Annotated in this window: 51 protein-coding genes (1 of these 51 running past the window's edge); 19 read left to right on the forward strand and 32 right to left on the reverse strand. The window is 66.4% G+C overall.

What is annotated here, in order from left to right:
* Positions 1 to 855 (forward strand): DUF222 domain-containing protein (locus PV768_RS16380; RefSeq protein ID WP_421093587.1); only part of this gene is annotated, 855 nt, incomplete at its 5' end.
* 19 nt (positions 856 to 874) lie between these two features.
* On the opposite strand, the gene PV768_RS16385 is transcribed toward PV768_RS16380, so the two are convergent.
* From PV768_RS16385 to PV768_RS16405, 5 genes are all read right to left on the reverse strand, one after another.
* The gene (locus tag PV768_RS16385) at positions 875 to 1,429 is read right to left on the reverse strand and encodes a dihydrofolate reductase family protein (RefSeq protein ID WP_157242386.1); all 555 of its coding nucleotides are present in this window, start codon (positions 1,427 to 1,429) and stop codon (positions 875 to 877) included.
* Between the two features lie 43 nt (positions 1,430 to 1,472).
* Positions 1,473 to 1,694, reverse strand: a complete 222-nt coding sequence (locus PV768_RS16390) for a hypothetical protein (RefSeq protein ID WP_104997881.1) — start codon at positions 1,692 to 1,694, stop codon at positions 1,473 to 1,475.
* Positions 1,691 to 2,992, reverse strand: coding sequence for an inorganic phosphate transporter (locus tag PV768_RS16395; RefSeq protein ID WP_421093588.1), 1,302 nt, complete (start codon positions 2,990 to 2,992; stop codon positions 1,691 to 1,693). Before PV768_RS16395 ends, PV768_RS16390 begins: the two co-directional genes overlap by 4 nt.
* Before the next feature lie 152 nt (positions 2,993 to 3,144).
* On the reverse strand, positions 3,145 to 3,651 hold the full coding sequence (locus PV768_RS16400; protein WP_421093589.1) for an HAD domain-containing protein: 507 nt from the start codon (positions 3,649 to 3,651) through the stop codon (positions 3,145 to 3,147).
* A 209-nt stretch (positions 3,652 to 3,860) separates the two neighbouring features.
* Positions 3,861 to 4,295: a VOC family protein gene (locus PV768_RS16405; RefSeq protein ID WP_157242388.1), complete on the reverse strand. Its 435-nt coding sequence runs from the start codon at positions 4,293 to 4,295 to the stop codon at positions 3,861 to 3,863.
* Between the two features lie 129 nt (positions 4,296 to 4,424).
* Here PV768_RS16405 and PV768_RS16410 point away from each other — a divergent pair, with 129 nt between their 5' ends.
* Entirely contained in the window at positions 4,425 to 5,045 is a 621-nt protein-coding gene (locus PV768_RS16410) for an L-threonylcarbamoyladenylate synthase (RefSeq protein ID WP_321216159.1), read from the forward strand.
* Positions 5,046 to 5,108: 63 nt separating this feature from the next.
* Here PV768_RS16410 and ligD read toward each other — a convergent pair whose 3' ends face one another.
* Positions 5,109 to 6,131, reverse strand: coding sequence for a non-homologous end-joining DNA ligase (ligD, locus tag PV768_RS16415; protein ID WP_421093590.1), 1,023 nt, complete (start codon positions 6,129 to 6,131; stop codon positions 5,109 to 5,111).
* 68 nt (positions 6,132 to 6,199) lie between these two features.
* Here ligD and PV768_RS16420 point away from each other — a divergent pair, with 68 nt between their 5' ends.
* Complete coding sequence (locus tag PV768_RS16420; RefSeq protein ID WP_421093591.1) at positions 6,200 to 6,877, forward strand: alpha/beta family hydrolase; 678 nt, start codon at positions 6,200 to 6,202, stop codon at positions 6,875 to 6,877.
* Between the two features lie 59 nt (positions 6,878 to 6,936).
* Here PV768_RS16420 and PV768_RS16425 read toward each other — a convergent pair whose 3' ends face one another.
* The 8 genes from PV768_RS16425 to PV768_RS16460 all read right to left on the reverse strand — a co-directional run bounded on the left by PV768_RS16425 (position 6,937) and on the right by PV768_RS16460 (position 16,604).
* Positions 6,937 to 7,089, reverse strand: coding sequence for a hypothetical protein (locus PV768_RS16425; protein WP_197432528.1), 153 nt, complete (start codon positions 7,087 to 7,089; stop codon positions 6,937 to 6,939).
* A 154-nt stretch (positions 7,090 to 7,243) separates the two neighbouring features.
* Entirely contained in the window at positions 7,244 to 9,904 is a 2,661-nt protein-coding gene (gene hrpB / locus PV768_RS16430) for an ATP-dependent helicase HrpB (protein ID WP_421093592.1), read from the reverse strand.
* Between the two features lie 60 nt (positions 9,905 to 9,964).
* Positions 9,965 to 10,471 (reverse strand): hypothetical protein, encoded by a 507-nt coding sequence (locus PV768_RS16435; protein ID WP_421093593.1) that lies wholly within the window; start codon positions 10,469 to 10,471, stop codon positions 9,965 to 9,967.
* Between the two features lie 64 nt (positions 10,472 to 10,535).
* Positions 10,536 to 10,904 (reverse strand): hypothetical protein, encoded by a 369-nt coding sequence (locus PV768_RS16440; RefSeq protein ID WP_421093594.1) that lies wholly within the window; start codon positions 10,902 to 10,904, stop codon positions 10,536 to 10,538.
* Positions 10,905 to 11,059: 155 nt separating this feature from the next.
* Positions 11,060 to 11,998, reverse strand: coding sequence for a 5'-3' exonuclease (locus PV768_RS16445; protein ID WP_157242394.1), 939 nt, complete (start codon positions 11,996 to 11,998; stop codon positions 11,060 to 11,062).
* Between the two features lie 107 nt (positions 11,999 to 12,105).
* Complete coding sequence (locus tag PV768_RS16450) at positions 12,106 to 14,112, reverse strand: vWA domain-containing protein (RefSeq protein ID WP_421093595.1); 2,007 nt, start codon at positions 14,110 to 14,112, stop codon at positions 12,106 to 12,108.
* A 7-nt stretch (positions 14,113 to 14,119) separates the two neighbouring features.
* Entirely contained in the window at positions 14,120 to 15,508 is a 1,389-nt protein-coding gene (locus tag PV768_RS16455) for a sigma 54-interacting transcriptional regulator (RefSeq protein WP_370460750.1), read from the reverse strand.
* 160 nt (positions 15,509 to 15,668) lie between these two features.
* Positions 15,669 to 16,604, reverse strand: coding sequence for a hypothetical protein (locus PV768_RS16460; RefSeq protein ID WP_421093596.1), 936 nt, complete (start codon positions 16,602 to 16,604; stop codon positions 15,669 to 15,671).
* Positions 16,605 to 16,701: 97 nt separating this feature from the next.
* Between PV768_RS16460 and PV768_RS16465 the strand changes: the two genes are divergently transcribed.
* Positions 16,702 to 17,556, forward strand: a complete 855-nt coding sequence (locus PV768_RS16465; protein ID WP_421093597.1) for a glycosyltransferase family 2 protein — start codon at positions 16,702 to 16,704, stop codon at positions 17,554 to 17,556.
* Here PV768_RS16465 and PV768_RS16470 read toward each other — a convergent pair.
* A complete protein-coding gene (locus PV768_RS16470) occupies positions 17,510 to 18,169 on the reverse strand; it encodes a cyclodeaminase/cyclohydrolase family protein (RefSeq protein WP_157242398.1) in 660 nt (219 codons plus the stop codon). The two genes, PV768_RS16465 and PV768_RS16470, sit on opposite strands and share 47 nt — an antisense overlap.
* Before the next feature lie 82 nt (positions 18,170 to 18,251).
* Complete coding sequence (locus PV768_RS16475) at positions 18,252 to 18,875, reverse strand: dihydrofolate reductase family protein (RefSeq protein ID WP_421093598.1); 624 nt, start codon at positions 18,873 to 18,875, stop codon at positions 18,252 to 18,254.
* 308 nt (positions 18,876 to 19,183) lie between these two features.
* Between PV768_RS16475 and PV768_RS16480 the strand changes: the two genes are divergently transcribed.
* On the forward strand, positions 19,184 to 19,780 hold the full coding sequence (locus PV768_RS16480; RefSeq protein ID WP_421093599.1) for a dihydrofolate reductase family protein: 597 nt from the start codon (positions 19,184 to 19,186) through the stop codon (positions 19,778 to 19,780).
* A 3-nt stretch (positions 19,781 to 19,783) separates the two neighbouring features.
* Here the strand turns inward: PV768_RS16480 and PV768_RS16485 are convergent, their stop codons facing one another.
* Together PV768_RS16485 and PV768_RS16490 are read right to left on the reverse strand one after the other, a co-directional pair.
* Entirely contained in the window at positions 19,784 to 20,815 is a 1,032-nt protein-coding gene (locus tag PV768_RS16485) for an aldo/keto reductase (RefSeq protein WP_421093600.1), read from the reverse strand.
* Positions 20,816 to 20,829: 14 nt separating this feature from the next.
* The gene (locus tag PV768_RS16490; RefSeq protein ID WP_421093601.1) at positions 20,830 to 21,723 is read right to left on the reverse strand and encodes an SMP-30/gluconolactonase/LRE family protein; all 894 of its coding nucleotides are present in this window, start codon (positions 21,721 to 21,723) and stop codon (positions 20,830 to 20,832) included.
* 329 nt (positions 21,724 to 22,052) lie between these two features.
* Here PV768_RS16490 and PV768_RS16495 point away from each other — a divergent pair, with 329 nt between their 5' ends.
* The 3 genes from PV768_RS16495 to PV768_RS16505 all read left to right on the forward strand — a co-directional run bounded on the left by PV768_RS16495 (position 22,053) and on the right by PV768_RS16505 (position 26,549).
* Positions 22,053 to 23,282 (forward strand): S8 family peptidase, encoded by a 1,230-nt coding sequence (locus PV768_RS16495; RefSeq protein WP_421093602.1) that lies wholly within the window; start codon positions 22,053 to 22,055, stop codon positions 23,280 to 23,282.
* 67 nt (positions 23,283 to 23,349) lie between these two features.
* Positions 23,350 to 25,524: a DNA/RNA non-specific endonuclease gene (locus tag PV768_RS16500; RefSeq protein WP_421093603.1), complete on the forward strand. Its 2,175-nt coding sequence runs from the start codon at positions 23,350 to 23,352 to the stop codon at positions 25,522 to 25,524.
* Positions 25,525 to 25,820: 296 nt separating this feature from the next.
* A complete protein-coding gene (locus tag PV768_RS16505; protein ID WP_421093604.1) occupies positions 25,821 to 26,549 on the forward strand; it encodes a hemerythrin domain-containing protein in 729 nt (242 codons plus the stop codon).
* Positions 26,550 to 26,674: 125 nt separating this feature from the next.
* On the opposite strand, the gene PV768_RS16510 is transcribed toward PV768_RS16505, so the two are convergent.
* Positions 26,675 to 27,052, reverse strand: a complete 378-nt coding sequence (locus tag PV768_RS16510) for a hypothetical protein (RefSeq protein WP_157242406.1) — start codon at positions 27,050 to 27,052, stop codon at positions 26,675 to 26,677.
* 247 nt (positions 27,053 to 27,299) lie between these two features.
* Between PV768_RS16510 and PV768_RS16515 the strand changes: the two genes are divergently transcribed.
* Both PV768_RS16515 and PV768_RS16520 read left to right on the forward strand, forming a co-directional pair.
* A complete protein-coding gene (locus PV768_RS16515; RefSeq protein WP_421093605.1) occupies positions 27,300 to 27,923 on the forward strand; it encodes a hypothetical protein in 624 nt (207 codons plus the stop codon).
* A gap of 67 nt (positions 27,924 to 27,990) precedes the next feature.
* The gene (locus PV768_RS16520) at positions 27,991 to 28,611 is read left to right on the forward strand and encodes a signal peptidase I (protein ID WP_421093606.1); all 621 of its coding nucleotides are present in this window, start codon (positions 27,991 to 27,993) and stop codon (positions 28,609 to 28,611) included.
* Between the two features lie 647 nt (positions 28,612 to 29,258).
* Here PV768_RS16520 and PV768_RS16525 read toward each other — a convergent pair.
* Entirely contained in the window at positions 29,259 to 30,290 is a 1,032-nt protein-coding gene (locus PV768_RS16525) for an NADPH:quinone reductase (RefSeq protein ID WP_421093607.1), read from the reverse strand.
* A 106-nt stretch (positions 30,291 to 30,396) separates the two neighbouring features.
* On the opposite strand from PV768_RS16525, the gene PV768_RS16530 reads away from it, so the two are divergent.
* Positions 30,397 to 31,368, forward strand: coding sequence for a CapA family protein (locus tag PV768_RS16530; protein ID WP_421093608.1), 972 nt, complete (start codon positions 30,397 to 30,399; stop codon positions 31,366 to 31,368).
* 33 nt (positions 31,369 to 31,401) lie between these two features.
* On the opposite strand, the gene PV768_RS16535 is transcribed toward PV768_RS16530, so the two are convergent.
* On the reverse strand, positions 31,402 to 33,462 hold the full coding sequence (locus tag PV768_RS16535; protein ID WP_421093609.1) for an alpha/beta fold hydrolase: 2,061 nt from the start codon (positions 33,460 to 33,462) through the stop codon (positions 31,402 to 31,404).
* A 475-nt stretch (positions 33,463 to 33,937) separates the two neighbouring features.
* Between PV768_RS16535 and PV768_RS16540 the strand changes: the two genes are divergently transcribed.
* Positions 33,938 to 34,891, forward strand: a complete 954-nt coding sequence (locus tag PV768_RS16540; protein WP_421093610.1) for an alcohol dehydrogenase catalytic domain-containing protein — start codon at positions 33,938 to 33,940, stop codon at positions 34,889 to 34,891.
* Here the strand turns inward: PV768_RS16540 and PV768_RS16545 are convergent.
* Together PV768_RS16545 and PV768_RS16550 are read right to left on the reverse strand one after the other, a co-directional pair.
* The gene (locus tag PV768_RS16545) at positions 34,829 to 35,806 is read right to left on the reverse strand and encodes a LysM peptidoglycan-binding domain-containing protein (RefSeq protein WP_421093611.1); all 978 of its coding nucleotides are present in this window, start codon (positions 35,804 to 35,806) and stop codon (positions 34,829 to 34,831) included. The genes PV768_RS16540 and PV768_RS16545 overlap by 63 nt on opposite strands.
* 369 nt (positions 35,807 to 36,175) lie before the next feature.
* Positions 36,176 to 36,874, reverse strand: a complete 699-nt coding sequence (locus PV768_RS16550) for a maleylpyruvate isomerase family mycothiol-dependent enzyme (protein WP_421093612.1) — start codon at positions 36,872 to 36,874, stop codon at positions 36,176 to 36,178.
* A 324-nt stretch (positions 36,875 to 37,198) separates the two neighbouring features.
* Between PV768_RS16550 and PV768_RS16555 the strand changes: the two genes are divergently transcribed.
* The 4 genes from PV768_RS16555 to catC all read left to right on the forward strand — a co-directional run bounded on the left by PV768_RS16555 (position 37,199) and on the right by catC (position 41,062).
* The gene (locus PV768_RS16555) at positions 37,199 to 38,584 is read left to right on the forward strand and encodes an MFS transporter (protein ID WP_421093613.1); all 1,386 of its coding nucleotides are present in this window, start codon (positions 37,199 to 37,201) and stop codon (positions 38,582 to 38,584) included.
* 128 nt (positions 38,585 to 38,712) lie between these two features.
* Positions 38,713 to 39,657, forward strand: coding sequence for a LysR substrate-binding domain-containing protein (locus tag PV768_RS16560; RefSeq protein ID WP_421093638.1), 945 nt, complete (start codon positions 38,713 to 38,715; stop codon positions 39,655 to 39,657).
* Positions 39,654 to 40,757, forward strand: coding sequence for a mandelate racemase/muconate lactonizing enzyme family protein (locus PV768_RS16565; protein ID WP_421093614.1), 1,104 nt, complete (start codon positions 39,654 to 39,656; stop codon positions 40,755 to 40,757). The genes PV768_RS16560 and PV768_RS16565 overlap by 4 nt, the downstream gene beginning before the upstream one ends.
* A gap of 26 nt (positions 40,758 to 40,783) precedes the next feature.
* Positions 40,784 to 41,062 carry a muconolactone Delta-isomerase gene (gene catC / locus PV768_RS16570; RefSeq protein ID WP_421093615.1) on the forward strand — a complete coding sequence of 93 codons (279 nt, stop codon included), beginning with the start codon at positions 40,784 to 40,786 and terminating at the stop codon, positions 41,060 to 41,062.
* A 21-nt stretch (positions 41,063 to 41,083) separates the two neighbouring features.
* On the opposite strand, the gene PV768_RS16575 is transcribed toward catC, so the two are convergent.
* From PV768_RS16575 to benA, 5 genes are all read right to left on the reverse strand, one after another.
* Entirely contained in the window at positions 41,084 to 43,915 is a 2,832-nt protein-coding gene (locus tag PV768_RS16575) for an AAA family ATPase (protein WP_421093616.1), read from the reverse strand.
* A gap of 53 nt (positions 43,916 to 43,968) precedes the next feature.
* The gene (locus PV768_RS16580) at positions 43,969 to 44,796 is read right to left on the reverse strand and encodes a 1,6-dihydroxycyclohexa-2,4-diene-1-carboxylate dehydrogenase (protein ID WP_421093617.1); all 828 of its coding nucleotides are present in this window, start codon (positions 44,794 to 44,796) and stop codon (positions 43,969 to 43,971) included.
* Entirely contained in the window at positions 44,796 to 46,367 is a 1,572-nt protein-coding gene (gene benC / locus PV768_RS16585; protein WP_323057246.1) for a benzoate 1,2-dioxygenase electron transfer component BenC, read from the reverse strand. The genes PV768_RS16580 and benC overlap by 1 nt, the downstream gene beginning before the upstream one ends.
* 121 nt (positions 46,368 to 46,488) lie before the next feature.
* On the reverse strand, positions 46,489 to 47,025 hold the full coding sequence (gene benB / locus PV768_RS16590) for a benzoate 1,2-dioxygenase small subunit (RefSeq protein ID WP_321216128.1): 537 nt from the start codon (positions 47,023 to 47,025) through the stop codon (positions 46,489 to 46,491).
* A 35-nt stretch (positions 47,026 to 47,060) separates the two neighbouring features.
* A complete protein-coding gene (gene benA, locus PV768_RS16595) occupies positions 47,061 to 48,446 on the reverse strand; it encodes a benzoate 1,2-dioxygenase large subunit (protein ID WP_323057247.1) in 1,386 nt (461 codons plus the stop codon).
* 330 nt (positions 48,447 to 48,776) lie between these two features.
* Between benA and catA the strand changes: the two genes are divergently transcribed.
* The 3 genes from catA (at position 48,777) to PV768_RS16610 (ending at position 52,118) form a co-directional block, all read left to right on the forward strand.
* Positions 48,777 to 49,661 (forward strand): catechol 1,2-dioxygenase, encoded by an 885-nt coding sequence (gene catA, locus PV768_RS16600; RefSeq protein WP_323057249.1) that lies wholly within the window; start codon positions 48,777 to 48,779, stop codon positions 49,659 to 49,661.
* 109 nt (positions 49,662 to 49,770) lie between these two features.
* On the forward strand, positions 49,771 to 51,096 hold the full coding sequence (locus PV768_RS16605; RefSeq protein ID WP_421093618.1) for a benzoate/H(+) symporter BenE family transporter: 1,326 nt from the start codon (positions 49,771 to 49,773) through the stop codon (positions 51,094 to 51,096).
* Between the two features lie 608 nt (positions 51,097 to 51,704).
* Positions 51,705 to 52,118 (forward strand): thermonuclease family protein, encoded by a 414-nt coding sequence (locus tag PV768_RS16610; protein ID WP_323057251.1) that lies wholly within the window; start codon positions 51,705 to 51,707, stop codon positions 52,116 to 52,118.
* 128 nt (positions 52,119 to 52,246) lie between these two features.
* Here the strand turns inward: PV768_RS16610 and PV768_RS16615 are convergent, their stop codons facing one another.
* The 4 genes in view from PV768_RS16615 to PV768_RS16630 are tightly spaced (at most 41 nt apart) and all read right to left on the reverse strand, a layout consistent with a single transcriptional unit that may run on beyond the window.
* Positions 52,247 to 53,584, reverse strand: a complete 1,338-nt coding sequence (locus PV768_RS16615) for a right-handed parallel beta-helix repeat-containing protein (RefSeq protein WP_321216124.1) — start codon at positions 53,582 to 53,584, stop codon at positions 52,247 to 52,249.
* Positions 53,585 to 53,610: 26 nt separating this feature from the next.
* Positions 53,611 to 54,549 carry a carbohydrate kinase family protein gene (locus PV768_RS16620; RefSeq protein ID WP_421093619.1) on the reverse strand — a complete coding sequence of 313 codons (939 nt, stop codon included), beginning with the start codon at positions 54,547 to 54,549 and terminating at the stop codon, positions 53,611 to 53,613.
* 36 nt (positions 54,550 to 54,585) lie between these two features.
* Positions 54,586 to 56,169 (reverse strand): glycoside hydrolase family 32 protein, encoded by a 1,584-nt coding sequence (locus PV768_RS16625; protein WP_421093620.1) that lies wholly within the window; start codon positions 56,167 to 56,169, stop codon positions 54,586 to 54,588.
* A 41-nt stretch (positions 56,170 to 56,210) separates the two neighbouring features.
* Positions 56,211 to 56,489, reverse strand: partial view of a LacI family DNA-binding transcriptional regulator gene (locus PV768_RS16630; protein WP_157242430.1) — the 3' portion only. 765 nt of this gene lie beyond the right edge of the window; the window shows 279 of its 1,044 coding nt (coding positions 766-1,044); its start codon lies off the right edge, out of view — the gene reads right to left on this strand; it ends in the stop codon at positions 56,211 to 56,213.

Genomic DNA, 56,489 nt, shown 5'->3' on the forward strand with positions numbered 1-56,489 from the left:
GACCAGGACGGGATGGCCTGGCTCTCCGCCTACCTGCCCGCCCACCAGGCCACGGCCCTCTGGAACAAGCTCACCGCCCTCTCCCGGACCATGCAGGGACCGAACGAGCACCGCACCCTCACCCAGCTCCGGGCGGATAGTTTCGCCGAAGGGCTCCTCAACAGCGGCAACACTACCGGCGTTACCGGTGCAGCCGGTGCTGGCGACGGCGGCGAGGGAACCGGTCCAAACCAAGCGCCAGTCCGGGCCGAGGTGCTGGTCACCGTGCCAGTGTTCGCCCTGCTGGGCTTGACGGACGAGCCGGCGGTGCTGGACGGGGCCGGCCCCATTCCGCCCTCGATGGCACGGGAGCTCGTCGCCGACGGTGCCAGCTCCTTCTACCGGGTGCTGGTGGACCCGCGGGACGGGGCGCCGCTGGAAATCGGCCGCACCAGCTACCGGGTGACCAAGGCGATGCGGAACTGGCTTAGGCTGCGGGACGGAAAATGCCCCTTCCCCGGCTGCAGCAACCACTCCCTCGACAACGAAGCCGACCACCTCCTCGCCTGGCACAACGGCGGCACCACCGGAGTCTCGAACCTCGGCCAGCCCTGCCCGAAACACCACAAACTCCGCCACACCAGCGGCTGGAACCCCACCCCGGCAACAAAAAACGAACCACCCGGCTGGACCTCACCCACCGGCCGCCACTACACAACCGAACACCAGGACTGGGAACCACCCAAGTGGCCAGATCGGGCTGCGGAAGTGAAACGCCTGGAAGGATCAATCGCAGGCTGTACGGACTTCGCCTACACCGGGCTCTCCCCCGGCGAAGAAGCCCTCGAGCAGTTCCTGCACGCCCGCGACGGATGAACGTTGGTTGGGCTTCCGCTCAGGAGCCGGCAATTCCATCCAGCCGGTACCGCAGCTCCACGATTCCCCTGCCCATGGTGCGCGAGGCCACCAACTCGAGTGGCGGCGTCGGGCCTGCCAGCGGAAGCAGCCGCTTGCCATCCCCCAGTACCACCGGGATGACGGAGAGGATAAGTTCGTCGAGCAATCCGGCCGAAGCGAACTGGGCGGCGAGGTTCCCGCCGCCCACCACCCAGATGTTCTTGCCGCCGGCGGCCCGTTCGAAGTCTGCGAGGAACTCGGTGACTTCGCCGCGGACGAAGGTGATGTCGGAACCTGCCGGAGCCGTGTACTCATGCCGGGTGAACACGTAGGAGGGTGTGCCCGGGTAAGGCCAGTTGCCCGGCTCGTGCTCCAGGAGCCAGGCGTAGGTTCCGCCGCCCATGACGATGCAGCCGACATCTGCCATGAACGACTCGTAGCTTTCCTTGCCGCCCTCAAAACCGTCGAACTGCAGCAGCCAGCCCAGGTCATCGGTGGGCGTGGCAATAAAGCCGTCCAGGGACGCGGCGACGAAGTACTGGATACGTGGCATGGAGCCAGCCTAGCCAACGGCATCAGCGCCTGCCAGAGGCAGGTCAGCCGGAAAAGTACGGAATGATCAGGTACAGCCCGAAGAGCACTGCCAGGCCGCACAGGCCGAAGCAGACGTATGCGAACGCACGCTTGGTTCCTGGGGACACCTGCTGCGGGTCACCGGCGATGGCGGTCAGCCTGACGCCCAGGGAGTAGAGGACCACCACAGTCACAGCGGCCGCCAGGGTGGCACCGGCTACGGTCAGCAGTTCCAACCACTTCATCGTTGGGCATCCTTCGTGTCGACGGCTTCGGCTTCCGCCTGGGTGCCGGCTTCGGTTTTGTTAGTGGGCTGGGTGTTTGGCTCGGCCTGGGCGTTTGCCTTGGATTTGGCGCGCACACGGGCACGTGCCAGGGCCTTCTTCTTGGCAAAACGGACGGCTTGTCCGGCTTCTTCCACCTCGATGGCGTTGTGATGGCCGACGGCGGACTTGCGTGAGTAGAAGAACATCAGCAGCACGGCTGCGGTGCCGGCAACGGCGGCAATCAAAACGCCAACCACGCCCGTCTTGACCAGGAGGGCGGTCAATGCCCCCACAATTCCGGCGGCGGGAAGGGTGAAGAGCCAGCCGAGGGCGATCTTGCCCACCATGTTCCAGCGCACGCTGGTTCCCTTGCGGCCCATGCCGGAGCCGATGACGGAACCGGAAGCAACCTGGGTGGTGGAGAGCGCAAAGCCGAGGTGTGAGGACGCAAGGATGGCAGACGCGGTGCTGGTCTCCGCCGCGAAACCCTGGGCGGGCTTAACCTCGGTGAGACCGGCACCCATGGTGCGGATGATGCGCCACCCGCCGGCGTACGTGCCGATGGCGATGGCCAGGGCGCAGGCTGCAATAACCCAGAACTGGGGTCCTGAGCCGGCCTCCTGGGTTCCGGCGGCAATCAGGACCAGCGTGATGATGCCCATGGTCTTCTGGGCGTCATTGGTGCCGTGGGCCAGTGCAACCAGGCTGGACGTGAAGATCTGGCCGGTCCGGAAGCCGCCGCGCTTCTGGGTGAGCTTGCTGCCGGTCTCGGGATCGTGGCGCGAGGTCAGCGCGTAGGCGAGGCGCGTGCAGATGTAGGCAACGACGCCGGCAATAAGCGGTGCGAAGATCGCCGGGAGGATGACCTTCTGGAGGAGGCCTTCAAGGTTGATGGAGTTGAAGCCGATGCCGGCAATGGCGGCACCGATGAGCCCGCCGAACAAGGCATGCGAAGAACTTGAGGGAAGGCCTTTTAGCCAGGTGATCATGTTCCAAAGGATGGCACCCATGAGTCCGGCAAAGATGATGTCCGGCGTGATCTGGACGCCGTCCGATCCCTCACGGATGATTCCGCCGGACACCGTTTTGGCCACCTCCGTGGAAAGGAATGCGCCCACGAGGTTCAGGATGGCTGCCAGCGCCACCGCGGTTTTTGGTTTGATGGCGCCGGTTGCGATGGGCGTGGCCATGGCATTCGCGGTGTCGTGGAAACCGTTAGTGAAATCGAAAAATAGTGCCAGTGCGATAACCAGCGCCACCATGAAGGTGATATCCACCTGTTGCCCAATCTGCAGAGTCGACGTCCAGCAGTTTCTTTTCCGCCGGCTGCCCTGCACAGATAATTCACCAGCTGTTCGCTTGGAATGACTTGTGGCGGTAACCAGACCGGCGTGAAACCTTATCGATCGTACGCGTACCCAACAACAGGTCAAAACAACGGCTGTCCGAGAAACGACCGTATCCGCTCCAGTTCCATGGGCGAGATGCCGCGTCTCGGATCGGGGGAAACGGCCAGGATGCGCCGGCCGAGGAGCCTGGCCCAAGCCTGGGCCGCCGCCTCGAATGCCAACTGGTCGTCGATCCAGGCAACAGCCTCAAGGCTGGCGGCTTCCACGTCCTCCTGGATGGCGCGAAGCTTCCACCAGCCCTCCCCCGCGGCTGTCCCGCCTGAAGTCAGGTAAGGCCACCGTGCCCCGTCCAGGCCAATGGCCGGGCACAGGTACTGCGGGGCAAGTTCCTCCCAGCTGGTGAGCCAGACGCAGCGCACCCCCGGCATCGCGGCAATGCCGTTCAGCCCGTCCACGAGTTCCGGCGCATAGGCCACGGGCAGGAGGCCCGCATCGGCGTACTTCCAGCCGGATCCCCAAGCGCTGGCTCCGGTTGGCCCGAACGGACAAACGACGCCGTCGACATCGAGATAGAGCGTGCGGGTCATTCCTGATCCGAACCGGGAACCTAGCCCTGCCGGAGGCCCGGTGGCCTGGCAGTGGCGGGCCGCTCATGTTCCGGGCCGGTGAATCTGACGTCTGGCTCCACGCCTACATCCTCGCACCGGCCCGGATTCTCCTCAATGACCCGGGGCTGCTGGGCCTGGGCGAGGACCGTTCAGCGCGCCTGCTTCCCGGCCCGAAAGAAGCTACCGTCCTAGGGTGTTCCCGTGGCAACTTGGGGGTTGTTGACGTTGACCAGCCAGGCCACACCGAACCGGTCGGTGCACATGCCGAAGATGTCACCCCAGGGCGCCTGCTCCATGGGAACGGTCACCGTTCCGCCATCGCCACTGAGTTTCTCGTAGTACCCGCGCAGTTCCGCTTCATCGTCACCGCTGAGCGAGATCGAAATGGATGATCCCGGCGCGTACCCCATGCTGTTCGGCGTGTCCGCCCCCATCAGCACCATCCCCTGGGTGGTGGTCAGCATGCCGTGCATGATCTTGTCCGATTCGGCCGGATCGTCGCTGGCCTGGAACTCGCCGAAAGTGCTGAGGGCCAGGTCGCCGCCGAAGACCGCCTGGTAGAAGGTCATCGCCTCGCGGGCGTTGTCGCGGAAGCTGATGTAGGGGTTGAGAGTGGTCGGCATGGTGGATCTCCTTGAATGGGGACGGAACATGGTGGAACCAGACAACATCCTGCCTCAAACGAAGGGCGGGTGGTAGGGGATGCCGAACGGTGGTGCGCAAGGGACCGCCTGGGCCGTAGGCTCAGGGTCATGGCCAGATACTTTGACGTTCACCCCCAGGACCCCCAGCCCCGCGCCATCACCCAGGCAGTCAAGATAGTGCTCGACGGCGGACTGATCGCCTATCCCACGGACTCCTGCTACGCGCTGGGCGCGCAGATAGGCAACAGGGACGCCCTGGACCGGATCAGGACCATCCGCCGGCTGGACGACAAGCACCACTTCACGCTGGTCTGCCGTGACTTCGCGCAGCTGGGCCAGTTTGTGCATATCGGGAACGACGTTTTTCGCAGCATTAAGGCCGTAACCCCGGGCGGCTATACCTTCATCCTGCCGGCCACCAAGGAGGTTCCGAAGCGCCTGCTGCATCCGAAGAAGAAAACGGTTGGCGTGAGGATTCCGGACAACCGGGTGGTTCAGGCACTGCTCGCGGAGCTCGGTGAGCCGTTGCTTTCGAGCACCCTGCTGCTCCCTGACGAGGAGGACCCGCTGACCCAGGGGTGGGAGATCAAGGAGCGCCTGGACCACCAGGTGGACGCCGTGATCGACGCGGGCGACTGCGGATCAGAACCCACCACAGTGGTGGACTTTTCCAGCGGCGTGGCAGAGGTTGTCCGGCGCGGCACCGGGGATCCCTCCCGGTTCGAATAGCTGCTGGCAAAGTGCGCACGGGTAAGGACTTGGGGCGACGGCGGAGGTTGCCTTCCGCTTCCGCTACTCCTGCTTGCGCGCCCGGCTTGGCTGCACCCTGGGCGGCTCGCCCGGCATCTTGGGGTAGTCCGGCGGGAACGGAAGCTCGCCCAGCCCGGCCTTGATGTCACGCTCCCACCACCCAAGGAGCGTGTCGATGGTTCCGGGGTTCCTGCCCATGTCCGCCCAGGGGTCACCGAGCGTCTTGAGCCGGTCCGGGACGGTGAGGATGGTGAAGTTCTTCGCATCCACGTTTTCCAGTTCATCCCAGGTGATCGGGCAGGACACCGGGGCGTGGGGCAGCGGCCGGGGGCTGTAGGCGCCGGCGATGGTGCGGTCCCGGTTGGCTTGGTTGAAGTCCACGAATACCCGCTCGCCGCGTTCTTCCTTCCACCAGGCGGTGGTGACCTTTTCCGGCATCCGGCGCTCCAGTTCCCGCGCCGCGGCGATGACAGCGTGCCGGACGTCAAGGAATTCCCGCGTGGGCTCCACTGGCGCGTAAACGTGCAGTCCACGGTTCCCCGAGGTCTTGATGAAGCAGTCTAGGCCCGCCTCGGCCAGGACCTCCTTCAGCGCCAGCGCGGCAGGGATGGCGTCGTCGAAATCGGTTCCCGGCTGGGGGTCGAGGTCGATGCGCAGCTGGTCGGGATTGTCCGTGTTTTCCGCACGGGAGGGCCAGGGGTGGAAAACGATGGTGTTCATCTGCACCGCCCATACGGCCGCTGCGGGTTCATCAAGGATCAGCATGGGATGGGAGCGTGCGCTCGGAAAGAACACCTTGGTGGACCGGACGAACGCCGGCGCACCTTTCGGCGGGTTCTTGGAGAAGAACATCTCGCCGTCGATGGTGCCCGAGAACCTCTGCAGGGCCACAGGCCTGCCACCGTTGGCAGCGATGAACGCTTCCCCGACATCGCAGATGTACTTCGCCAGGTCGAGTTTGGTGATTCCCGGCTCAGGCCAAATGACCCGGCTGGGGCTCGAAATGCGCATTTCCCGCTCGCCGTTCGGCCCCTGGACTGTGATGGTGGTCTGTTCGCTCGCCATGGGGACAACGTACACCCCTGCAACAGGAGGCCGGCAGATTTTGGCGGCCGGTCCGGCATGATGGACGCATGTCAGCTTCTGAAACCGCCCTCAGCATCCCGGTGGGCGAAGTCATGGTCTCCGGCACCTACGCGTGCCCTGACAGCCCGTCCGCCACGGTGGTGCTGGCGCACGGTGCGGGTGCGGGCATGGAGCATCCCTTCCTGCGCGGGTTCACCGACGCACTGAACTCCCTCGGCCTCGCCACCCTCCGCTTCAACTTCCCCTACCGGGAGGCCGGAAGGAAGTTCCCGGACCGCCCACCCACGGCGATCGCAGCGTGGCGGGCAGCCATGGCTGCGGCGGCAGGCCAGGGGGCGGAACACGGCGCCACCGGCCGCATCTGGGCGGCGGGCAAATCCTTCGGCGGACGGATGGCCTCGATGGCCGTGGCAGACGGGATGGAGGCTGCAGGACTGGTCTACCTGGGGTATCCCCTGCATCCGCCGGGAAAGCCCGACAAAGTCCGGGACGAACACCTTTACGGCATCACTTCACCGATGCTGTTCCTGCAGGGCAGCCGCGACACGTTCGCTACTCCCGGCATCCTCGAGGATGTGGTGCGCCGGATAGGACCCTCAGCTGTCCTGCAGTGGGTGGACGGCGGCGACCATTCGTTTGCGGTGGCCGGCGTGAAGCGTTCAGCCGCGGAAGTGGGCGCGTCCCTTGCCGAGCCTGTGGCTGGCTTCATCCGCGCCTCCGGCTGATTCGCAGCGGCCTTTGACGGGGCCGCTGCCCGGAACCAGGCGCCCAGGGAGTCCGGCTGTCAGGCGGCTTCCTCGTGCCACCAGCCTTCCCAGGCTGCGGAACTGAGCTGGCCTTCAGGGAATTCGGTTTGTCCGCTGCCGCCGCCGTGTGACCGGCTGTCATCACTGCGCCGGCCGTCGAGCAAGAGGTTAAGGCTGGTGAAGAGAAACATCTTTACGTCCTTCCGTTTCCTGTTGAGGACAACACTGTCCAAGTGGAAACGAGCCTATGCCGTGCATGTTTCAGCGCGTCGACGGTACGTAACGGGCGTGTATCGGAGATCTCACGCGGGGCCGCGGGCCCGGGGAGGCGAACGCGGCAGCGGGCTATTTCCGCTGCTTGGTCCGTGCGGTGGCCGGTGCGGTCCAGGGATCTTCCGGCCACGGATGCTTGGGATAGCGCCCCCTCATCTCGGCGCGGACCTGTGCGTAGGGTCCGGACCAGAAGGATGTCAGGTCGTCGGTGACGGCGAGCGGCCGCCGGGCCGGTGACAACAGGTGGAACAGGACCGGCACCCGGCCATGGACCAGGCGGGGCGTCTCTGCCAGCCCAAAGCACTCCTGGAGTTTGACGGCAACCACGGGCCGTTCCGTCCCCGCTGAAGGTTCCGGATACTCAATCCGCACCCTGGAGCCGCTGGGGACCTCCAGCCATTCCGGGGCGAGCTCATCCATCCTGGCTGCCTCCGGCCAGGGAAGCAGCCGCCGGAGGGGCCCGGTGAGGTCAAGTGTGTTGGCGTCCGCACCCCCTGCAAGCGCCTCGAGCTCGGGTCCCAGCCAGTCCTGCAGCCGGACAAGGAGCCCGGCCTCCGACACGTCCGGCCACGGTCCGCCCAGCTCACGGTGCAGGAAGGCGAGGCGGCTGCGCAAGGATGCTGCCGGCGTCGACCATTTGAGGACGGAAAGTCCGTCCTTTTGCAGCACTGCTGCTACCGCAGCCCTCCCCTCCGCGGGCGACGGACGCACGGGAGTGGACGCGAGCCCAATGGCGCCCAATCGCCGGACCCTGCGGGCGGTGACGCGGCCCTGCGTGAAGGCCGCCTCAACAGCCTCAGCCAGAAGGTGTGACGCCGCCGCCTCGGCAAGGCCGGCCGAGAGCGGAGCCGCGGCGCGGATCACGGCACCGGTGCCGGCGGAGTCCCTGCCTTCGGCGCGGGACACCTCGGCAACGGCCAGCCATTCCTGCCCTGCCAAGCTGCTTCCGGCCGGCAAGCCTGCCCGGGTCCCGGATGACAGCAGATAGCGCTCCGGCCCGTCGCCGGGGACCCTGCGTGCCACACGGTCGGGAAAAGCGAGGGCGACGACGGCGCCCACCACCTCAGTGCCGCCGGTGAGGGCAGGAAGCGCGGGAGCTTCGGACAGCGGGCCTGCCTGCCCGGCCAGCGCCTGGAGGCGGCGGCTCTCCTCCGTCCAACGCCGCCCGGCCGGCCCGCTGTCACTGCGCAACTGGGACATGAGCCGCACCAGGTCTGCGCCGGGAGCGCGGCCATCACCTGCCACGGCAGCCACCACCTCAGCCGCCGCCCTGGAGCCGGCCGCTGCCGCGCCGTCGAGCAGGGCACGGGCCAGCCGCGGATCGGCGGGAATGCCGGCGAGGGTCCTGCCTGCGCGGGTGGCCTGGCCGCTGCCGGACACGGCCCCGAGCTCCGCCAGAACTTCCATCGCATCATCCATGGCCTGCTGCGGCGGCGCGTCAGGCAAGGGGAGGCCCTTCCCCCTTGGGGACCCCCAGCACGCCATCAGCAGGGCGGCGCCCGTCAGGTCCGCCACGTTGATTTCCGGGGTCACGTGGGCCGGCGCGGCGCCAAAGGCTTGCTGGCTGTAGCAGCGGACTACGGTCCCCGGCCCCTGGCGGGCTGCCCGCCCGGCACGCTGGTCCGCCGAGGCCCGGGAGCAGGAGACTGTGACCAGTCCGTTCATCCCGCGGGCAGCGTCACGCCGCGGCTCACGGGCAAGCCCTGAATCTACCACCAGCCGGACGCCGGGGACGGTCAGTGAGGACTCGGCGAGGTCTGTGGAGACGATGATCCTGGCGTTGTCGCCCGGGCGACGGCCGGATACCGCGCGGTCCTGTTCCGCCGGCGCTGCCTGGCCATGGAGTTCCAGCACGTCCGTCCCTGGGCCAAGCAGGCTGCGGAGCCTCGCCGCGACCTGGGAAACCTCCCTCGCCCCGGGGAGGAAGACCAGGGCATCTGTGGCGCTGTTCTGTGCCAGTTCACGCCGGCGGGCTTCCGCGGCCGTCCCGGCCACGAACTCCAGGAACGCGGGCGTTACTCCCCGGCCGTCCAGCCTGGCGGCGGGAGCCGGCCGCCACTCTATGCCCAAGGGATGGAGCGCGGAAGGGCAGTCGACGACGGGTGCCGGCCCGCCGCCGTCGTGGTCTCCCAGCAGGGCGGCAAACCGGGGCGCATCGAGGGTGGCGGACATTGCGACGACGGCCAGGTCGCCGCGCAGCTGGCGGACTTCAGCGAGCATGCCGACGAGCAGATCCGTTTCCAGCCCGCGTTCGTGGACCTCGTCCAGGACCACTGCGCCGGCCGTGGGGAGGTCCGGAGCGGCCAGCAGGCGGCGCAGCAGGATGCCGGGCGTGACGAACTCGATGAGGGTTTCGGGTCCTGCCTGGCGTTCGCCGCGGACGGTGTACCCGATGCGGCTTCCCAGCCGGCTGCCGTCCAGGGCGGACAGCCTGCGGGCGGCGGCACGGGCGGCGACGCGGCGGGGCTGGGTCACGACCACCCGGCCCGGCTGGCCGGTGGCGGACGCAAGGAGGTTTGCGAGGAGCGGCGGCACCAGGGTGGTCTTGCCTGTTCCGGGCGGCGCCTGCACTACTGCCGTTCCTCCGGCACCTGCTGTTCCTCCGGCACCGCTGCGGCCCAGGGCTTCAGCCAAAGCCGCGAGCGAGTCAGCGAAGGGCAGTCCGGCGCCGATGGCCGCCAGGTTGAAGGCCTTGCCGGCTGGCGGCACCTTCAGGCCGCTCGGAGAAGTCATCCCTCCATTTTGCCCGGAACTTCGCTGCCGCCGTGACGGAGGCCCGGCCTGACACCGGGATCAGGGCTTTCCCGTACCTTTGGTCCTACCCCTGGAATCTTTGGCGGCTTCGGGCAGTCCCGGTCCCTGGGGTGCGGATTCGGGCGCCGGGGCGGCGGCGGGCGATTCCGGTTGGGGCGGGACGGGCTGCGACTGCGTGGCGGAAGCGTCCGTGGTGGGGGTTTCGGCTGCGACAGCCGTTGCTTTGGCTGCGGAAGCCGCAGCGGCCTGGGCTTCGATGTGGCGGGTGATCTCGGCCCGGACCGACGACAATGCGGCTTCGATGCCACGGTACCTGGACGCCGAGACCAGGCCCCCTGCGGCGGCAGCCTCCAGGTCATTTTCGAGCGCGTCCAAGGCAGCGAGGGCGCCGTCCAGCCTGTTCTCCGCGGCGGCCTGGCTCACGTTGAGCACGCGGATCTGCAAGCCCTGAAGGGTTGCCTCATCCGAGTCGGAGCCGCGAAGACCTGCGGAGGCAAGGAATGCTCCGGCCACCAGGGCGGCAGCTGCGAGTATGGCGGCCAGCACGGTCCAAACCGTCCGCCGCTGGGGCTTCGGGAGAGCCTCCCCCGAGTGTCGGGGCCCTGGAATCTCAGGCGGCATGCTTGCCCTGCAGGGGCACGACGGCGGCCGGCCGGGGGTGCAGGACCGTCACGGCAGTAGTTTCGATTGCGTCAATTGCCGGTGCAGGGACAGCCGCTGCTAGTGTCAGGGCCGCAGCAGGTGCCGCTTCCGGAACTGCTGCCAGGGGTACCTGCGTTGTCCGGGGGGCTTTCCGGAGAACCCGGCGCACGGCTGCGCGAAGTACTGCGGCGAGCAGCTGGCCCAGACCCACGCCCAAGAGCACGTGACCGGCGAGGTACTGGCCACCATGGCCTGCAGCACCGAAAGGCGCGCTGGCCGCCAGCGCCGCTCCGGCGGCGGCCACCAGGGACCAGATGGCACCAATAACTGCACTCATGTGTTCGACCTGCTCCCGCTTCTCCGACTAATCAGCAAGCTTACTACTAATGGTCAGCAAGCTTACTACCCGATCCGGACTACGCAAGCGGGACGCAAGGGTGAGTGTGCGGCGTGGTGCGTTGAGGGAGCGCCACAAAGAAGGAACTGCAGTCCCTACCGCTGCAGGTCGAGGGCCGCCAGGAGCCGCCGGACCGAGCCGCCCAGGTTCCACTCGCTGGCGAGGCGCTCCAGTTCGGTGCGCGGCTCCCCCGCAACGGGGCTTAGCTTGGCCCCAGCCTGTTCGGGGCTGGGCAGGTCCAGGTCCCGCACGAGCCTGACGACGGCGGGGGCAACCGAGAGGTAGTCCGCGGCGGCGGCCAACCTGGCCCGCACCGGTGCGGACAGTCCGCTGCCGGAATGCCCGGCCGCTTCCAGGAGCCCCTCCAGGGTGCCGTGCTTGAGCAGCAGCGACGCTGCCGTCTTTTCGCCGATACCCGCGACGCCCGGCAACCCGTCCGAGGCGTCGCCGCGCAGGGTCGCATAGTCGGCGTACTGCCGGGGCAGCACCCGGTACTTGGCCACCACCACTTCTTCGGTGATGACTTCGAGGTTCTTCATGCCGCGGGCGGTGTAGATCACCCGGACCTGACGTTCGTCGTCGCAGACCTGGAAGAGGTCACGGTCTCCGGTCACCACGTCCACGGGCAAGTCCGCGTGGCTCGCGTAGGTGCCCACGACGTCGTCGGCCTCGTGGTCAGGCGCGCCCACGATGGCGATGCCGGCGAGCCCAAGAACCCGGCGGATCATCGGAAGCTGCGCCTCCAGCGCATCCGGAACCACCTCGACGTCCGGTGCGCCCGCGACGGCCTCCGCCACCCGGTGCGCCTTGTAGGTGGGGAGAAGGTCCACCCTCCATTGCGGGCGCCAGTCATCGTCCCAGCAGGCGATCAGGTGCGTTGCCTGATAATCAGTGGTCAGCCGCGCAATCATGTCCAGCAGTCCCCGGACGGCGTTGACCGGTGTGCCGTCCCCGCGCCGGATCGTATCCGGCATTCCGTAGAAGGCGCGGAAGTACAGCGAGGCAGTGTCCAGCAGCATCAGGCGGTCAGGCATACTCCGATCCTCACACGGATCAGCCCTGCGCGGCCATCAGCCCGGGCCACGATTCCGCGGTTCTCCATGCCCGGCGTCCACGACCGGGCACCCATCCCGTGCTGTGGCTAGGAGGCCCAGTCGGAGTCTCCGAACGCGCGTCCGCGGAAGTGCGCACGCAGGTACTCCCCCACCACGGCGGCTCCGAGGTCCCCGGCCTCGGGGGCCACCACCCTGCCATCCACCCGGCGCACCATGCGCTGCACGAACCGTTCCAGGCTGGGGTCGTTGCCCAGCCTGAAGAACGTGGCCTGCGTGCCGGCACGGCCCAGCCGGTCCAGTTCCGCCACCGTCACCCGGATGGTTTCCGGGTCCGGTGGCCAGCAGAACCACGGTTCGCCTTCCGCAAGCAGGTGGGCGGTGGGCTCGCCGTCGGTCACCACCAGGAGGACGGGCTGCATGGAGGGATGCTTGCGGAAGAACCGGCCGGCCAGCAGCAATCCGTGGTGCAGGTTTGTTCCTTGTTCACGCCGGGGAGGCATGGCCGTGAGCTCGCCTATATCCATCGCCTGGGCATAGCGGCCGAACGTGATCAGCTCCAGCCTGTCCCCGCGGAAGCGCGTGGACACGAGGTGGTGCAGCGCCAGGGCAGTGCGCTTCATGGGCACCCACCGCCCCTCGGCGGCCATTGAGAATGAAACGTCCACAAGGAGGACGACGGCGGCGTGGGTGCGGGCCTCTGTCTCGCTCACCTCGATGTCCGCGGGGGTGAGGCGGAGTCCGGCGCCCGGGGTCCCGCCGTCGGCCGCGGTACGGCTGATCGCGTTGGTCAGCGTGCGCGTGACGTCCCAGGGCTCGGCGTCCCCGAACTCCCATTGGCGGCTGGAGCCGGTCTGCTCGCCGGCAGCTCCCGCCACGCGGGTGTCCCTGCGCCCCTGCCTGCCGGACAACTGTTTCGCGGTATCCCGCAGGAGTGACTTCCCGAGCCGCCGCATGGCCTGGGGCGAAAGCCGGAGGTCCCCGTCCGCGCCACGGCGCAGGTACCCGCCGTCCTGCATGGCCCGCTCGATCTCCGCCAGCGTGCGTGCGGTGACGGCGGCGTTCTGCCCAAGCTGGCGGGCCAGGGCATCCAGGTCCAGGTCGCCGAGCGTTGATCCGTTGTAGGACTGGGAAAGCTGCTCGGCGAGTTCGTCCAGTTCCGCGATGTCCTGGAGGACGCCGGTGCCGTCGCCGAGGCCCAGCCCCTCCTGCCCCTCGAACCGCTCCGACCCGGTCCAGTCCTCTCCGGGACGCAGTGACCGAAGGGTGTCGTCGAGCCGGTCGAGCTGGGCCATCAGTTCCGGCGACCCGAAAGCCTGTGCGGACAGGCGCATCAGCTCCTCCCGCTGCTCCGGCGACATGGACTGCAGGAGCCGCTGGGCCGCAGCTGCCCGCTTGGCCAGTGCGTCAATCAGCTCCTCCACGGACTGCGGATCTTCCGGGAAGTGGTGGCCGTGCCGCGCCATGAACTCCTGGAAGTCAGCCTCCGTGTCCTGCCCGCGGCGGTGTTTGTCCAGCAGTTCGTTCAGGTCCCGGAGCATCCCGCTGACGGCTGCCCGGTCCTCTTCCGTGGCGTTCTCAAGCGCCTGCTTCATGCCGGCGAAGCGCTGGTCCAGGGCCTCGCGGCCCAGCAGGTCCTTGATCCGCTCGTACGCTTCCCTGGCGGCGCCGGACTGCCAATCATAGGAAGCGAGCTCGTTGACGGCCGCCGCGGTGGATTGGGGCAGGTTCTGGAGCTGCATCTCCCGGAAGGCACGGTCCGTGTTGTCCATCATCGCGTCGCGGGCGAGTTGTTTGCGTTCCTCCAGGAGGGCGGTATCCAGGAGCTGCCTGACCTCGCTGAGGGTTCCGTCCAGCCGGTGCCTGCCAAGCAGTTCACTGCGGCGCTGCTGGACGCGCCGGGCGAGGTCGTCCAGGCCTTCCCGGCTCCGGCCGCCGCGCCGGAGGAATTCCTGCAGGGCGTGGCGGGGTGAGTAACCTGCCATCACGTCGTCGGCGACGGCGTCCAACGCCTCCGCCAGGTCGACGGGCGGGGCAAGGGGATCGGGTCCGCCCGTGTACCGGCCGTACCTGGCGGAGTGGTGGTGGCTGTCCATGGTGCCCCTAGCCGTAGACCGTTTCCTCGTCGTCGGACTCCTTGGAGATCCGGCGGGCAAGGTAGAGGCCTTCCAGGGCGAGTTCGATCGCGGCGGCGCGCTCGCCCTTTGACTTTGCGCCGAGGCGGATGCCGATTTCGTCGTAAAGGCCCGATCCATTCAGGGACGGCAGGTTCTCCAGGAACTCCTGCGCCGTGACGTGCTCTCCGGTGGTGACTGTGGTGTGCCCGTCGAGCGCTGCCACGAGCGGGCCGAGATCGAGGCCCTGGTAGTGCGCGCGCACCGCCTCGGCAGTGGCTGTGCGCAGGAGGTGGTCAAGGACGGCTTGCTCGCGGCCTTCCTCACCCGACTCGAACTCGATCTTGCCGGTCAGGACTTCCACCGCTGTCCCAAGGTCCACTATCCGGGCCACAGCCTCGGCCTCGCCGCGCACACTCGCCCGGCGGAGCGCCGCGGCAGCCACTGTTTCGGCTCCCGCGATGGCGAACCGCGCCGAAACCCCCGAGGTCTGGTTGATCGCCGGGGATTGCCGCAGCGCGCGGGTGTAACGCGCCAGGATCTCAAGGATGACCGGCGGGACGTTGGCCACCAGCTGCCCCTCCTGCCGGATGACGGCCACCTCGTCGTCGAGCTCGATTGGGTAGTGCGTCCGGATCTCGGCGCCGAAGCGGTCCTTCAGCGGCGTGATGATCCGGCCCCGGTTGGTGTAGTCCTCCGGGTTGGCGGACGCGACCACCAGCACGTCCAGCGGCAGGCGGAGCACGTAGCCCCGGATCTGGATGTCGCGCTCCTCCATCACGTTCAGCATGGACACCTGGATCCGTTCCGCAAGGTCCGGCAGCTCGTTAATCGCGATGATGCCCCGGTTGGAACGCGGAACCAGGCCGTAATGGATGGTCTCCGGATCCCCGAGGCGGCGGCCCTCGGCCACGCGCATCGGGTCCACGTCGCCAATCAGGTCAGCGACGGACGTGTCCGGCGTGGCCAGCTTCTCCACGTACCGCTCCGACCGGTGGCGCCACGCCACCCGCAGCCGGTCACCCTCAGTGAGGGCGAGGGCACGGTAGTGCTCGGTGATGGGCTCGAAGGGGTGTTCGTTCAGTTCCGAGCCCTCGATGACCGGCGACCATTCATCCAGCAACCCCGCCAGGGTGCGGAGGAGGCGGGTCTTGCCCTGCCCGCGCTCGCCGAGCAGCACCACGTCGTGGCCGGCAATCAGGGCGCGCTCCAGCTGGGGAATGACCGTGCGGCTGAACCCGTACAAACCTGGCCACGGATCCCTGCCGGCGGCGAGCGCGGCGAGGAGGTTGTCTCGGATTTCCTGGCGGAGGTCCTTGTGGGCGTGGCCGGCGGCGCGCAGCTCGCCAACTGTGAAGATATCGGGACGATCAGTCACCCCTCCACGGTAGCCCCCTCCCGTGCCGTGAATCGAGGACTTTCGCCAAACACCCGTTCGACGGCGGCTGCCCCTTCCCCCGGGAACCCGGGCGGGGCCGCGTCATGCCGGTGGACGGGACCGGGATGCGCCGCCCGTGGCCGCTGCTCTGAGGCCAATTTCATCCCGCGCTGCCGGTACTGTCCCACCAGCGGAGCACGCGAAGGCACCGCAGGGTGGTCATGCGGCTGGGGCCCTGCGGTTCTGGCGGGAACCACTGCCTGCCCGGGTATGGCGCGTACCGCTTCCAGCTGCCGTCAGGATTCCGGGCCGCGCGGACCCTTTCCACGGCATCCGCGAGCCGGGGATCGGGCGCTGCTCCGCTCGCCCGGAAGTATTCGAGTCCCCGGAGGACATCGAAGTGCCATTGCGGCGGAAACGGGAACCGGGTGAATGCCCCGTCGGCCACCTCGCCGGTGGTGTGTGAGCGGTACAGGTGATGGGCCAGGAAGAATTCGCGTCCCTTCGCGGCTGCCGCCCGCACGTCGGCCGGTCCGCCGGACCGCCCGTAGGCATCGAGTGCCTCGAGGACGGTGATGCTGGTGTGGAAAGAACCGTGGCGGGAGCCTGTCCGCCTGGTCTGGCAGTTCCACCCGCCGTCGGGAAGCTGTTCCTGGAGCAGCCAGGACACGGCCGCGTCCAGCCGCGGCTCCCCGTAACGGAAGTAGGAGGCCAGGAGGACAAGCATTCCTACGACGCACGTGTCCGGGGGTCCGCGCCACAGGCTGGGTCCGCCGTCGTAATACCTGGCGCCGTCCCACAGGCAGTGGCAGCCGCGGACCGCCTGCGGGTTTTCCTCCGGAAGGCCCAGCCGGTGCAGGAGCAGGAGCGTGTAGGTGGTGGAAGTCCACTTGGGCAGGTAGAGCCCCTGGGACCAGGTGCCGGCCCCGTCCTGTTCGCCCAGGAGCCGGGCGCCCCAACCTTCCGTTGCCACGCGGCGGCGTTCGGTGAGGACCTCGTCGTCGCCGGCGCCGCGCAGGTCCTGCAGCACCTGCCACCTGATCGCCGGATCGCCCTCAAGCAGCCACGCCGTTACCCTTTCCAGAGTCCCTGCCACGCCAGCCACGCTAGTAGGTTGCGCAGGCAGTGCGGTAGGGCAGTTGGACCCCCGGGGCCTTCTTGCGCCAGCATTGGGGCAAGGGCGAAGGCCGCGAATGCACAGGGTGCTGAAGGTCGAGGGGGCTGCAGTGGACAGCGGGTATGCGGGCGGTGACGCCCCGGCCGTTTCGGTGGTGATCCCCACCCGGAACGACGCGGAAATGCTGAGGACGTGCCTGCACCTGCTCTCCCGGCAAACCAGGCCGGCCCACGAAATCATCGTGGTGGACAACGCCAGCAGCGACGACACGCCCGCCGTCTGCACCGCCGCCGGGGTACGCCGCATCCCCGTGGATCTGCAGGGCATTCCTGCCACGGCCGCCGCCGGCTTTGATGCGGCGGCAGGGGACATCATCGCCCGGCTGGACACGGACTCCAGGCCCGCGGCCGACTGGCTGGAACGGGTGGAGGCCGACCTGGCGGCGGCGGGCCCCATGACCCTTGTAACCGGGCCGGCCGATTTCTATGGCGGGAGCCCGTGGGTCCGCTGGGCCGGAAGGCATGTGTTCCTGAGCGGCTATTTCAAGGTCTTCCGGCTGCTGCTGGGCCATCCCCCGGTCTTCGGTTCAAACTTCGCACTGCGGCGGGAAGTGTGGCAGGAGATCAGCCGCAGCGTGGTACGGGACAACGCGGATGTCCACGACGACGTCGATATCTCCTACCGCCTCCGCCCCGGGATGACGGTCATCTACGACCCCGCCCTCACCGTTGGCGTCTCGTCCCGACCGCTTACCAGCTGGGCATCCTTCCGCCGCCACGGGGCCATGACACTGACCACGTGCCGCGTTGAGTTCCGGGAAGAAGCGCCGCTGCGGCGCCGCCTGGACCGTTTGCAGGTACGACGGCGGCGGGAAGTGCGGCGGTTCAGCCGGCGTCGGTGGGTGCGGCACGGTGATCCACCGCGGCCGTGAGCTGGTCGATGCGTTCGAGCGCCGAGGTAAGCTGCTCCACGGCCGCCCACAGCGCCTGATGCTCTTCCCTGACCTGGTCCAGCGTGGCACCGGCAGACCTCAGGGTGGCGAGGTCGAAACTGACGTTCGTGCGTGCCCCCGCAACCGCTGCCCTCAAGGCGCCGAATCCGACGACGACATCAGCTATGAGCGCAGGGTTCCCGTTGGAGGCGAGCCAGCCAAGGTCATCAATGGCAGCAACGGCCCTTTCGCCCAGCACGGCGGAGGCCTTGGCTGCGTCAACGGAGGCCCGGTGTACCGCCCGGTCCCGTTCCGGGCCGCGTTCAAGCCGGAAGGCGGCGCCGAACGCTTCGGAGGCGGCAGCATCGTCGTCGGCCAACTTGAGGGCATCGGTGCGAAGGGCGCAGGCCCGCTCGTGCAGGGCAGCGAGTTCCGGCCCCTGGTGCTCCTTGGGTTCCGTGTAGCCGGCGACCATTGACGCCAGCGACGCTGCGATGGCCAGCATCACTCCCGTCCCTGCCCCTCCGCCGGGCGAGCCCTTTGACTCCGCCAGTGCACGCGTCCACTCCTCAACAGTTGAGCCTTGGGTGGTCACAGCAGCCGAATCAGTCATGCCATCAAGTGTGCCCTGTCCCCGGCAGGTATGCCGCGGCCGGCGACACCCCCAGGACCTATGACCGTCCCGCCGTCGTAATTCACTCCGGCGGTCCGTCCAGCACGGTGGGAATGTACTCGAGCAGCTGCAGCCTGCCGTCAAACGTCCGGCTCTCCACCAGCTTCAGGGCGATGTCGGGATAGCCGTCGTAGATCCGCTCCCGGCCGGTGCGCCCGGTAATCACCGGGAAAACCACCAGCCGGAACCTGTCCACCAGGCCCGCCGCGAGCAGCGACCGGCAGAGCCGCAGGCTGCCGAGCGTGCTCAGGGGCCGGGTCCCGGTCCGTTTCAGCTCCTTCACTGCCGCGACGGCGTCGCCGTTGACCAACTCCGAATTCGGCCAGCTCAGCGGCCCCTGGAGCGTGGAGGAGAAGACCACCTTCGGCACCGCGGCAAGCCCCGTGAGGCTGGCCCCTTCTTCCTCCGAAAACGCTGAGCCGCCGGCAACCGCCTCCTCGGACATGCCGGACATCAGCCGGTAGGTATTGGCACCGAGCAGATACGTACGGTCTTCCTTCCCCTCCTGGTCCAGCCAGGCCAGGTATTCCGGCCCCTCCAGTCCCCACCAGCCGGGCCAGCCCTCCGCAGAGGCATACCCGTCCAGGGAAATGATGAAGTCAACCATCAGCTCTGCTGATGGCGCCTCCGGGGTTGCTTCGCCCATGGCCGTCTCCTTTGATGGCAGGTGCCGGCCATGCTATCCCTGCTGCGATCGGGCCTTCAAGGGCCTGCGCTAACCGGCGGGAAAGGGCGTGGGCAACCATGGACAGGGCGGTTTGGCGGCCACCCCATTTCGGGCGGACTCCCCGGACTCCCCCTCCGCCGGCCGGCGTGAGATCATGTGCGGATGGAACGCCTTCAGCGGCTCCGTCCCGAGGGGCTCACCGTGCCCGGCACGTTGATCGGGATCAGTGCAGTTGCCGCCCTCTTTCGATAAAACCCCCCGCAAGCCCCCAGTGCCCTAAGGAAACCATGAGCAGCGTCACGTGCGATCTGACCGTATCCCTCGACGGATTCCTTGCCGGTCCGAACCAGACCCCGGACAACCCGTTGGGCGAGGGTGGCGAGGACCTGCACCGGTGGCAGTTCGAAGAAGCCGAGGCCAATGCCGAAGCGCTGAAGGGCATCCTCTCCGCGGGTGCCTACATCATGGGCCGCAACATGTTCGCCGGTCCCGGAGCCGGACCGTGGGGTAAGGACTGGCGCGGCTGGTGGGGCGAGGAGCCGCCCTACCACGCTCCTGTCTTTGTCCTCACGCACCATCCGCGTGCTCCCCTGGAAATGGAGGGTGGCACCACCTTCAACTTCGTCAGTGACGGCATCGAAGCGGCGCTGGCCCAGGCACGCGAGGCCGCGGCCGGCAAGGACGTCGCCGTTGCCGGCGGCGCGGAGATTGCCCGCCAATACCTTTCGGCCGGCCTGATCGACGAATTGCGGCTGCACATCGCGCCGCTGACCCTCGGCGCGGGCGAGCGGCTCCTGGACGGCGTCGGGAACCTGAAGCTGGAACCGACGGAAGTGCTGGGAACGCGCCTGGTCACGCATGTGCGTTACCGCATGATCCGCTAGGCGCTACCTTCCCCCTTCAATCCTGCGGCTCCGCTGCTCCTGCGCCAGCGGGCCGTAGGGATAGACGCCGGCCTGGGGCTCGCTGGCCTGCGTCAGCCCGCTGGTTTCGTCAGGGGTGAGCTGCACGTCGGCGGCAGCAAGGTTGTCCGCGAGCTGTTCGGTGGTCCTCGCACCCAGGATCACCGACGTGACGGCCGGCCTGTCCGCCAGCCAGGCCAACGCCACCTGGGAAGGGCTGATGCCGCGGGCGGCGGCGATGCCTTCCACGGCATCAATGACGGCCCAGGTACGGGGATTGTCATTGCGCGCCTTCCAGGCCTCCATGCCGCGTTCGGGGTTCTCCCCAAGGCGCGTGGCTCCTTGGGGGGCCTGGTCCTTCTTGTACTTGCCGGACAACCACCCGCCGCCGAGCGGAGACCACGGAAGCAGGCCAACCCCGGCGTCAAGCGCAGCCGGAACAATCTCGGATTCGATCTCACGGACCAGGAGGCTGTATTGGGGCTGCAGGGTGACCGGCGGGTTCCAGCCGTGGGCGCTGGCAACGTGGACGGCTTTGGTCAGCTGCCACCCCAGGAAGTTGGAGAAGCCGTAGTAGGCAATCTTGCCGCGGCTGACAGAGTCTTCCAGGAAGCGCAGCGTCTCCTCCAGCGGTGTGATCGGGTCCCAGGCGTGCATCTGGTACAGGTCGATCTGCTCCACTCCCAGGCGGCGGAGGGAATCGTCCAGGGCGCGGGTCAGGCGCCGGCGGGACGTTCCGACGTCGTTCGGTGACGTCCCCATTGGAAAGCGGCCTTTGGTGGCCACCACCGCGCTGTCCCTCTCCTCCGGCCGCTTGGCAAGCCAGCGGCCGATGATCTCCTCGGAAACGCCCTTGCTGTAGACGTCGGCGGTGTCGATGAAATTGCCGCCCGCAGCGAAGTAGCTGTCCAGGATTGCGTAGGACGACTCTTCGGTGGCCTCCGCACCGAAGGTCATGGTTCCCAGCGCGTAGCTGGAAACGACGGTGCCGCTGCGGCCCAGGGTTCTGTAGTGCATGGTTATCCTCGTGATCAGTTGGCGGTGGGATCAAACGTGAAGGCGGCCGCATCCCGGGTGGTGGTGCGGATCCGGTAAAGGCTTGTGGTCGCGGTGATGTAAAGGTCCTGGCCGTCCGGGCCCCCGAAGCACAGGTTCGATACCGTCTCGGGTACGGCAAGGGTCCCCAGGAGTTCGAAGTCCGGGGAATAGACCCGGACTTCGGGTCCGGCAGAGGTCCAGATCCTCCCCAGGACGTCAACGCGCAGGCCGTCAGCGGCGTGGCCGTCTTCAAGCTCGACGGCGGTCTTCCGGCGGCTGCATACGCTGCCGCTCACGTCATAGGCGACGATCCTCAGCGGTACTCCATGGCTTGGCCCTGCGGTGTCGGAAACGTAAAGCACCGACTCGTCCGGCGAGAAGGCCAGGCCATTCGGGTACACGAGGTCCGTGATCACGGCCGTGAGTGTGCCGGCAGCAGGCTCGAAGCGGAACACATGGCAGCCTCCGTACTCCTGCTCACCTTCATGTCCCTCCGTGGTGCCCGGAAGAATTCCGTACGGCGGGTCGGTGAACCAGATGCTGGAGTCACGCGAAATCACGACGTCGTTGGGTGAGTTCAGGCGACGGCCGCGGAAGGAATCCACCAGGCCAGTCACGGTGCTCTCCTGGTCGCGCTCGACCCGGCGGCGGCCATGGCTGCACTGCACTACGCTGCCGTCGGCGTCGAGCGTCCGTCCGTTGGTGAACTCAACCCCCACCGCGTACTCCCTGGTGGTGCCCGTGGCTGCGTTGAATTCGAGGATGCGGTTGTTGGGGATATCGCTCCAGCGCACAGTGCGTGAGCGGGGCACCCAAACGGGCCCCTCGGCCCACACCGAGCCGGTAAACAGGCATTCCAACTGGCCTGCTGTCAGTCCCTCAGCCATTTTGAGCCCCTTCGCATTCCAGCCTTCGCACGCCCGTGCCCTCGTCCGGGGCGATCCGGCCGGCGGGCGTCAGGCATTACGGGAAACGATAGCGCGGCGAGTCCCAGGCAGAGGGGAACATCCACGCGGGAGACCTCCATGTCCTCATCGTGAACCTGGCTGCCGTCCCGAAGGCACTGGGTTCGATCCGGTAACGCCGGAGTAACGCCACCAGACGTAAACCTAGCGCCATGTGGAGCGCGGTTCCCCGCCCGGCACTGCCAACACAACTGCTGCAGCCGATGCGCCCAAAGCGCAGCCCCGTCCGTGGAAAGGCCAAGGAGCCCAAGATGTCACAGCTACCCAACCAGAAGATCGTCATTTTGCGCGCCCCGTCCCTGGGCGCTACCCGTGACCCTTTCGATGGACCGGGAGCAGCCCCGGGACTCGAAAGCACCGCCCAGAACATCGCTGAACGCGCCGTGGGGCTGACGGTGGATCGGGAGGAGAACCCCTCAAATGCCACCCTCACCGCACTGCGGAACGATCCCACTGTCCTTGGCTTCGCCCCTGCCATGCCAATGAAACTCATTGAGCCCCTCGCCGCCGATGCGGCACCCGCCGCTGCCGCCACGTGGGGCGTCAAGGCCGTGGGCGCGGATAAATCGCCGTTCACAGGCGCCGGTGTGACCGTATCGGTCCTTGACACCGGCATCGACGCCACCCATCCGGCCTTCGCCGGCGTCAACCTGGTCACGAAGGACTTCACGGGGGCGGGCAGCGCTGACGACGACAACGGCCACGGCACCCACTGCGCAGGCACCATCTTTGGCCGCGACCTCTCAGGCCAGCGGATCGGCGTCGCACCCGGCGTCCAGAAGGCGGTAATCGGCAAAGTCCTTGGAGGCCCGAACGGCGGCAGCAGCGACATACTTGCCTCGGCGATGCTGTGGGCGGCCGACAACGGTGCCCAGGTCATCTCAATGTCCCTGGGAATGGACTTTCCCGGGTGGGTGGACGAACTGGTCAAAGTGAACGGCTTGTCCATCCCCGCCGCCACATCAATAGCCCTTGAGGGCTACCGCGCCAACGTCAGGCTTTTCGAGCAGCTCGCCAACCTTCTCAACGCCCGCGCCTCCGTCGCCCAGACCACAGTGGTGGTCGCAGCGGCCGGGAACGAAAGCGAACGCAATGGCAATCCCGCGTACGAGATCAACGTTGCCCCGCCGGCCGCGGCCTACGGAATCACGTCCGTGGCCGCCCTCGCTGACGGCGCCAGCGGGCTCACTGTAGCCCCCTTCTCCAATACGATGGCGACCGTGGCCGGTCCCGGCGTCGGGGTTTTCAGCGCCTGGCTCAACGGCGGCACCAAAACCATCAGCGGAACCAGCATGGCAACACCCCACGTGGCCGGCGTGGCGGCGCTATGGGCTGAAAAGCTCCTTGCTCAAGGCCCCCTCAGTCCGGTACTCCTGCAGGCCAAACTGATCGCCTCGGGAACGTTCCGGCCCCTTGCGGCCGGAACGGATCCAGTGGACGTGGGCGCAGGCTTGGTCCAGGCACCCACGAACGCCAACTAAGTGATTCCGCGTTCTTGGCGAAACCGCAGTTGATGCCACGCCCGAACAGCGCTAAAGGAGCGGACCGATGGTAATACCGGAAGATGTGCTCACCGCCACCCAGGCCCGGTTCGAAGCGCGGGAGGTTCCCCGCGCGGGAACCGAAGAAAAGATTGCGGCGGCCCAAACTCCGCAGGGAAGTATCCTCGACGTCGATGCCCCCGAACGGGTGGAGCTGCGCAGCCGACGGGTCCTGCGCCAGCCGGTGGTCATGGACGCGCTGAAGGCGACGGCGGATACCTCCCCTGTCCAACCGGGCCAGGTCCGGGAAGACCAGGTGCTGGGAGACCTGGTGCTGGAACGGATCATCGGCGGAAGCAACCTGCTTGGCATCGCCTTCCTGGAACTGGGTACGGCAGTCTCACGCACTGTGGGCAGGGTTATCGTCCGCGACCGGTTCCAGGTCCGTTCCTTCGGCACCGGCTTTATGATCTCGCCCCGCCTTGCCCTGACGAACAACCACGTCCTGCCCGACGCCCAGTCCGCCCGGTTCTCCCGGCTGGAGTTCAATTTCCAGAACGGCATCAGCGGCCTTCCCCTGGCCACATCACAGTTCGACCTGGAACCGGACACCTTTTTCCGCACTGATACCGGCCTTGACGTCACCGTGGTGGCCGTAGCGGCGCAGTCCCGGCCCGACGGAACTTCGCCGCCGGTGCCGCTGGCGGGTTTCGGCTTCAACCGCACCACCAAGGAGCAGGGCAAAATCCTGCTCGGCGAATCCATCAACATCATCCAGCACCCCGAAGGCCAGGAGAAGCAGCTTGCCCTGCAGCAAAACGAACTCCTCGACCGGTTCGACCAGTTCCTGCATTACCACACCGACACATCGCCGGGTTCTTCCGGGTCACCGCTCTTCAACAACCAGTGGGAGGTCCTGGGCCTCCACCACTCCGGTGTCCCCGCGCGGAATGAAGCAGGAGAGATCCTGACCGTCGACGGCACGGTGTGGGACAGAACGCAGGATGAGCTGAGGATCCGGTGGATAGCCAACGAGGGCGTCAGGATCAGCAGCATCCTGACGTGGCTGGAGAAGGGCGCTGAAGGCATGAACGAGGGCGAACGCGCCCTGCTCGGGGAGGCGCTCAATCCGCCGCCGCCCGCACTCCCCCAAGTCCCAGCTGCGGAACAACGGGCTGGGGTCCGGACGCAACCCGCAGCGCACCAGCCCGCCACAGTCGAAGGCGGAGCAGTTTCCCTCACCATTCCCCTGCACATCACAGTGCGGCTCGGCGCGGTGCAGGCAGCTCAGGGAGTGGCCCAGGCATCCGCTGACCCCAGCCGCGCGGTCCCGGGCACCGGAAGTGCAGTCGCTGAAGAGGCAGTGGCGATAGATCCGGACTATTCCGGGAGGAAGGGGTACGATCCCGGCTTCCTGGGCACGGCTGTGCCTTTGCCGGTCCTCACGGCCGGGCAGCGTGCCGATGCTGCCCTGAACCGTGGCGCAGCCGCCGGGCAGGATCCAGCGGTGCTCAACTATCACCATTTCAGCCTCGTCATGCAGCGGACAAGGCGCCTGGCTCTCTACACGGCAGTGAACGTCGACGGCCAGCTCAGCCAGTCACCCAAGCGTGAGCGGGACAAGTGGTACTTCGACCCACGCCTGGACCGGTCTGAGCAGACGGGCGACGAGCTCTATACGGACAATGACTTCGACCGGGGGCACCTGGTCCGCCGCCTCGATCCGGCCTGGGGCCCGGCCGACGTTGCCCGCGCGGCCAATGACGATACCTTCCATTTCACCAACTGCTCACCCCAGCACAAGAAGTTCAACCAGGGTGCGTCGCTGTGGGCCGGCCTGGAAGATTACCTGCTGGATACCGCGAAGGCCGAAGGGCTCCGGCTCACGGTGTTTACCGGTCCGGTCTTCACCGCGCGCGATCCGGACTTCCAGGGAACCCCCATCCCGCTGGCCTTCTGGAAAATTCCGGTGTTCCGGCGCCCGGACGGGAGCCACTCAGCCAGTGCCTACATGATCAGCCAGCATGAACTCGTGGAGGAAATACTCCGGGAAGCGTTCACCCCGGCAACCTTCCAGGTTCCAATCCGCAGGGTCAGCGAACTCACGGGCCTGGACTTTGCCCACCTGTTCGATTGGGACCCGATGAACGACCAGTTCACGCCCCTCCCCAAGGCCCAGGAAGCCCTTGCCACTCCAACCCCGGCCAGGGAACTCCATACGTTCGAGGACCTGCAGCTGTAAGAGGCGCTCCGGCGCTTCGTTACTACAAAAGTAGTGACATCCCACTACTTTTGTAGTAGAGTATTTGCATGACCGGCACAGCCGTCATCCCGGCGGACTTGGGCGCCCATTCCTGCGATCGCCCCAGGGCAACAACCAGCGAGCGCCTTGCGACGCCCTCCCCTTCAGGCGCGGAAGCCGCCGTGCACATCGGCGTCCTCCCTACGCCGACTGGACCCAACGCAACCGGGCCCGCCGACAAACACCAGCCGCAACCCGGGCGGTCCCGCCCGATTCCCGAAATGGAGGCAATCCAAATGACTGACTTCTTCACGATGCTGCCCGGCGAAACCGCAGCTCCCGTGCCCCCGGGACCGGTCCTGAGTTCGGGCTCTACCGGCATTCGGCGCGTTCACCGTTTCCTCCTCTGGGCATACCGGGAGGCGCCCAACCTGGTGCGCTCGACCGCGGCGGGAGACACCGCCCGCGCCGCGCTCGTGGGGGAAGTGCTCAGCAACTTCGACAAGGTGCTCCTAGTCCACCAGGAAGGCCAGAACCTGTTCATGTACCCGCAACTCGCCGAACGGGCTCCGGCATGCGCGTCACACGTGGAGCAGATGCTCCAACAACACCGAGGGATCAAAGACCGAGTGGAGAGCATCGGGCCCGTTCGCAAGCGCTGGATGCAGACTGCAGAGGCAGGCACCAGGGACGAACTCGCAAAAGGCTACGAAGACGTTCATTCCGTTCTCAGCGAGCATCTGCGCCGCGAAGTCACCGAGGTGATGCCCGCCGTCGATCGCGTAATGACGGAGGAGGAATTGAACGCAATGGTGCAGCACGGCGTCAGGCAGCACGACAAGAAGTTCCTGGTCACGTACCTCGGACTGATTCTGGCCACCAACCCGCCCGAGGACCGAAGGGCGATCTTCTTCGAGGAGATCCCGGCCCTCGCCCGCCTCGGCTACCGACTCATCGGCCGCAGGATGTACCGCAGGCAATACGCGGCACTATTCCCGGGACGGCCGATCCCCGAAACGCTTTAGCCGGCCCGGCGGGCGGCAGCGCCAGCGAAGGAAGAGCCCGCGCCATCGGCGATCCCCCCGCTGCCAGGGGGCGTCAGCGGCGGGGTGTTCAGCCAGCACCAGTGGGCCAGAAGGCAGCAGCGCCGCTAACCCTGCACAGGCTCCCCAAGGTTCCCGGCTCGGGCAACGGACCGGCGGATTCCCACGATTCTGACCGCGACTCCCGTCAGGACCAGGCCGATCCCCAGCGCCATCACAATCCAGACCGAAACCGACGCGGAGTCGATCTGCCGGTAGCACTCTGTCGCCAGCCCGACAGTCTGTCCCTGCGCGTCGGAAATTTCAGCCGCACGGCTATTCGGGAGCAGCGGGCTGCCGCACAGCGGCCCCACTGGTTTCAGGCCGATGACAAAACTCAGCAGTTGCAGCGCGAACCCGACCGCGATGGTCAGAATCCACCCGCGCCGTTGAGTGAGCTCTTGATTGATGTTCCTGGTTGTAGCTTCCGGATCTCGAACCGCCATCTTCAGAGCATAGTGCGAGCCCCACCCGCATGCCGCCCGCGAGCATCGCGGCTCCCTCGCGAAGGTTCAGAGTGTGGACCTTGATCGAACCTTGTGCCTGCGGGCCGTTTTTTGATGGGATCTTGGCCGTATTCGACCCAGCAACTTGATACGGGACCGGCATTGTTGGCGTTGTCGGCAGGAGAACCGGCAGCCACAAGGTCCGCAAGAAGGCGGGCCGCCGTCAAAGAAATGGGAGTTCGTCATCATGGGTCTCAGCCTGAACACCACCACCGGTAAAGTCGTCGCCTCCCTGGCCCTGGTCGGCACCGCCGCCGGCGTCGCAGGCCTGGGCACGTACGGCGCGTTCACCTCCAGCACCTCCGCCTCCACCGATGTTGCCTCCGGTACCGTGGCAATCTCGCTGGGCGCCTCGGGCGCAGCCAACCGGCTCAGCGTCGCCGCCACCGGTCTTGTCCCAGGGGACACGGTGCAGCGAGCCGTAACGCTCACCAATGCCACAGGCAACCAGTCGGTGTCCGCCATCACGCTGACCACACTGGCGCTCCCTTCATCCAAGCTGGACACGGACCCGGCATTGGGCCTGCAGCTCGCGATCGACAAGTGCTCCGTGCCGTGGACCGAGGCCGGCACCGCCCCCGCCTACACCTACACGTGCTCGGGGGGCACCGTCACCCAGGTCCTGGCGTCCCGCTCCGTCATCGGCGCGGACCTCGCCCTGGCCGGCCTGAGCTCCACCGCGGCCGGCAACACCGATAACCTCCGGGTGACCCTGTCCCTGCCAGGTGCAGCGGACAACAGCTTCCAGGCCAAGGGCAGCTCCATCGACCTGTCCTTCACCGGAACCCAGCGCTCCGGCGCCAGCAAGTAACCACAGCTTCCTCCGCCGCCTGCCGAAACCGGGCGGCGGAGGAATACCACCCGGAACGGACACTGCCATGACGGCATCACCAACCCAATGCACCCGGTCAACGACGGCGGTCTCCCCCACCACTGCGCGGACCACACTATGGGCCAAGGCATTCCGGGGCATCACCAGGGCTGCCACCACGTCCGTGATGATCGGCGCCGCGGCCCTCTTCCTGTTCCTGGCCGTTGGGCCCAGGGTTCTTGGGTACCAGACCAGCACGATGCTCACCGGATCCATGGCCCCCATGATCAACGCCGGCGACGTCGTGGTATCGGTCCCGAAGCCTGTCAGCGAGCTCAAAACCCGGGACGTCATCACCTACGGGATCCCCGTCGAGGACCACCGCGTCGAAACCCATCGGATCGTCGACATTAGCCGGAACGACAACGGCACCACGGTCATCCGCACAAAGGGCGACGCAAACAGTGGTGCCGACCCATGGACCGCCGCCCTGCAGGGCGGCACGGTCCATGTCCACGCCGCCACCATCCCCTACCTCGGCACGGCCATCCGGGTCCTGCGCGAACCGGTGCTCCTGCAGGGCTTGATGTATGGCGCTCCCGCCGTCCTGGTCTGCATGGTCCTGGTGTCGATTTGGAAGAAAGAACCTGGAGTGAATTCCCCGCCCGTCACGGACCACCGGCGATGAGTACCGTACGTGCGGTAGTGGTCTAGGCCTTGAGCCCGAAACGGGTCCCGCGGGCCCAGGCGCCGTAGACAGGCAAGAATGGATCCCGACCCCGAGACTGACAAGGAGAGCCCAGGCCGTGCGCACCAGCGGAAAGACCGAGTCAGGCCGGCCCTCCGGTTTCGCGCGTTCCGCCGGGGTCCTGACAACGGCCGCGGTACTGCTCCTCGCACCCGGGATTGCGGAAGCAGCGTTTACAGCCGGGGCCACGGGCCAGATGAATGCAGCGACGTTAACCCTGGCCCAGCCTGTCGGTACCGTGGCTGCCTCCAGCTGCAACGGCAGGGACCTGACGATCACCTTCACCAACTACGGTTACGTACCCCGCGCCAGCGCGTTCCGTGTCGAGATCTTTCGTGACCCCACCGACACGGCGCCGCAGTTTGTGGTGGACAGGGCCCAAAATGACCTCAGCCCGATCACCGTGAGAGTCTCAGGGGGAAGGGCGCCCAGGCCCTATAACGTTCGAGGACTTTATCCCACAGTGGGAGGGAACACCTGGATCGGGCAGCCCCTACCCGGTACAACCGTCGCATGCTGAGAGCCACCCCGCCCGGTCCCGGCTGCAGGGTGATGACCCCCGCGCGAGGCTCCCGATGCGTTATTTGTTAGCCCGCTGACACATCGATCAGGACCTTGCCGACGATGCTCTCTTCCACCGCGGAGTGGGCCGCAGCCGTGTCAGCCAGGTCAAAGCGATGCAGCGGCAGGCCTGCGGCCGCTCCCACCGGAAGGGCGCCGTCGGCGATGGCCGCATTGATGTCCTCGGCGGCGACCTGCACCGCCGCCGTGCCAACGGTGTAGAGCAGCACGAACTGATAGCGGACATTGAGGCTGAAATGCCTGCGTACGTCCAGGGTCATCTGATCGCCGCCGTTGTTGGCGTAGACGGCGATGGAGCCGCGGTTGCGGATCACTGCCAGGTCGAGTTCGGCGTTCCGCGCCGGTGCCACCTCCACGATCTGGTCGACGCCGTTGGGAGCAATCCGGCGGATCTCCGCGGCCGCGTCGGTTTCCCGGTAATTGATGACATGATCGGCGCCGGCGGCCGTGGCCAGCGCAGCCTTCGCCGGGCCGCTCACGGTCGTGATCACGACGGCGCCGGCCCACTTGGCCAGCTGGATCGCCGCATGGCCCACGGCGCCGGCCCCTCCCGCGACGAGAATCACTTTGCCGTCCAAGGCTCCCGGGTGCAGGCGCCGCGGGCCGTCTTCGGCAATGGTCAGGGCCCGATGGGCGGTGACCGCGGGAACGCCCAGGCTCGCGCCGACGTCGAACCCGGCGTTCTCCGGCAGCGGAAAGACCCGCTCGGCCGGCAGGACGGTGAACTCCTGCGCCGTCCCGCCGTCGGCGCGCTGATAGGCGGCCAACGCCAGCCAAACCCTGTCACCGATGTGGAAACGCTCGACGCCGGGTCCCACGGCGTCCACCACTCCGGCGCCGTCCTGGTTCGGGACGACCTCCGCGAAAGGCAAGGGTTCGCCCGGTTTGGAGCCGCGGCGCGACTTCCAGTCGGTGGGGTTCACCGCGGACACCATGATCCGCACGCGCACCTCCCCGGTCCCCGGGTCGCGGATCTCGCGGTCTACGAGCTCGAGAACAGACGGATCGCCGGTGGCACGGTACACGATAGCTTTCATACTCAGACCTAACGCCGGCCCCGACCGAAAATTCCCGCCGCGCGCCGGGCGGGACGCTCCAACGGTCGCTCTTTCGCTTCCCGGACAGGCAGTCCATGCTGGTGCCATGCAGATCGCATTCCTCGGCGACGTCATGCTCGGCCGGCTGGTGAACGACCACCTGCAGACCGTTGCCCCCGCCTATCCCTGGGGTGACACCCTTCCGGTCCTGCGGCGGGCGGACCTGAGGATCGCCAACCTCGAATGCGTGCTGGCCGACGGCGGCAAACCCGCGCCGGGCAAGGTCTTCACGTTCCGCACCGACCTGAAGAACGTACGCAGCCTGCTCCTGGCGCAGATCGACCTGGTCTCCCTGGCGAACAACCACGTGCTCGATTACGGAACGGACGCGCTGCAGGAAATGCTTCCCACACTGGACCGGCACGGAATCCTGCATGCGGGCGCGGGTACGGACCTGACCTCAGCCGCTCGGCCAGCCGTCTGCCGCGTGGGAGGCACCGCCGTCGGGTTCGTGGCGTTCACGGACAACCAGCCGGAATGGGAGGCGGCTCCCGGCACCCCTGGCGTGTACTACGTCCCCGTGACAACCCACGGGCAGCGCGTCGACCAACTGCTGGCGCTGCTCCGACGGGCCAAGGCACGTGTGCAACTGCTCATCGTATCGGCCCACTGGGGCGGCAACTGGGGCTCGGACGCCCCACCAGAGCACCGGGCACTGGCGCGGCAGCTGGTCGAGGCGGGCGCCGACGTCGTCTTCGGCCATTCACCGCATGTCTTCCGCGGCGTCGAGGTCTACCGGGGCCGGCCCATCATCTACAGCGCCGGGGACTTCGTTGATGACTACGCCGTGGACCCTGAGGAACGCAACGACCTGTCCTTCATCTTCCTGATGGAAACCGACGGCGGAACGCCGCGGGCCCTGCGCTTGTTTCCCACCATCATCGCCGGCTTCCGGGTCCGGCTGGCAGTCCGGAGCGCCCGCGATACCGCGGACCGGATGGCCCGCCTCTGCGGCGACTTGGGCACCGGAAGCAGCTGGAATGCCGGCGAAGGGTGCCTGGAGCTTCCGCTGGCGTAGCCGACGCGCGGGTGATACACATCGGTGCATCGTCTATTTCGGGCTCCGGTTCGTAGAGATCCGTTTTGCACTCCCTGAATGGTCCGCAGGGCCCCGCAGCTTACTTGGGATCGACCCCGTGGAGGGGACGGTGGCTATGTCGAGGAAAATCAGGGCGAGGTTGGCAGCTGCGATGGAACCCACGATTGCGAACCCGATCCCGACGAACGGGGCCGTCGAGGCGTTCAAGCCAAGCCAGGCGCCAACGAGGGCACCCGGCACGGCCACGGCGAACCCGGTCTGCGTAGTCTTTGCTGACCGGGTCCGGCTGGTCCAGGCCAGGAAGACCCCCAAACCGATCGGCGAGCCCGCCGCGAGAACGACGAGCGGCTCGCTGTCGAGTGGCACGTTCATCCGAGCAACCTGGAAAGACAGTATGGCGAGGAACCATCCGCCGAGGCCAAGCACGATCGGATACACCGATCGCAGTGCGGCGCTGGCCCTGGGTCCGATGCCACCCTTAAGGGTCCGTCGGGCCATCCAGACCAGCGACCCGATAGTGAGCACCGCCACGGCGACCATCACGCCCAGCACGCTCTTCGCGGTCCAGCCAAGCGTCGTCGACGGAGTGAAGTTGACCGGTTGTGGCTCGTAAAGGGAGTCGTCGACCCGGCTGCTGTCGAGGAACGTCGTGATCAATCGGGTGCCGGCCTCAGGCTGGTCGGCCCAGAAGGTGGGTGAGTGTCCGAACCCGGTAAGCACGACCTCCTGGCCGTTGGGTAGCGACGGCAGCAACTGGGTCGTTGCCGCCTGCGGTGGCGTGGCCATGTCGAGCTCGCCGTTAATGAGCAGGGTCTGCACCTCCGAGGTGCGCACCTGGCGGTACTCGTCCTTCTCTGCTGCGACGGGCCATAGGTCCAGCCAACGGCCCTCACCCCAGCTACTCGCACTGGCGGCGTAACCGAGGTTCGAGTAGTCCCGGTCCGTGGAGGCGAAGTATTCCCGCGCCGCCACGGTGTCGAGGCTGGCGGCCGCGGCATACTGGCCCCAGACGAAGAACTTCGGGTAGATCGTTTCGCCGAGCAGCGAGATCAGCCAGAAGCCGCTCTGATCACCTGCGGCAGCCGTCATCCATGCTTCGAGCGTCGCGTCGCGTCCCGGCGGTAACGCCGAGTCCGGCTGCGTCATGCCGACGAACGACGAGGCCCGCACAATGCCACCCTTGACCGGCAGCAACCCCCACCGGTCTGGCATGTCAGCCGCGGTCTGACGAATCGCTGCAGCGAGGTCGTCGGTACGCGCCCGGCACGCAGCATCCTTGGTGCAGTAGGCCGAGAGCCGGTCCATCAGCTTGTCTGTCATATGGACGTCGTAAAGCAGGTGACCGGGTGGGTTGACCGCGATCATGACCGAGCGATGGATGCTGTCGGGATAGCGCCAGGCGTAGATCATCGCGGTCCGCGTGCCGGCGCTCTGACTCAGCAAATCGATCCGGTCGTAGCCGAGTGCCGCGCGGGCGGCTTCCATATCATCGACTTGCTGCACGAGCCCGTACTGAGTGAGGTCGACGCCCTCGTTGGTCAGCCGGTCCGCACACCTCCCGAACGCTTCGGCGTACGCGCGGAGGAACTCTTCGCCAAGGAGGTCGTCGGAGCCGCCGAGCGCTGCCTCCACCTCGGGGCAGTCCAGGCGGACCGAGCCGTCGATGCCGCGATAGCCCACCAGGACAAGATCGTGTTTATCTGTGAGCCGGTTCGCCTGCTTGAACTCCATGTTCGTGCCGCCGGGGCCGCCGTCCAACCAGAAGATCGGTTCGCCGGGCTGCTCCGAGCGGGCGTGGATGCGGGTTACGGGTAGTGCGATCAGTCGTGCCTCGGGATCGGTGGGGTTCTCGGGAATGACCAGAGTGCCGCAGTCGGCGGCCACGGGGCCACTTTCAGTGTCGTAGCTGCAAGGTTCCAGGGTCAGATCACCAGCCGCTGCACCGGGCGGCGGAGAGATCCGCTCGTCGCGGGAGGCGAGACCGACGTATACCAGGCCGGCTGTCACAACCGCGATGAGCGCGAGAGCGACAATACGCGCCATTGGAAACATCTGCCTTGTCGAAGCAGTCATGACAGCTCCTTCCGGCTCATCCACGTACGAGAGGGAGCATCAGAACAGCAAAAAACAGGCCCTGAACGCTGTGCGCTGCGATGCCGATCCAGGCCGAGGCCATCCCCGGGGCGCCCTGCCAGACCAACCCCAGGGTGAATGCGAGGGTCACGGCGCCGTGCATGCCTCCATGCTGCACACCACAGGATCCCGCTGCCGAGTGCCGAAAGTCATGCAAGTATCAGCATGGTCCCAGCCCGGCACCGCCGCCTCCTCGTTCGTTCTTCCGTCCTTCCCAGGGGACATGGATCCAAATCGAGCATTCGGCTCCAGACTAGACAGCCTGGCTGGGGTGCCGTTTGCCTCTACTCGTTCGTCTCGCATCAAAATATCCTCGGATCCTGGCATCCGGACCGACAACGCGAAGTGACGGGCAATGCAGGCGTCTCAATACAACCGACGGATCGTCGTGCCCCGCTACGGCGGACCTGAGGTCATGACACTTGTCGAAGAACCAGTCCCCGAACCGCGCCCGGGAGAGATCCGCGTGCGGATCGCCGTATCGGGCGTCGGCTACCCTGATGTTCTCATCCGCGAAGGAACCTATCCAGGAGGGCCAAAACCTCCCTTTACGCCAGGCTACGAGTTCGTCGGAACTGTCGACAAGATAGGTGAAAGAGTCATTGGTTTTGAGCTGGGCGAGAGCGTAGCAGCGATTTCCGTGTACGGCAGCCATGCCACCTATCTGTGCGTTCCGTCCTGGGGGCTGGTGCCGGTACCGGCAGGCCTGGACCCCGCCGGGGTGGCGGTTGTGATCTTTAACTATGTCACTGCACACCAGATGCTGCACCGCTGCGCCTGGGTCAGGAAGGGAGAACGACTACTCGTCCACGGCGCAGCAGGAGGTGTGGGTACGGCCGTCCTCCAGCTCGGACGTATCGCGCGTCTGGAGCTGTTCGGCACGGGCTCCAAAAGCCAGACCGGCGTGATCTCAGGTCTCGGCGCGACGCCCATCGACTACACGGGTGGAAGTTTTGTCCAGCGGATCCGCGAACTCACAGGCGATGGGGTGGACGTCGTGCTCGACGGCATCGGCGGGAAGGTCTCGATCGGATCCCACCGTGCCCTCCGTCGACGCGGACGACTCGTGATGTACGGACACTACGGCACTACCGCTGGAGGTCGAAAGAATGCCCGCAGCATCGCGCTGTTCTACCTCTACGGTGCAATTGTCTTCGCGGGTAACCTCCTTCCCAACGGCAAGCGGGTCCTGGCGTTCCAGGTCGCGAAGCTTAGGGACCGGCGTCCCGCCTGGTTCCGCGAGGATGCTGCAGTGCTTCTTGCCGTCTCATACGCCACCTGCCGGGCAGTGAATGCCCGCCGCAGCCTAAAGGCCCGGTTTGTTGATCGGCTTGTCCAGCGCGAGGCTTATGGTCTGTCCGGGCGCTAGTTCGACAGTTGGCAGGTCAGCAAATTCGTACCATGCTCCGCCTGTTCCGGTGGTCGGGCGGTTCGCTGCTCGCAGGTCGGTGATGCTGAATCGGAACGAGACTTGGCGCTCCGTGTCACCGGGGGCTGTGGTGTAGGTGAGTGGAATCCCTTCAGCATCGGCAGTGGACGTGCCCTGCGCACCCTCGATCTTGAGTTCGCCGGGTATCAACCGCAGTTTGCTTCCCGCCGGGATCGGCTCGTTTGCGGCGAGTGACGGGTTGTAAAGCAGGATCTGTTCGGTAGTGGAGCGGAATTTGTATCCGAGGCCGTCGAATGAGTCACCGTCCACGGTGGTGTAATAGACGGCTTGGCCAAACGAGTTGTTGACTGTTTTTCCCGTGCCTGATCGGCTGTCCACCGGTTTTTTCTGCAGCTGGATAACGTGTCCAGACTGGATGAAGTAGGTGCCACCTTTTTCGTAGGTGAACGGGACCTTGTTCGCTTCGGCTAATTGCTCCTGGGTTAGATTGAACCGGTACGTAATGCCACTCAAGGTGTCATCGGTTTCCACCTTGTAACTGGTCGGGATCCCGTTGGCGTCAATGGTGGCCGTTCCCTTTGCCCCCGTTACTGGGTTAGCGGGAATCAACCGGAGTCTTGTACCCGGACTCACCGGTGAACTTGGCTGGATTTCATTGAATTCAGCGACCTTTGCCTCTGAAAGGTTGTAAGCGGCAGCCACGCTAGCAAGGGTGTCACCAGAGACGGTGGTGTAGTAATCCACATTGCCGAACGAGTCGGTCACCGCTTCCCCACGCAGGGAAGGCTTTTCGTCGCTGGCCGTTGTCACTTCCGGCGCGGCGGTGGTCGGGTGTAATGCGGCGGGGGGTTCAGTTTGCGTGCATGCGGACAGCCCCACCGCTAATAGCGTCATGCACGCAACTGCCCAACGGGCTTTCCCTCCATGCTTCCGTGCCACGACAGTGTCGCCGATTTTCACCATAACAATCCCCCCCAAAGCCCGGAACTACCGTGAGCAAAGTCCGTCCGGCCAACCCGAGCATAGTTGATGAAATCCTATGGGAGAGGCCTGCCGTCGTGCGCGCACCTGCGCACGACATGCAGGTGCGCCACTTGGGCTTCGGGCAGAAATACTCCTTCCGCCCCTCCCCGAACAGGGCGTGCGGCGTGTGAAAACAGTGCCAACCCGCGAAACCCGAGGAATCTGGAGCCGTCCGCCTAGTGGTCCCGCACCGATGGCTTCCGCGTCCCGGGCTTGCCGCACTGCTGATTCTCGGCCCGGCTACCAAGCTGGCAGGGCAGGCAAGAGTCCGTCGGCCTCTATATGCTCACTGTCCCCCCGGGCAAGCCATAAGAGCAGGCCTTCCCGGTCCGACCTAACGTGCAGGGCGCCGTCACCAATCACCCATTCATCCCGTTCTTCGGTGACCGCGGTAATTCCCGGAACGCCCTTGGCGCGCAGCGAACGAACCACGGCTTCGATGGCGTTCAGGAGTGAATCAGGGTCGGCTTCCTCGATGGTCCACGCCGTGTCAAGGTCATGGTGGTGCACGACAACTTCAGCGATGCGAAGTGCCACGATGGACGTCGCAGGGATGACCTTGCCGTTCACGTTGACATCCGGGGCAGCCAGCTCCGCGTTGAGCCGTTGGGCCTGCTCCGCGAAGCTCCGGGCCGACTCCCGCAGTTCGTCCAGGAGCTCCTCGCGCGGCAGTGCGGCCAGGGCGGAAACTTCTTGGGAGCGCGCCTCGGGTGAGGCATAAAGCTGCCGTTCCACGCCGGAGGCAGCGCCGTCGATGAGGTTCACCAAGGCGCGGCCGCTTGATGCCACGTGGGCGATGACGTCAGCCCGGCTCCACCCTTCGCACAGTGACGGAGCCGCCATCTCAGCATCGGAGAGGGACGCTACTGTGGCCAGAAACATGTCGGTTTCCCTGCCCAGGCGGGACAGGTCCGAATATAGGCGGGCGGTATTGATCATCCGGCCAGCCTAGCCGCGGCCTTCTCAGTAACACCACCGTTTAAGGGCTCTCTTCCATACCGGAATCGTCTGGACTGATAGGCGTATCCACGCGGATCAGGGCAGCGCGGCAGGGGGTCCCTACGTTCGTGCGGATTTGTAGGATCTATTACCTAAAGCGCACCTTTCAGTAGTTCTGCGCTCCTAATACCCCCCGGGCAGAATCCCGGGGATTTGCCCCATATGTCCTGCATCACACCTCTGTCAGGCTGAAACAACCGGGTCGGATGCCATCTTTACGCGCATGCCCACCCCCGCCATCACCTAGAGAGGAACTTGGGGACCATGACACAACCGCATGCCGTTATCGCCGAAAATCCAGGAAAAGAAAAACGCACCGCCAATTGGGTGGCCTTCATCATCTGCGCGGCCCTTGTGTTCGATGGCTACGATCTGGTCATTTACGGCACCGTCCTGCCGGGGCTGCTCGCCGATCCCTCCCAGATCGGGAAGTTCGACGTGGCCACAGCGGGCCTCCTCGGTTCCTGGGCGTTGATCGGGGTACTCGTGGGCTCGCTGGTCTGCGGCGCCGTGGGCGACTTCTTCGGCAGGCGCCGGCTGATGCTCCTGGGCATCGCCTGGTTCTCAATGGGCATGTTCGTCACGGCCCTGACGGCAAGCGTGCCTGCATTTGGGGCCATGCGGTTCGTAACGGGGCTCGGCTTGGGCGTGGTTATCGCCACTGCAGGAGCCACCATGGCTGAGTTCGCGCCGGCAGGAAGGCGCCAGTTCTACAACGCGATTGTCTATTCCGGCGTCCCGGCAGGCGGCGTCCTCGCGTCCATAATGGGCATCCTGTTCCACGACAGCCTCGGCTGGCGCGGACTGTTCATCATCGGTTCCCTGCCGCTGGTTATCCTGCTGCCTGTTGCATGGCGCAAGCTCCCCGAGTCCCCGCGCTGGCTGCTGGCCCGCGGTCGCGAACAGGACGCCATGGCCGTCGCGGAGCGCACGGGCGTACCCCTCCTCGAGGAACGCGTGATCCTTGAGGTGGGCGCAGCGCCCCGGAAGTCCGGCTTTGCCGCCGTCTTCTCCCGGCAGTTCGCCGCGGCTTCCATCCTGCTGGGCCTCATGTCCTTCTGCGGCCTGCTGCTGACCTACGGCCTCAACACCTGGCTGCCCAAGATCATGGAGGGTTACGGCTATGGACGGACCTACGCCCTGTTCTTCCCCCTTGCACTGAACCTTGGCGCCGTCGTGGGCGGCCTGGTCGCCTCCCGCCTGGCGGACAAGAGCGGCCCGCAGCGCATCATCGCCTCCACGTTCGGACTTGCCACCGTCTCGCTCGTGCTCATGACCTTCAGCTTTCCTCTGCCCATGCTCTTTGCCTTCATCGCGGTTGCCGGCGTGGGAACCCTCGGCACCCAGGTCTTGGTGTACGGGTTCCAATCCAACTACTTCACTACCAACGCCCGCGCAGCGGGCGTCGCGTGGTGCGCCAGTGTAGGGCGGCTGGGCGGCGTGCTGGGTCCGATCATCGGCGGCTGGCTTGCCGCCGCGGGCATCGGCGGCTCCACGGCGTTCTACATTTACGGCACAGTGGCGCTCCTGGGCGCCCTGGTCACCGTGCTGGTCCCCCGCCAGCGGAAGCTTGAGGAGGCCGGGCACAAGGTGGAGGAGCTGGCCGGGAGCCGTACGGAGGAAAAGCTGACGGCCCCTCAGCCCAAGTAGCCGGCGGAGGCTGTTCTGGCGTAATTGAGTCACATTAATAAACCAGTAGAGCGTTTTAGGGTTATTCTGTGAATCAATCGCGCGGCCAGGGCAGCCCCGGCGTGCGCCAACGGAAAGGCGGGCACACTGTGGAGCTCCGGCAGCTGAACTACTTCATCGCTGTTGCGGAGGAGCGGCATTTCGGCCGGGCGGCCAAGCGCCTCCATATGGCCCAGCCGCCCCTCTCCCAGCAGATCCGCCAGCTTGAGGAGCAGCTGGGGGTGCGCCTGCTCAACCGCACCACGCGGCGCGTGGACCTCACGGCCGCGGGGCAGCTCCTGCTTGATCGGGGACGGCAGATCGTCAACGAAATAGGAACGCTGGAGGCGGACGTGTACCAGGTCGGCAAGGGCGCCACCGGCGTCCTCCGGGTGGGGTTTTCAGGGTCCGCAACTTATGGCGTCATGCCCCAGATCGCGCGCCTTGCCAAACAGGTCCTTCCCGGCCTGTCCCTGGCGTTGAACGGCGAAATGCTCACCCCGTCCATGGAAGCGGGTCTCCGCGACGGAACTTTGGACGCAGCACTGCTGCGTCCCCCCGTCTCATCCCAGGAGATTGACTACCGCGTCGTCGACCGGGAGCCGCTCGTCGTTGCTGTTCCCTCCTTCAGTGCGCTGGCGGAGGACAGGTCCGTGGCGATGCATGAACTGCAGGATCAGGACTTCATCGCGTATGCGCCCGAGTCCGTGCTCTACCGCATCACCGCCGACCTGTGCCGGCAGGCCGGCTTTCAACCGCGCATCACCCAAGTTGTCGGCGAGACCTCCACCATGCTGGCATTCGTTGCCGCCGGCGGCGGCGTGGCGGTCATGCCGTCCCGGGTGCGGGCTTTCCAGCTCGACGGCGTTGCCTACCGGGAGATCGAAAACGTCCCTTCCGTGGAACTCGCTGTCGCCTGGCTGCGGGGCAACCACTCCACCCTGCTGCATAACTTCCTGGACATCGTCGGCGCCGCTACAGCCGCACAGCCGCTGCCCGACCCGGCCTCCGGGACTGTCCCGCTTCCTACCGATGAAAGGCCTTCCCAGTCATGAAAATCGCAGCTATTGAGGCGATTCCTTACTCGATCCCCTACCGCCACCCGCTGCATTTCGCCTCCGGATCCGTCCACGAGGCTGACCACGTGCTGGTCCGCCTCCGCACGGACGACGGCGTGGTGGGCCTCGCGGACACCCCGCCGCGCCCGTACACCTATGGTGAGACGCAAAAGTCCATCGCCGCGGTGGTGCAGGACGTGTTCGCTCCGCAACTGATCGGCGTCGACATTTTTGACCGCGAGAAGATCCAGGAGATCCTCTACCGCACCATCCACAACCAGACCGCCAAGGGTGCCGTGGACATCGCCCTGTGGGACGTCATCGGCAAGACGCTGGGGCAGCCGGTGACCAAGCTGCTGGGCGGCTACACCGACTCGCTGCGGGTCTCCCACATGCTTGGCTTCAAGCCCGCCCAGGAGCTGCTCGACCTGGCATTGGAGTTCCGCGAGACCTACGGCATCACCACGTTCAAGCTCAAGACCGGCCGGCGCCCGCTGCACCTGGACATCGAGGCGGCCCGCGCGCTGCGTGAGGGCCTCGGCGGGGACGCCGAACTGTACATGGACGCCAACCGGGGCTGGTCCGCGAATGAGGCTGCGGAGGTGCTGCGCCGCACCGCGGACCTGGGCCTGCAGTTCCTCGAGGAGCCGGACGACGCCCGCGAAGTCCTGGGCCGCCGTCGGCTCGTTGCCAACTCCCCCATCCCCATCGCGGCGGACGAATCCGCCCCCAATCTCGGCGAGGCCGCCCGGGAAATCCTCAACGGCGGGGCCAACCTGCTGGCGGTCAAGACCGCCCGCTCCGGATTTACCGAGGCGGCCAAGATCGTGGGGATGGCCGAGGGCATGGGCATCGACGTGTACATCGGCAACCAGATCGACACCCAGGTGGGCACGGTGGCTTCGGTGGTGTTCGGCGCCGCGTTCGCCCACACTGCCAAGCGCGCCGCCGAACTGTCCAACTACCTGGACATGGCGGACGACCTGCTGGCCGAACCCTTGCAGATCATCGAAGGGCGCATCCGCGTCCCCGAGGGCCCCGGCGTGGGCACCGGGGTCAGCGAGGAGAAGCTCGAACGCTACCGCAGCGACCGCTAAGCCACCCCGTCCACGAAAGGAAAATCATGAAGTACCTGGTCCATATGGACGTCAAACTGCCCGCAGACCTGCCCGCATCCGAGGCCGCTGAGATCAAGGCCAAGGAGAAGGCCTACTCGCAGGAGCTGCAGCGCTCGGGGAAATGGCCGGAAATCTGGCGCGTGGTGGGTGAATACGCCAATTACTCGATCTTTGACGTGGGTTCCAACGACGAACTCCACGACATCCTGCAGAACCTTCCGCTGTTCCCGTACATGGAGATCTCGGTGGTGCCGCTGGCCAAGCACCCCTCCGACATTAAGTAGGTACCAGCCAGCCGTTCCGGGTCAGTCCCTGGCCCGGAACGCGGCGGCGAGCTCGCTGCGGGACCGGATGCCCATCTTCCGGTAAAGCCGCGTGAGGTGGTACTGCACCGTCTTCTCGGCGAGGAACAGGGCCCGGGCCGCCTCCTTGTTGGTCGCCCCGCCAGCCACGAGTTCGGCCACCGCCTGCTCCTGCGCGGTGAGCTGGACGTGGTGGTCCCTGGCGGCGGTGAGTACCGAATCGGCAGGGTCAGGGAGATTGCCGACGTCGAGACCGGTTGCCTTGAGCTCCCTATCGCAGCGCTCCACATAGGTGGCCGCGCCCAGTGAGTCGTAGAGGTCCCGCGCCGCACGCAGCACCGACGACGCCAGCCGCCGTTTGCCGGCGCGGCGCATGCTCTGCCCGAAAGCAAAACTGATCCGGGCCCGCAGGTAAGGCCGGTTGAGCCCGCGGAGGTGGCCCAAGGCGGCCTCGAAATGCTCCCTGGCAGCGTCGGGATCTCCCTGGGCCGCCAGCAGCCGGCCCCGGGCCCAGGCCATCCGTGCCATGTCGGAAGGGACTTCGCGTTCGCGCCGCAACCCCTCGAAAGAGGTCAGGAAAGCGTCAGCGGTATCCAGCTGATCAGTCATCACCAAGGCATTAACGTACGTGTCCTGCCAGGGCCAGAAGGACACCCGGTCCTCGGTCCACGGGTCCAGTTCGGTCAGCGGCTGCAGCACGGCGAGGGCGCTTTCATAATCAGCCCGCGCCTCGTGGAACCGGGCCCGGGCAAGGCTGGCCGGCACCTGCATGGCCCGGTAGGTTCCCGGCTGGACCGCGGCCTGGGAGACGTAATAGCGGGCGCGGTCCCAGTCGCCGCGCATTGACCAGAGCTCCGCGGCGGTCCAGTACAGCAGGGGCCTTATCAGGGGCATCCGGGAGGTTTCCAGGCGGACGCTGGAGCGGGCGATGGTGGCCGCCGCGGCATCCCAGTTCCCCAGCACCAGATGGGTGCGTGCCAGCCACGCCTCAGCCCACAGGGAGATCCGCAGGGACCCGCCGCGGTACTCGGTGGGGGCGGCGGACTCGAAGTTCACCAGGGCCGCTTCCACGTTGTCCATCCGCAGCGCCAGCCAGCCGGCTCCCATCTGCACGCGCTGCTTCTGCGCGTTCTCGGCGGCGTGCGCAAACGCCCGCTGGTAGGAAACCTCCGCCTCCCCCAGCCGGCCCCGCGCGTACAGGCCCAGGCCGTAGATGGCTTCCGACTCGACGTGCGCCGGCGTCCCGGGTTCAGTCAGGGCCATCGCGCGCTCCGCCCAGCCGGTGATCATCGGCCCGTCCCAGGATGCAACCCCGTGCAGGACGAAACGCTGCGCAACCTGGGCGGCGGCCTTGGGATCGCGGTCCGGGTTGCTGGTGCGCCACGCCATTTCCAGCTGGCTTTGGGCGCTGTCGTTCTGGCCGGACACGGTGGACAGGTAGCCCAGCACTGAGGAGCGCAGCGGCGAGGGCGGCAGGGCGTCCACGGCGGCGGACCAGGTCTGCGCCTCGGCAACATTGCCGGCCCCCACCAGCGCGTCTACGGCGCGCAGGAGCCGGTCGTTGCGGGCCCGGATATCCAACGACAGGCGCGACGCGGAAAACAACGCCGTCGCCACGTCCTGCCATGCACCCACGGCCGCCTGGCGGCCGGCGAAATCCTCGAGTTCTTCGGCGAGCGCCTGGTCCGCGGCGGGCGTTGCCGAGACCCGATGCCCCAGCTTTTCGCCCTCCGGCTCCACGGCCTCCGCAGCCAGGCGGTGCAGCGCGATGCGGCGGCTGGGAACAATCTGTTCGTAAATCGCCTCGGCAGTACCGGGCTCAACGAACACGACGGCGGAACGCGCCTGGTCGACGGACAGCCGCAGGAGGCCGGCGCGGTGTCCTTCATCCAGGGCTTCGAGGACGGACTCCACTCCGCTGACGGAGGCTACTTCCGACAGGCCCGCGCTGCGGCCCAGCACGGACGCGGCTTCGGCGACGGCAACGAGTCCGGGCGAGGCGGCATCCAGGACGCTGTGCACCCTGGCGCGCAGCCGGGAGGTGGGCGGCAGCGAGGGGAACCAGGCCAGCCAGGTTTCCGGGGGCAGCTCGCGCAACAGCTCCACCACTGGCTGCGGCAGGCCGCCCGTGTGCCGGACCAGCCCGTGCGCCGCGGTGACGCTGAGGTCGATGCCGTGCAGGCGCCGGGCCACTTCCTGGACCTGTTGCGGGGTGAGCGGGTCCATGGGAATGCGGACCACCTGGTGCCCGGTCAGGTAGTCCAGGACGCCGGCGGGGATACGCGGCGCGTCGGCGGGGTTCAAGGTGAGCAGGAAAAGGATCCGCTTTCCGTGCAGCCGGCGCATGACGAACGTGAGGATGCGCAGGCTTTCCACGTCGAGTTTGTGGACGTCGTCGACGGCGACCACGACGCTCCCGTGCGACTGCAGCCCTTCGAGGTGGGTGCCCAGCGTCGAAGCGTAGTTGACCACCTGGTCCGTGCTCAGGGAGGCGAGGGGACCCGCCGGAAGGTGCGGGCCGCCGTCGTACGCCTTTGCCGAACGCAACGGCGAGGTGAGCATGAGCTGGGAGTAGCCGGCGAGCGCGAACTGCGCTTCCCAGTCATCGCCCATGGCGGAGAGGACGCGGACGCCGCGGACGCCCGTGCGGCAATATTCCAGGAAGGACTCGAGCACCGCGGTTTTCCCGGAGCCGGCCGGTCCGGTGAGGACGGCCGTGACCACCTTGCCCTTGCGGACGGCGCGGAGGATGTCCAGGAGCTCCTCGAACACCGAGTCGCGGCCCGCCAGCGGCGAATCCGCACCGATATCGCCTTGGACGGACCCCGCAGTCATGGCCGCCAGTCTACCGGAGCGGCCTGCCCGCCCTTTGCGGCGGTGTCCAACCGCTATCCCAGGTCCCCGCCGGCCACCGGAAGGATGCTGCCGGTGAGGTAGGACGCTTCGTCGGAGGCGAGGAAGACAATGGGCGCGGCCTGCTCGTCAAGGGTGCCGTAGCGCTTCATGAAGGAGGATTCCACGGTCTGGTCCACGATCACCTGGTACCAGGCCTTCTCGGTGGCGGACTCGGCTTCCGGGCCACGTTTGACCTTCCGCGGCGGCGCCTCGGTACCGCCCGGCGCCGTGGCAACTACGCGGATTCCGCGCCCGGCCACCTCCATGGCGAGGGCCTGGGTCAGTGCGTTGACGCCGCCCTTCGCAGCGGCATAGGGGACGCGGTGCATGCCGCGGGTGGCCACCGAGGACACATTGACGATGGTCCCCGACTCCTGTTCCAGCATCGCCGGCAGTACCGCCCGGCAGCTCCAGAGGGTGGGGAAGAGCGAGCGGCGGATCTCCTTTTCGATCTTGTCCTCGTCGTACTCCTCGTAGGGGCGTGCCCAGATGGTGCCGCCTACATTGTTGACCAGGACATCCACGCGTCCGTGTGCGGCAAGCGCAGCTTTGACGGCCTGGGTGGCGCCGACGAAGGTCTCCAGGTCCGCAGTGACGGATGTGGCCGACCCTCCGGAACCGGAGGACTTGGCGGCCTCTTCGATGCCGCGGGCCACGTCGCGGACCAGCTCCGCGCGGTCCACCAGGACCACGGCCCCGCCTTCGGCGCCGATGCGTTCGGCCACTTTCCGGCCGATCCCCTGGGCGGCACCGGTGACGACGGCGACCTTGCCGCCGAACCTGCCTGGGGTCACGAATTGCCCGGCGTACGGTTCAGCCATCAGAGGGCGGCCTTCGCGTCGATGGCGCCGGCCATGGTGTCCTTCGCATCGTGGGCGTGCGCGGTGATGACGGCGCGGAGGCGGTCCTTGTCCCCGCGCTCAAAGGCGTCCACGATGTCCAGGTGGTCCTGGGTGACCCGCTCGAAGATCGGCGTTCCGGTTTCGAAGGCCGCGGCCATTTGGGCGTGCACGTCCAGGCGGCGGTAGGACTCCAGCAGCATGGGGTTGTCGCAGATCATGAAGAGGTACTCATGGAATTCCTCGTTGGTGCGCGCGAACTCCTCGGGGTCCGTAATGCTCCCGCCGTCCACTGACGCCGTGGTGGCTTGGGCGAGCCGGCGGAACTGGCGCAGCTGTTGCTCGCTGAGCCTGCCCAGCAGCAGTTCGCTGACCGCCAGCTCCAGGCCCATGCGGGCGTCGAGCTGGGCGAAGCTGTCCTCCTTGCGGAAGTCCAGCCGGCCGGTCTCCAGCGAGGACACGGCCTCGCCGCGGCTCATCGTGTCGCCTTCGGCCTGGATCTTCCCGGCCGGCGCCGGGGCTCCCGTCTCGGCGTCGCCTCCGGTAGTCTCCTTCGGCGCGAACCGCTCGAAGTAGAAGTTGGCGGGCTGGATGCCCTCGGCGTCCAGCCACTTGGAGACGGCGTTGACCATGGGGGGCGGGCCGCAGAGGTAGATGTCCACGTCGCCTTCGTTAAGGTGCTTCGGTTCGATGATCTGTGTGACGTAGCCGGTGTGCGGGGCGGAGGTGCCGGGCTCGGAGGCGATGTAATCCCAGGTGAAACCGGGCAGCTTCGCTTCGTAGGCCCGCAGCCAGTCCAGGCCAACGATGTCCGCTTCGCGGGTGAGCCCGTAAATGAGGTGGACCGGGGTGGATGGCGGGTTTTCGGACAGCTTTTCGAGGATGGACAGGAGCGGGGCCAGGCCGGTGCCGCCGGCCAGGAGCAGCAGGGGCCGCTTGGGCTCGCGCAGGAAGAACGATCCGTAGGGGCCGGTGAACTCGATGGAGTCGCCTACTGCGGCGCGGTCCCGCAGGTACTCGGACATGGCGCCCTGCGGGGTTACGCGGACCATGAAGGACGCGTCCTGCACTTCGGGTCCGCTGCTGAAGGAGTAGGAGCGCTCGGCGTCGGTGCCGGGGACCCTGAGGTTGACGTACTGGCCGGGAAGGAAGGCCAGTGCGTCCCGGTTGTCCACCTCGAGGGTGAAGGACACCGTGGTGTCCGTGTGCCGGTTGAGCTCCTTGATGGTGGAGCTGAAGGTGGCCGCCGCCGTCTTGGCCGACTCCGACGTGGCCGGGATCTGGATGGCAAGGTCGGACTCGGGGACGGCCTGGCAGGTCAGCAGGTAGCCCTTTTCGAGTTCCTCTTCGGTCATGGCGTCGTCAATGTAGTCGCCCGGGTCGAAGGTGCCGGAATCGCAGAACGCCTTGCAGGTGCCGCAGGCGCCGTCGCGGCAGTCGGACGGAATGTTGATGCGCGCCTTGTAGGCCGCGTCCATGACGGTCTCATAGTCGCCGACCTTGATGACTTTGGTGACGCCGTCTTCGAAGCTGAGGGCTACTTTATGGCCCATGGTGTCCTCCTGGCTGGGCGGGCGCGTCGTCGCGTCCCGGGAAAGTTCTGGCGTGCCCGGCGGGCACGGGATGGGAACTGCCGTACGGCACCCGGGACTTCCGGGCGCCGGTTCGGGCAGGTCAGATCATGTAGACGTCCACCACGTGGTGGATGTAGTCGTTCTTCAGGACTACCTTCTTCTTCAGGATCACCGGTTCCGGGCCGGAAAGGTCGATCGTGTAGTAGCTGGTGCCGAAATATGTGTCCGTCGTGTTGTAGCGGAAGTAGAGCGTGAACCAGTTGAAGCGCACCTCGACCCGGCCGCCGTCGTTCGCCAAAACCTCAACGTCCGTGATGTTGTGCCCCGTGCGCGGCTCGGGGAGGGAGGTGGCCGATGACCTGTCGGTCTTGATCCGGAACACCCGGTCCTCGATGCCGCCGCGGTTGTCGTAGTAGATCAGGGAGATCTCGTTCTGCGGGTCCTGCGTCAGCTGGTCATCCACGTCCCAGGCCGGCATCCAGAATTCGGAGTCGGGGTGGTAGCACTCGAGCCACTCATCGAACTGGCGGTCGTCCAGCAGGCGGGCTTCCCGGTAAAGGAAGGCACGGACGGTTTCGAGGATTGCAATGTCCTCCGCGGCCTTGAGGACCGGGGCGGTTTGGGTCAGGCTGGTCATTGTGTCTGCGCTCTCTGTGGTTCCGGTGGGCTCTGTCAGGCGGAGGCGGGGACGGAGGCCAGCGCGGAACGCTCCTCTTCCTCCGCCAGGGCACGGTCCATGACTTCCTTCCAGTACCCGTGCTGGATGGGGTAGAGCCCTTCATCTTCGGTGCGCACTCCGGAGGCGATGACCTTGGTCATGCCCAGGGCCTGGGCCTGCTCGTCCGGGCCGGCGATCTCGTGGGTGGAGCCGCGGGTCATGTCGTTCCAGGGGGCGCTGGTGGCCCAGTAGGTCTTGTTGCAGGAGCGGAATTCCTCCAGGTCGTCCGGGGTGGCCATGCCGGTGGCGTTGAAGAAGTCCTCGTACTGGCGGATGCGCTTGGAACGGTTCTCCTGGGACTCGCCCTTGGGTGCGATGCAGTAGATCGTCACCTCGGTCTGGTCCGCGGAAATCGGCCGGAAGTGGCGGATCTGCGAGGAGAACTGGTCCATGATGTAGACGTTCGGGTACAGGCACAGGTTGCGCGAGATGTTGATCATGAAGTTGGCCATCTCCTCGCCGTACTTCTGGACCAGTTCCTCCCGGCGGTCCCAGAGCGGACGGTCCTCGGGGTTGGTCCACTCCTGCCACAGCAGCAGGTGCCCGTGGTCGTAGGAGTAGAAGCCGCCCTTGACCTTGCCCCACTTGCCGGCATCCATGGCCTTGGTTTTGTTGGCCGAGTCACCGGCGCTGCGGCGGGCCGTGGTGGCGGCGTAGTTCCAGTGCACGGCCGTGACGTGGTAGCCGTCGGCGCCGTTTTCGGCCTGGACCTTCCAGTTGCCGTCGTAGGTGTAGGTGGAGGAACCGCGCAGCACCTCCAGCCCTTCGGGTGACTGGTCAACGATCGAATCGATGACCTTGGTGGCGTCGCCCAGGTGCTCCTCCAGCGGCAGCACGTCAGCCTTCAGCGAGCCGAACAGGAAGCCGCGGTAGGACTCGAAGCGGGCCACCTTGGTGAGGTCGTGCGAGCCTTCCTTGTTGAAGGTCTCGGGGTAGCCGGCGTTCCGGGAATCCTTGACCTTCAGCAGCTCGCCGGAGTTCTTGAACGTCCAGCCGTGGAACGGGCAGGTGAAGGTGGTGCGGTTGTCCGTCTTGCGGCGGCACAGCATGGCGCCGCGATGCGAACAGGCGTTGACGATGCAGTTGAGCTTCTCGTCCTTGTCCCGGGTGATCATCACCGGGGTGCGGCCGATGTACGTGGTGAAGTAATCGCCTACGTTGGGAATCTGGGACTCGTGGGCCAGGTACACCCAGTTGCCTTCAAAAATATGCTTCATCTCAAGTTCGAAGATCTCCTGGTCGGTGAAGATTTCGCGCTTGGCCCGGATGATGCCGTTCTCACGGTCGTCGATCACGGCGTCGGCAAGGACCTCGCGGGCATGGATCAGGTTCTCGGTCATGGCGTGCTCCCTCATTGGAGATTGCTGGACGGATGGGCGGGAGGTCCGGGCTGGCGTCGCTGCCGGCGGTGGACGTTAGAGGCAATTCTTCCCCCTCGTGACTGGTCTCACATCAGGCAAACACCTAGGGTCGACCAAGGGGGTCTTTATGTATTGATCATGACTAAAAAGCAGCGTTATCAATATTTGTTCCGTCATTATCTCCGGACCTACGATGAAACAGACATCACGCGACGCCACGGATCGGCAGGCACTCCTGCACCGGCGTCCTGCGGCGGGTCCAGGAGACCTTTCTGGGCCCCAATTTCAAAGACGAAGGTGGAGACCGCCATGACTGAGACTCAAGTGGACATCCGGAACGAGAACGAGGGCACAGCCGTTGAAGCCGGCTCGAAGGCCACCGAACGCTTCGCCGCTTCCGGCAAGCTTTCGGAACTGCGCGTGCCCAAGGAGCGCGTGAGCCTGCTGGCCGGCGCGCTCATCAAGGCCGCCAACGACATTGTCGTTGAGCACCAGGTCACTTACGAGGAGTACAACGCGCTGAAGGCTTGGCTGATCAAGGTGGGTACCGACGGTGAGTGGCCGCTGTTCCTTGACGTGTGGCTCGAGCACACGGTCGAGGACGTCAACTCCCAGGACCGCCCCGGCACCAGGGGCACCATTGAAGGCCCGTACTACGTGCCCGGATCGCCGGAGCTTGCGACGCCGGCCACCGTCCTCATGCGCGACGGCGAAGAGGGCACCCCCCTGCGCTTCACCGGCCAGTTCACGGACACCAACGGCAATGCCCTGCAGGGCGCACAGGTGGAGATCTGGCACGCGGACGCCGCCGGCTTCTACTCGCAGTACGCCCCGGGCCTGCCGGAGTGGCTCTTCCGGGCCACGGTCAAAGCCGACGACGAAGGCCGTTTTGAAATCAACACCATGCGTCCGGCGCCGTACCAGATCCCCACGGACGGCGCCTGCGGCCAGCTCATTGAGGCGGCCGGCTGGCACGCCTGGCGTCCGGCCCACATCCACATCAAGGTATCGGCACCCGGCTACCAGCCCGTCACCCAGCAGCTCTACTTCCCGGGCGACCCGCACAACGCTGACGACATCGCCTCGGCCGTCAAGCCTGAACTGATGCTGGACCCCAAACCCCGCACGGACGGCGGGGCCGGAGAGGACGCCGTGTACAACTACGTCCTCGCCAAGGAAGGCGAGACCAAGTAGGCCTTTGCCCCTACTGTCTGAGGCCGGGCGCCAGGACCCGGCCACATGGCGCCCCGGAGCTGCATCTTCGGGGCGCCTGCCTGTTCCAACCACGCAGCCAGGAGCCAGGATGCCCACTTTCCGCCAGGACCCGGCGGCCCAGCCGGAAGCCGCAGCAGAACCCGTCACTGGAGGGCCGGCTCCCGGACTGTCGGCCGCGGAGATGCCGCCCGCGCGGCAACCGCTGCTGGAACGGCCCGGACGCCGCCCCGCCGGACCACGCCGTTTCCTTCGGGACGTGGCGCCGACCTACCTGTCCAACGGTGCCATTGGCCTGGTCTTCACCGCCTCCGGGCCCATCGCCGTCACCCTCGCCGTCGGGGCAGCAGGCGGGCTGAGCCAGGAACAGCTCGCCTCGTGGGTTTTCGGCATCCTGTTCTCCGGCGGAGCCGCGACACTGATCATGTCGCTGCTGTACCGGCAGCCGCTGGGGTTCGCCTGGTCGATTCCAGGCACGGTTCTGCTCGGGCCGTCGCTGCACCATCTTTCTTTCGCGGAGGTGGTGGGCACGTTCTTCACAGCCGGCCTGCTCATCCTGGCCCTGGGCGCCACCGGAGTGGTCCGTCGGATCATGGCGATGATCCCCATGCCAATCGTCATGGCCATGGTCGCCGCCGTGTTCCTCCGCTTCGGCACGGACATCATCTCCGCAAGCCAGGCCAATCCGGCCGTCGCCGCCCCGATGGTGGGCGCCTTCCTGCTCCTGACCGCCGTGCCGGCCCTGGGGAAATTCCTTCCCCCGGTCCTGGGGACGTTGGTGGCCGGTTGCCTGGCGGTGGCGGTCAGCGGGCAGTATGTTCCCGGGGAGCCGGGACCGCTCCTGGCCGTCCCGGCCTTCACCCCTCCGGTGTTCACGTGGGCGTCGCAGCTGGAACTGGTGGTTCCCCTGGCCTTGACGGTGTTGTTCGTCCAGAACGGCCAGGGCATCGCCGTGCTTCGGGCCGCAGGACACCGGCCGCCCGTGAACGCTTTCGCCATCGTGTCCGGCGCGTTTTCCTTGCTGAACGCCGGCTTAGGCGCGGTATCAGCATGCGTGACGGGCCCTACGAACGCCCTGTTGACGTCGTCGGGAGTTAAGGGACGGCAGTACACAGCAGCGGTGACCTACGGTTGCCTCGCACTGGCCTGCGCAGCGCTGGCTCCCACCCTGACCCGGCTGATGCTGGCCACGCCCAAGGAATTCGTCCTGGTCCTGGGCGGAATCGCGATGCTGCGGGCACTCCAGCAGGCGTTCGTGACCGCCTTCTCCACCACCTTCACCCTGGGAGCGCTGGTGACCTTCGTGGTGACCATCTCCGGACTGGATCTGTTCAACATCCACGCAGCCTTCTGGGGCCTGGTCATCGGATACTCCGCCTCACGGCTGCTGGAGCGTCCGGACCATGCAGGATCATAAAAGCGGACCGGCGAGTACCCGGCGAAGGCGCCCCTAGGGTATCCCTGCCCAAGAATTTCACCTGAGCTGGGCAAAACCATGGGAAGTCTTGATCCAGCCGCGGCATGGTTAACCCAGCAGCAGCACCAGCCGCACCGAGCCACTGGTCCAGCAGGCACCCAACCGGATGCGCGGAACAGGAGTAGCCATGAATCAAGCACCCACACCGGACGTCGCCTCCGTCGTCGGCGGTAGCGGCACGGCCGCGGGAGCCTGACGTGAAACGAATCGCACCGCTGAATGCCCTCGGCAGCCCCTCGCGCACTGGCGAAGCCAATGCGTCGACCCGCATCAGTTACCCCGTTACGGGGCGGCGGGCTCCATCCGCTGTTCCGCCGACATGGACCTCCGGCAACGGCCTTCAAGAGGCAGACCAAATCTGGCCCGACTGTTGCGACTGACAGTCCCATCCGATGGCCACCCGAATACGGGCCGCCTGGCGCACGACGGCGACAGCTGCCCTCTTCGCCGTTTCGCTGGCCGGGTGCTCCCTACCGGGAAACGGCCCGAATCCAACCACGCCGGCGCCTGACCGGACCCTGCCAACACGGGCGGAAGGACCCTTTCCCGTGACCTCTGTCACTGACGGGGACACGATCCGAGTCACCATCGATGGAAAATCGACCCGCGTCCGCCTCATCGGCATTGACACCCCGGAAGTCAGCGATCCAAGGAAGACGGTCCAGTGCTTCGGACTCGAAGCATCCCGGCGAGCCACCGAACTCATGGACGAAACCCAGGTCTGGCTGGAATACGATCCCAGCCAGAGTCGCCGCGACCGTTACGGCCGGACGCTGGCTTACGTCTGGCAATCTGAAGGCGTACTCGTCAACGAAAAAATGGTGGCCGAAGGGTTCGCCCACGAATACACCTATGAGACCCCCTACAAATACCAGGACAGGTTCCGTGAGGCCGAACAGGCCGCCCGCACTGCAGAACGGGGCCTGTGGAGCCCGGCCACGTGTGCAGGCAACACAAATTGAACGAGGCGGGTTCCCCGAGCGGCGCTGACGTTACTCAAACACGACCTCCTCTAACCGCGGCGAGAGAACTCAACCGACCACAAAGCAAAACCGCCTCGGACGAGGAGACCTCATTTACTGCGTGCCGCCTAGAATCCGATCGAGGGTGTAGCCCTAAAGGCATTAACAGCCCTGTCTGCAATGACTTGGGCGTCGCTTCCGGAATCAAGGATGGTATTCCGAGATGATGCGGGATCGACCATGACGGCCGTAACGGCGAATCCTTCCGACTCTTCGGTGGTCAGCAGGGCGTCCACTTGAGCCTCGAAGCAGGAATCACTTGACGTGGAGTGAACGTCTTTCGCCACCACATGGTTGTTGGAGACGAAGTTGCCCACCCCCGCCGTAAGCCGGATGATGACGGGCGTCGCCCCTGCCGGGCGGATGCTCTCCGAGTCGATGACCTCCGAAAAGTGGTTGTTGACAACAGTGTTGTTGCTGCCGCTGACCCGGAGAAGCCCGTTGAGGTCGTCCAGTCCATTGTCCACTCCCACAAAGGGCGTCCACGGCTCATGGTCACGCAGGAAGTGGTTTGTGGCCACGAGGTTTTCCGAACTCTCCGCGAGAACCACCATCCCGGGGTAGAACGAGTGCAAGCGGTTGTTGGTGACGCTTGACCGCGTCACACCGTTAAGGTGGACGCTGCTCGCGCCACGGGGGAACACGTTGTTCGCGGTGATCAGGAGGCCACCATGGTTCTCAGCGTAGATCGAGTGGCCCTTGGGGCCAGCTCCCACCAAGTTGTCGGTAATTTTTGATGCCTGTCCCCAGCCGCGCAGCTCGATGCAGCTTCCGCATTCGGCGATGAAGTTGTCGTGGATGGAAAGCGCGTCGGCGTTGTAGATGGTGAGGGCGTTCTCCAGGTAGACGAACCCCATGCCGGTGACGCGGAACGAGTCGTTGGCAGTCGCGGCGTAGATGCCGGTCTTGCCGTTGACGTAGGTGTTCTCCGCCTTCAGTCCGGAGCCGTCCGGAACGAAGTGCAGCCCGTCGATGCAGAAGTTGGAGAACTCCACCGAGCTGATCCGCGGGCTCCCGCTCCGCTCAATGTAGAAGGCTGCGCCCTTGGCCTCCTCCCCGTTTTCGGCAGGGGGAAGGTCCACAATGATCCGGCTCCCGCCGGGCCACAACTCGTGCAGGTCCGGCCATTCGTCTTCGGGCACGTTATGGCGGATGCTCGACGACGTGAAACCGTGCCCGGAGCCCTCGATCCGGAGGAAGCTGACGTCGATCACCACCTGGGTGCGAAGGTGGTAGTCCCCCGGCGGAATGTAGATCACTGCGCCCGGCTTTCCGCCGTCGTTCACATCGGTGGCGGCCTGCCGTTCCTTGACGTCGGCGATGATGCTGTTGATGACTTCACCGACGTCCTTGGCCGGATTGCCGACCGGCCACGTGGTGACGTCGTAGCAGTTGTTGCTTGGCATGGGCTCTTCCCTTTGTGTCCTGTTTCTCATGGTGCCACTGTTTGATGCTGCGGGAGTTCGGCCTGCAGCTCCTCTGCCGTCGGCGGGTTGGCGCCGGGGCGGCTGACCGTGATGGCCGCTGCCCGGGAGGCCATCCGGCCCAGCGACTCCAGCACGGACGGCGCCAGCCCGTCCGACCCGCGCATGAGGAGTCCGCAGATCAGGGCTGACATGTAGGAGTCGCCGGCACCAATGGTGTCCGCCACCTCGGCCGTGACCGGTGGGACGGCCACCTGCGCGCCCGCCGTGGTGAGCAGGGATCCCTTCGCTCCCATGGTGACGGCGACGAGTCCGGCCCCAAGGTCCAGGATGTGCTGTGAGATGTCCTCCAGTGACAACCGCGGATAGAGCCAGAGTGCGTCCTCGTCGCTGAGTTTGACCACCTCGGTGAACGGGACAAGTTGCTCGAAAATGGTCTTCGCCTCAAAGTGGCTGCCGAGCAGGGCGGGACGGATGTTGGGGTCGTAGGTGACAAGGCATCGCTCGTGTGACTGTTCGAGGAGATCCCTGATCGCTGCCGCCCCCGGCGCCAGGAAGGTGGCGAGGGAGCCGGTGTGCAGGACCTTGGGCAGCGTGGCCGGGGCGATCCGCGGAAGGTCCCAGCGGATGTCGAAGTCATAGTGCGCCGACCCGTCGGACGCCAGCGTCGCCGTCGCCGTGGCGGTACGGCCGGGCCCCTTGGAACCGGGCAGGAGTTCGACGCCGGCGCTGCGCAGGTGCTGCTCGATGGCCGCGCCGCGCGGGTCGTCGCCGATCGAGGTGAGCAGGGCGGTGGCCGCGCCCAGCCGCCCGAGCCCGTAGGCCACGTTGGCCGGTGACCCGCCGGGGTGCTCCACAGAGCCCCCGGACGAGACAACAATGTCCACAAGGGCTTCGCCGACTACGACGACGTCAAGGCCCGGCTGGGGGTCATCGTTCGTGTGCATTCTTTTCGGACCTTTCTTGGATTACCCAACCTGCCGTCAGGTAAGGGTTGAGACCGTAAGTTTCTGGACTGTTGCCGGCCCTCCCCCGGCCGCCAGCCAGTTCTCCTGGCTTTCCGCGCCGGGGAAGACGAGGTCTGTCATGACCACCGCGCCGCCCTGTGCGAAGACCTCCACCGAGCAATGGTCGACGACGATCTGCAGCTTGAGCACGCCGTCCTCAAGGACCAGCGGGGCTGACTCCGCGGAGGAGAACTTTTCGTGGAAGCCCGTGTCCCCTGACCGGCTGCGGTCAAGGACGAGCCGGCCGGTGGCGGCGTTGTAGCCCAGCACCGTGCCCGTGCTTCCGTCCTCGCTGGCGAAGAAATGGAAGGCCACGTGTCCAGCGCTCCCGGGCAGGATCTCCGCCTCGATGACCTGGGCGCTGCCACGTGCAGCAGCCGGCAGCCGGAGGACCGAATCCTGCAGTTCGGACGGTTCCGCGATAATCTGCACGGCGGCGGCAGGCGGCTCTTCTCCTGCAGGACGGCCGGGCAGGACGGGCTGCTGGACCAGGCGGGCGGAGCCGTTGGCTGCGGTGAGGCGCACTTCGCGGGCCAGGGTCATGGAGGACCGCCAGGGGGCGGTGGGCAGCAGGTTGGCGTAGTCCCAGTTGTTCATCCAGCCGATGATGATCCGCCGCCCATCCGGGACGTTGCCGAAAGAGACGGAGGCGTAGCAGTCGCGCCCCCAGTCCAGCCACAGGCATTGCTGCAGGGCCGCATCGGCCGCCGCGGAGTCACCCAGGGCGCTCACCCCGGCCGGCGCTGCAACTGAAGAGGCGTCCGGGACAAACCGGGCGCCGTCGAACTGGCCCACGAAGTACTGGCCGCCGGAACCTCCCGCCACCGCGCCCGGGTTGACGTTGACGATCAGGACCCATTTGACGTTGTCCGGGTCCCCGTCCACGGCCAGGGGAAAAAGATCGGGGCACTCCCATTCGCCCTGGTCCGCGTTCATGGGGCCGAAGTCGCTCAGGAAGTCCCAGGTCTTAAGGTCTTCCGAACGGTAGAAGACCACCTTCTGGTGCTGCGCTTCGACGGCGACCATGACCCAGAAGTCACCATGTTCGCCCTGGTAGCGGAAGACCTTGGGGTCGCGGAAGTGCGCGGAGCTCCGGGCAAGGACAGGGTTGGCGCCGTACTTGTGCCAGGTCATGCCGGCGTCGGTGCTGTAGGCCAGGGACTGCGCCTGCGTGCCGTGGTGTTCGGACGCGGCCTTGTAGGCGCTGGTGTAGACGGCCACGAGGGCAGGTGCGTCCGCGGTGCCGAAGCCGGACGTGTTTCCGTGGTCCACCACCACGCTGCCGGAGTAGATGTCCTCGGTTTCGTCGCAGGCAATGGCTACGGGGTGTTCGGTCCAGTGGAGCAGGTCCCGGGAGGTGGCGTGGCCCCAGGACATATTGCCCCACACGTTGCCGTACGGGTTGTTCTGGAAGAAGAGGTGGTAAAGGCCGTCATGGAAGACCAGGCCATTTGGGTCGTTCAGCCAGGTGTCCCTGGCCGTGAAGTGGATGGCAGGCCGGAACCTAGTGGTTGCGGCCGGAGGTGTTTCCGGGCGTGCGGCACTAAGGAAGGTGGACATGTTTTGTGCGATCCTCTTGGGAATTGGAAGGGGTTGGCTGCTTAGTGGCGGGGGGCCGCGATTGAATCGCGGCGCACCAGCGGGCAGCCCAGGATGGTCGGGTGAAGTGCCATGAGGGTCAGGTCTGTCTTCCCTTCGACGGCGTCAATCAGGTGTTCGGTGGCCCACGCACCCATCTCGTAGTGGGGCAGGGCCACGGTGGTGAGGCCCGGGTAAAGGTTGGCGGCGATCAGTTCCTGGTCGTCAAAGCCCACCACTGAAAGGTCTGCCGGAATGGAGAGTCCCAGTTCCGCGGCGGCCCGATAGGCGCCCATCGCCAT

Source organism: Pseudarthrobacter sp. CC4 (assembly GCF_048957775.1).
GTDB lineage: Bacteria > Actinomycetota > Actinomycetes > Actinomycetales > Micrococcaceae > Arthrobacter.

Bases quoted from the DNA above. Each gene is read 5' to 3' on its own strand.
- PV768_RS16385 (WP_157242386.1), bottom strand. From the start codon at position 1,429: ATGCCACGTATCCAGTACTTCGTCGCCGCGTCCCTGGACGGCTTTATT.
- PV768_RS16390 (WP_104997881.1), bottom strand. From the start codon at position 1,694: ATGAAGTGGTTGGAACTGCTGACCGTAGCCGGTGCCACCCTGGCGGCC.
- PV768_RS16400 (WP_421093589.1), bottom strand. From the start codon at position 3,651: ATGACCCGCACGCTCTATCTCGATGTCGACGGCGTCGTTTGTCCGTTC.
- PV768_RS16405 (WP_157242388.1), bottom strand. From the start codon at position 4,295: ATGCCGACCACTCTCAACCCCTACATCAGCTTCCGCGACAACGCCCGC.
- PV768_RS16410 (WP_321216159.1), top strand. From the start codon at position 4,425: ATGGCCAGATACTTTGACGTTCACCCCCAGGACCCCCAGCCCCGCGCC.
- ligD (WP_421093590.1), bottom strand. From the start codon at position 6,131: ATGGCGAGCGAACAGACCACCATCACAGTCCAGGGGCCGAACGGCGAG.
- PV768_RS16420 (WP_421093591.1), top strand. From the start codon at position 6,200: ATGTCAGCTTCTGAAACCGCCCTCAGCATCCCGGTGGGCGAAGTCATG.
- PV768_RS16425 (WP_197432528.1), bottom strand. From the start codon at position 7,089: ATGTTTCTCTTCACCAGCCTTAACCTCTTGCTCGACGGCCGGCGCAGT.
- hrpB (WP_421093592.1), bottom strand. From the start codon at position 9,904: ATGACTTCTCCGAGCGGCCTGAAGGTGCCGCCAGCCGGCAAGGCCTTC.
- PV768_RS16440 (WP_421093594.1), bottom strand. From the start codon at position 10,904: ATGAGTGCAGTTATTGGTGCCATCTGGTCCCTGGTGGCCGCCGCCGGA.
- PV768_RS16445 (WP_157242394.1), bottom strand. From the start codon at position 11,998: ATGCCTGACCGCCTGATGCTGCTGGACACTGCCTCGCTGTACTTCCGC.
- PV768_RS16450 (WP_421093595.1), bottom strand. From the start codon at position 14,112: ATGGACAGCCACCACCACTCCGCCAGGTACGGCCGGTACACGGGCGGA.
- PV768_RS16465 (WP_421093597.1), top strand. From the start codon at position 16,702: ATGCACAGGGTGCTGAAGGTCGAGGGGGCTGCAGTGGACAGCGGGTAT.
- PV768_RS16470 (WP_157242398.1), bottom strand. From the start codon at position 18,169: ATGACTGATTCGGCTGCTGTGACCACCCAAGGCTCAACTGTTGAGGAG.
- PV768_RS16475 (WP_421093598.1), bottom strand. From the start codon at position 18,875: ATGGGCGAAGCAACCCCGGAGGCGCCATCAGCAGAGCTGATGGTTGAC.
- PV768_RS16480 (WP_421093599.1), top strand. From the start codon at position 19,184: ATGAGCAGCGTCACGTGCGATCTGACCGTATCCCTCGACGGATTCCTT.
- PV768_RS16485 (WP_421093600.1), bottom strand. From the start codon at position 20,815: ATGCACTACAGAACCCTGGGCCGCAGCGGCACCGTCGTTTCCAGCTAC.
- PV768_RS16490 (WP_421093601.1), bottom strand. From the start codon at position 21,723: ATGGCTGAGGGACTGACAGCAGGCCAGTTGGAATGCCTGTTTACCGGC.
- PV768_RS16495 (WP_421093602.1), top strand. From the start codon at position 22,053: ATGTCACAGCTACCCAACCAGAAGATCGTCATTTTGCGCGCCCCGTCC.
- PV768_RS16500 (WP_421093603.1), top strand. From the start codon at position 23,350: ATGGTAATACCGGAAGATGTGCTCACCGCCACCCAGGCCCGGTTCGAA.
- PV768_RS16505 (WP_421093604.1), top strand. From the start codon at position 25,821: ATGACTGACTTCTTCACGATGCTGCCCGGCGAAACCGCAGCTCCCGTG.
- PV768_RS16510 (WP_157242406.1), bottom strand. From the start codon at position 27,052: ATGGCGGTTCGAGATCCGGAAGCTACAACCAGGAACATCAATCAAGAG.
- PV768_RS16515 (WP_421093605.1), top strand. From the start codon at position 27,300: ATGGGTCTCAGCCTGAACACCACCACCGGTAAAGTCGTCGCCTCCCTG.
- PV768_RS16520 (WP_421093606.1), top strand. From the start codon at position 27,991: ATGACGGCATCACCAACCCAATGCACCCGGTCAACGACGGCGGTCTCC.
- PV768_RS16525 (WP_421093607.1), bottom strand. From the start codon at position 30,290: ATGAAAGCTATCGTGTACCGTGCCACCGGCGATCCGTCTGTTCTCGAG.
- PV768_RS16530 (WP_421093608.1), top strand. From the start codon at position 30,397: ATGCAGATCGCATTCCTCGGCGACGTCATGCTCGGCCGGCTGGTGAAC.
- PV768_RS16535 (WP_421093609.1), bottom strand. From the start codon at position 33,462: ATGACTGCTTCGACAAGGCAGATGTTTCCAATGGCGCGTATTGTCGCT.
- PV768_RS16540 (WP_421093610.1), top strand. From the start codon at position 33,938: ATGACACTTGTCGAAGAACCAGTCCCCGAACCGCGCCCGGGAGAGATC.
- PV768_RS16545 (WP_421093611.1), bottom strand. From the start codon at position 35,806: ATGACGCTATTAGCGGTGGGGCTGTCCGCATGCACGCAAACTGAACCC.
- PV768_RS16550 (WP_421093612.1), bottom strand. From the start codon at position 36,874: ATGATCAATACCGCCCGCCTATATTCGGACCTGTCCCGCCTGGGCAGG.
- PV768_RS16555 (WP_421093613.1), top strand. From the start codon at position 37,199: ATGACACAACCGCATGCCGTTATCGCCGAAAATCCAGGAAAAGAAAAA.
- PV768_RS16565 (WP_421093614.1), top strand. From the start codon at position 39,654: ATGAAAATCGCAGCTATTGAGGCGATTCCTTACTCGATCCCCTACCGC.
- catC (WP_421093615.1), top strand. From the start codon at position 40,784: ATGAAGTACCTGGTCCATATGGACGTCAAACTGCCCGCAGACCTGCCC.
- PV768_RS16575 (WP_421093616.1), bottom strand. From the start codon at position 43,915: ATGACTGCGGGGTCCGTCCAAGGCGATATCGGTGCGGATTCGCCGCTG.
- PV768_RS16580 (WP_421093617.1), bottom strand. From the start codon at position 44,796: ATGGCTGAACCGTACGCCGGGCAATTCGTGACCCCAGGCAGGTTCGGC.
- benC (WP_323057246.1), bottom strand. From the start codon at position 46,367: ATGGGCCATAAAGTAGCCCTCAGCTTCGAAGACGGCGTCACCAAAGTC.
- benB (WP_321216128.1), bottom strand. From the start codon at position 47,025: ATGACCAGCCTGACCCAAACCGCCCCGGTCCTCAAGGCCGCGGAGGAC.
- benA (WP_323057247.1), bottom strand. From the start codon at position 48,446: ATGACCGAGAACCTGATCCATGCCCGCGAGGTCCTTGCCGACGCCGTG.
- catA (WP_323057249.1), top strand. From the start codon at position 48,777: ATGACTGAGACTCAAGTGGACATCCGGAACGAGAACGAGGGCACAGCC.
- PV768_RS16605 (WP_421093618.1), top strand. From the start codon at position 49,771: ATGCCCACTTTCCGCCAGGACCCGGCGGCCCAGCCGGAAGCCGCAGCA.
- PV768_RS16615 (WP_321216124.1), bottom strand. From the start codon at position 53,584: ATGCCAAGCAACAACTGCTACGACGTCACCACGTGGCCGGTCGGCAAT.
- PV768_RS16620 (WP_421093619.1), bottom strand. From the start codon at position 54,549: ATGCACACGAACGATGACCCCCAGCCGGGCCTTGACGTCGTCGTAGTC.
- PV768_RS16625 (WP_421093620.1), bottom strand. From the start codon at position 56,169: ATGTCCACCTTCCTTAGTGCCGCACGCCCGGAAACACCTCCGGCCGCA.